Source organism: Micromonospora sp. M42 (genome assembly GCF_000568915.1).
In the GTDB taxonomy this organism is placed as follows: Bacteria; Actinomycetota; Actinomycetes; order Mycobacteriales; family Micromonosporaceae; genus Micromonospora; species Micromonospora chalcea.
Map to the genome: position 1 here is coordinate 3475581 of NZ_KK037233.1, position 50360 is coordinate 3525940.

General features: G+C 71.5%; 51 protein-coding genes and 1 pseudogene. 21 read left to right on the forward strand and 31 right to left on the reverse strand.

Going from position 1 to position 50360, the window contains the following annotated elements:
- Window positions 1-2023, forward strand: a 2023-nt coding sequence (locus MCBG_RS15715) for a phosphoenolpyruvate carboxylase (protein WP_043326595.1), incomplete at its 5' end; no start/stop codon positions are given.
- Window positions 2024-2148: 125 nt separating this feature from the next.
- Here MCBG_RS15715 and MCBG_RS15720 read toward each other — a convergent pair.
- Complete coding sequence (locus MCBG_RS15720) at window positions 2149-2949, reverse strand: hypothetical protein (RefSeq protein WP_043326597.1); 801 nt, start codon at window positions 2947-2949, stop codon at window positions 2149-2151.
- Window positions 2950-3003: 54 nt separating this feature from the next.
- Between MCBG_RS15720 and MCBG_RS15725 the strand changes: the two genes are divergently transcribed.
- Together MCBG_RS15725 and MCBG_RS15730 are read left to right on the forward strand one after the other, a co-directional pair.
- Window positions 3004-4182, forward strand: coding sequence for a DNA recombination protein RmuC (locus MCBG_RS15725; RefSeq protein ID WP_043326599.1), 1179 nt, complete (start codon window positions 3004-3006; stop codon window positions 4180-4182).
- Between the two features lie 148 nt (window positions 4183-4330).
- The gene (locus MCBG_RS15730; protein WP_043326601.1) at window positions 4331-7624 is read left to right on the forward strand and encodes a S8 family serine peptidase; all 3294 of its coding nucleotides are present in this window, start codon (window positions 4331-4333) and stop codon (window positions 7622-7624) included.
- A 58-nt stretch (window positions 7625-7682) separates the two neighbouring features.
- Here MCBG_RS15730 and MCBG_RS15735 read toward each other — a convergent pair whose 3' ends face one another.
- Together MCBG_RS15735 and MCBG_RS15740 are read right to left on the reverse strand one after the other, a co-directional pair.
- Complete coding sequence (locus tag MCBG_RS15735) at window positions 7683-8093, reverse strand: hypothetical protein (protein WP_043326603.1); 411 nt, start codon at window positions 8091-8093, stop codon at window positions 7683-7685.
- 37 nt (window positions 8094-8130) lie between these two features.
- Window positions 8131-9123 (reverse strand): 4-hydroxy-3-methylbut-2-enyl diphosphate reductase, encoded by a 993-nt coding sequence (locus tag MCBG_RS15740; protein ID WP_043326605.1) that lies wholly within the window; start codon window positions 9121-9123, stop codon window positions 8131-8133.
- Between the two features lie 195 nt (window positions 9124-9318).
- Between MCBG_RS15740 and xseA the strand changes: the two genes are divergently transcribed.
- Both xseA and MCBG_RS15750 read left to right on the forward strand, forming a co-directional pair.
- The gene (gene xseA / locus MCBG_RS15745; RefSeq protein WP_043326607.1) at window positions 9319-10485 is read left to right on the forward strand and encodes an exodeoxyribonuclease VII large subunit; all 1167 of its coding nucleotides are present in this window, start codon (window positions 9319-9321) and stop codon (window positions 10483-10485) included.
- A gap of 13 nt (window positions 10486-10498) precedes the next feature.
- On the forward strand, window positions 10499-10708 hold the full coding sequence (locus MCBG_RS15750; protein ID WP_043326608.1) for an exodeoxyribonuclease VII small subunit: 210 nt from the start codon (window positions 10499-10501) through the stop codon (window positions 10706-10708).
- Between the two features lie 40 nt (window positions 10709-10748).
- Here MCBG_RS15750 and MCBG_RS15755 read toward each other — a convergent pair whose 3' ends face one another.
- Together MCBG_RS15755 and MCBG_RS15760 are read right to left on the reverse strand one after the other, a co-directional pair.
- Window positions 10749-11588: a hypothetical protein gene (locus MCBG_RS15755; RefSeq protein WP_043326610.1), complete on the reverse strand. Its 840-nt coding sequence runs from the start codon at window positions 11586-11588 to the stop codon at window positions 10749-10751.
- A 92-nt stretch (window positions 11589-11680) separates the two neighbouring features.
- Entirely contained in the window at window positions 11681-12370 is a 690-nt protein-coding gene (locus MCBG_RS15760; RefSeq protein WP_043326612.1) for a DUF4245 domain-containing protein, read from the reverse strand.
- Window positions 12371-12517: 147 nt separating this feature from the next.
- Between MCBG_RS15760 and glpX the strand changes: the two genes are divergently transcribed.
- A complete protein-coding gene (gene glpX, locus MCBG_RS15765) occupies window positions 12518-13549 on the forward strand; it encodes a class II fructose-bisphosphatase (RefSeq protein ID WP_043326614.1) in 1032 nt (343 codons plus the stop codon).
- 25 nt (window positions 13550-13574) lie between these two features.
- Here glpX and MCBG_RS15770 read toward each other — a convergent pair whose 3' ends face one another.
- Window positions 13575-14510 carry an NAD-dependent epimerase/dehydratase family protein gene (locus tag MCBG_RS15770; RefSeq protein ID WP_043326616.1) on the reverse strand — a complete coding sequence of 312 codons (936 nt, stop codon included), beginning with the start codon at window positions 14508-14510 and terminating at the stop codon, window positions 13575-13577.
- Between the two features lie 139 nt (window positions 14511-14649).
- Between MCBG_RS15770 and MCBG_RS15775 the strand changes: the two genes are divergently transcribed.
- Window positions 14650-15336, forward strand: coding sequence for a TetR/AcrR family transcriptional regulator (locus MCBG_RS15775; RefSeq protein ID WP_043326618.1), 687 nt, complete (start codon window positions 14650-14652; stop codon window positions 15334-15336).
- Window positions 15337-15343: 7 nt separating this feature from the next.
- Here the strand turns inward: MCBG_RS15775 and MCBG_RS15780 are convergent, their stop codons facing one another.
- From MCBG_RS15780 to MCBG_RS15810, 8 genes are all read right to left on the reverse strand, one after another.
- The gene (locus MCBG_RS15780) at window positions 15344-16393 is read right to left on the reverse strand and encodes a hypothetical protein (protein WP_043326620.1); all 1050 of its coding nucleotides are present in this window, start codon (window positions 16391-16393) and stop codon (window positions 15344-15346) included.
- 745 nt (window positions 16394-17138) lie between these two features.
- A complete protein-coding gene (locus tag MCBG_RS32525) occupies window positions 17139-17291 on the reverse strand; it encodes a hypothetical protein (protein ID WP_157560788.1) in 153 nt (50 codons plus the stop codon).
- A 58-nt stretch (window positions 17292-17349) separates the two neighbouring features.
- Window positions 17350-18318 (reverse strand): NAD(P)/FAD-dependent oxidoreductase, encoded by a 969-nt coding sequence (locus MCBG_RS15785; protein ID WP_043326622.1) that lies wholly within the window; start codon window positions 18316-18318, stop codon window positions 17350-17352.
- A 106-nt stretch (window positions 18319-18424) separates the two neighbouring features.
- On the reverse strand, window positions 18425-19084 hold the full coding sequence (locus MCBG_RS15790) for a rhomboid family intramembrane serine protease (protein WP_043326624.1): 660 nt from the start codon (window positions 19082-19084) through the stop codon (window positions 18425-18427).
- 103 nt (window positions 19085-19187) lie between these two features.
- On the reverse strand, window positions 19188-19871 hold the full coding sequence (locus tag MCBG_RS15795; protein WP_043326625.1) for an aggregation-promoting factor C-terminal-like domain-containing protein: 684 nt from the start codon (window positions 19869-19871) through the stop codon (window positions 19188-19190).
- 233 nt (window positions 19872-20104) lie between these two features.
- Window positions 20105-21514, reverse strand: a complete 1410-nt coding sequence (locus MCBG_RS15800) for a PhoH family protein (protein ID WP_043326627.1) — start codon at window positions 21512-21514, stop codon at window positions 20105-20107.
- A 319-nt stretch (window positions 21515-21833) separates the two neighbouring features.
- Window positions 21834-22262, reverse strand: coding sequence for a hypothetical protein (locus MCBG_RS15805; protein ID WP_043326629.1), 429 nt, complete (start codon window positions 22260-22262; stop codon window positions 21834-21836).
- On the reverse strand, window positions 22259-22600 hold the full coding sequence (locus MCBG_RS15810) for a hypothetical protein (protein WP_043326632.1): 342 nt from the start codon (window positions 22598-22600) through the stop codon (window positions 22259-22261). The genes MCBG_RS15805 and MCBG_RS15810 overlap by 4 nt, the downstream gene beginning before the upstream one ends.
- A gap of 264 nt (window positions 22601-22864) precedes the next feature.
- On the opposite strand from MCBG_RS15810, the gene MCBG_RS15815 reads away from it, so the two are divergent.
- The 3 genes from MCBG_RS15815 (at window position 22865) to otsB (ending at window position 24716) form a co-directional block, all read left to right on the forward strand.
- Window positions 22865-23305 (forward strand): helix-turn-helix domain-containing protein, encoded by a 441-nt coding sequence (locus MCBG_RS15815; RefSeq protein ID WP_030501268.1) that lies wholly within the window; start codon window positions 22865-22867, stop codon window positions 23303-23305.
- Window positions 23306-23468: 163 nt separating this feature from the next.
- Window positions 23469-23822: a hypothetical protein gene (locus MCBG_RS15820; protein WP_013284062.1), complete on the forward strand. Its 354-nt coding sequence runs from the start codon at window positions 23469-23471 to the stop codon at window positions 23820-23822.
- A gap of 69 nt (window positions 23823-23891) precedes the next feature.
- Complete coding sequence (otsB, locus tag MCBG_RS15825; protein WP_043326635.1) at window positions 23892-24716, forward strand: trehalose-phosphatase; 825 nt, start codon at window positions 23892-23894, stop codon at window positions 24714-24716.
- 100 nt (window positions 24717-24816) lie between these two features.
- Here the strand turns inward: otsB and MCBG_RS15830 are convergent, their stop codons facing one another.
- The 4 genes from MCBG_RS15830 to MCBG_RS15845 are packed head-to-tail and all read right to left on the reverse strand — an operon-like array spanning window position 24817 to window position 29543.
- Window positions 24817-25587 carry an isoprenyl transferase gene (locus tag MCBG_RS15830; RefSeq protein ID WP_043326637.1) on the reverse strand — a complete coding sequence of 257 codons (771 nt, stop codon included), beginning with the start codon at window positions 25585-25587 and terminating at the stop codon, window positions 24817-24819.
- Window positions 25588-25618: 31 nt separating this feature from the next.
- Window positions 25619-26779, reverse strand: coding sequence for a geranylgeranyl reductase family protein (locus tag MCBG_RS15835; RefSeq protein ID WP_043326640.1), 1161 nt, complete (start codon window positions 26777-26779; stop codon window positions 25619-25621).
- A 36-nt stretch (window positions 26780-26815) separates the two neighbouring features.
- The gene (locus MCBG_RS15840) at window positions 26816-27661 is read right to left on the reverse strand and encodes a hypothetical protein (protein WP_043326642.1); all 846 of its coding nucleotides are present in this window, start codon (window positions 27659-27661) and stop codon (window positions 26816-26818) included.
- 40 nt (window positions 27662-27701) lie between these two features.
- On the reverse strand, window positions 27702-29543 hold the full coding sequence (locus MCBG_RS15845; RefSeq protein ID WP_043326644.1) for a phosphoenolpyruvate carboxykinase (GTP): 1842 nt from the start codon (window positions 29541-29543) through the stop codon (window positions 27702-27704).
- Between the two features lie 491 nt (window positions 29544-30034).
- Between MCBG_RS15845 and MCBG_RS15850 the strand changes: the two genes are divergently transcribed.
- On the forward strand, window positions 30035-30571 hold the full coding sequence (locus MCBG_RS15850) for a GtrA family protein (protein ID WP_043330644.1): 537 nt from the start codon (window positions 30035-30037) through the stop codon (window positions 30569-30571).
- A 62-nt stretch (window positions 30572-30633) separates the two neighbouring features.
- Window positions 30634-31326, forward strand: a complete 693-nt coding sequence (locus tag MCBG_RS15855) for a GtrA family protein (protein WP_043326646.1) — start codon at window positions 30634-30636, stop codon at window positions 31324-31326.
- A gap of 63 nt (window positions 31327-31389) precedes the next feature.
- Here the strand turns inward: MCBG_RS15855 and MCBG_RS15860 are convergent, their stop codons facing one another.
- On the reverse strand, window positions 31390-31959 hold the full coding sequence (locus MCBG_RS15860; protein ID WP_043326648.1) for a PH domain-containing protein: 570 nt from the start codon (window positions 31957-31959) through the stop codon (window positions 31390-31392).
- A 142-nt stretch (window positions 31960-32101) separates the two neighbouring features.
- Window positions 32102-32974 carry a biotin--[acetyl-CoA-carboxylase] ligase gene (locus MCBG_RS15865; RefSeq protein ID WP_043330645.1) on the reverse strand — a complete coding sequence of 291 codons (873 nt, stop codon included), beginning with the start codon at window positions 32972-32974 and terminating at the stop codon, window positions 32102-32104.
- 72 nt (window positions 32975-33046) lie between these two features.
- On the opposite strand from MCBG_RS15865, the gene MCBG_RS15870 reads away from it, so the two are divergent.
- Complete coding sequence (locus MCBG_RS15870) at window positions 33047-34630, forward strand: acyl-CoA carboxylase subunit beta (protein ID WP_043326650.1); 1584 nt, start codon at window positions 33047-33049, stop codon at window positions 34628-34630.
- A 43-nt stretch (window positions 34631-34673) separates the two neighbouring features.
- On the opposite strand, the gene MCBG_RS15875 is transcribed toward MCBG_RS15870, so the two are convergent.
- From MCBG_RS15875 to MCBG_RS15890, 4 genes are all read right to left on the reverse strand, one after another.
- Window positions 34674-35546: a hypothetical protein gene (locus tag MCBG_RS15875; RefSeq protein WP_043326653.1), complete on the reverse strand. Its 873-nt coding sequence runs from the start codon at window positions 35544-35546 to the stop codon at window positions 34674-34676.
- The gene (locus MCBG_RS15880; protein WP_043326656.1) at window positions 35539-36039 is read right to left on the reverse strand and encodes a SigE family RNA polymerase sigma factor; all 501 of its coding nucleotides are present in this window, start codon (window positions 36037-36039) and stop codon (window positions 35539-35541) included. Before MCBG_RS15880 ends, MCBG_RS15875 begins: the two co-directional genes overlap by 8 nt.
- A gap of 62 nt (window positions 36040-36101) precedes the next feature.
- Window positions 36102-37085, reverse strand: coding sequence for a ketopantoate reductase family protein (locus MCBG_RS15885; RefSeq protein WP_043326659.1), 984 nt, complete (start codon window positions 37083-37085; stop codon window positions 36102-36104).
- 49 nt (window positions 37086-37134) lie between these two features.
- Window positions 37135-37878 (reverse strand): M50 family metallopeptidase, encoded by a 744-nt coding sequence (locus MCBG_RS15890; RefSeq protein ID WP_043326662.1) that lies wholly within the window; start codon window positions 37876-37878, stop codon window positions 37135-37137.
- Between the two features lie 99 nt (window positions 37879-37977).
- Between MCBG_RS15890 and MCBG_RS31805 the strand changes: the two genes are divergently transcribed.
- Window positions 37978-38157 (forward strand): hypothetical protein, encoded by a 180-nt coding sequence (locus MCBG_RS31805; RefSeq protein ID WP_043326664.1) that lies wholly within the window; start codon window positions 37978-37980, stop codon window positions 38155-38157.
- Window positions 38158-38285: 128 nt separating this feature from the next.
- Window positions 38286-39038 carry a GH25 family lysozyme gene (locus tag MCBG_RS15900; protein WP_043326667.1) on the forward strand — a complete coding sequence of 251 codons (753 nt, stop codon included), beginning with the start codon at window positions 38286-38288 and terminating at the stop codon, window positions 39036-39038.
- A gap of 66 nt (window positions 39039-39104) precedes the next feature.
- Here the strand turns inward: MCBG_RS15900 and MCBG_RS15905 are convergent, their stop codons facing one another.
- Both MCBG_RS15905 and MCBG_RS15910 read right to left on the reverse strand, forming a co-directional pair.
- Window positions 39105-39311: a hypothetical protein gene (locus MCBG_RS15905; protein WP_043326669.1), complete on the reverse strand. Its 207-nt coding sequence runs from the start codon at window positions 39309-39311 to the stop codon at window positions 39105-39107.
- Window positions 39312-39398: 87 nt separating this feature from the next.
- Window positions 39399-41384 carry a serine/threonine-protein kinase gene (locus MCBG_RS15910; RefSeq protein ID WP_043326670.1) on the reverse strand — a complete coding sequence of 662 codons (1986 nt, stop codon included), beginning with the start codon at window positions 41382-41384 and terminating at the stop codon, window positions 39399-39401.
- Between the two features lie 91 nt (window positions 41385-41475).
- Here MCBG_RS15910 and MCBG_RS15915 point away from each other — a divergent pair, with 91 nt between their 5' ends.
- Together MCBG_RS15915 and MCBG_RS15920 are read left to right on the forward strand one after the other, a co-directional pair.
- The gene (locus tag MCBG_RS15915; RefSeq protein ID WP_043326672.1) at window positions 41476-41688 is read left to right on the forward strand and encodes an acyl-CoA carboxylase subunit epsilon; all 213 of its coding nucleotides are present in this window, start codon (window positions 41476-41478) and stop codon (window positions 41686-41688) included.
- A 100-nt stretch (window positions 41689-41788) separates the two neighbouring features.
- Window positions 41789-42241 carry a hypothetical protein gene (locus tag MCBG_RS15920; RefSeq protein WP_043326674.1) on the forward strand — a complete coding sequence of 151 codons (453 nt, stop codon included), beginning with the start codon at window positions 41789-41791 and terminating at the stop codon, window positions 42239-42241.
- A gap of 292 nt (window positions 42242-42533) precedes the next feature.
- Here the strand turns inward: MCBG_RS15920 and MCBG_RS35235 are convergent, their stop codons facing one another.
- Window positions 42534-42704, reverse strand: coding sequence for a hypothetical protein (locus MCBG_RS35235; RefSeq protein WP_181373755.1), 171 nt, complete (start codon window positions 42702-42704; stop codon window positions 42534-42536).
- Window positions 42705-43589: 885 nt separating this feature from the next.
- On the opposite strand from MCBG_RS35235, the gene mycP reads away from it, so the two are divergent.
- From mycP to MCBG_RS15935, 3 genes are read left to right on the forward strand one after another with little or no spacing between them, the layout of a single operon-like run.
- Window positions 43590-44699: a type VII secretion-associated serine protease mycosin gene (mycP, locus tag MCBG_RS31810; RefSeq protein WP_084789541.1), complete on the forward strand. Its 1110-nt coding sequence runs from the start codon at window positions 43590-43592 to the stop codon at window positions 44697-44699.
- Window positions 44700-44709: 10 nt separating this feature from the next.
- Window positions 44710-45366 (forward strand): Maf family protein, encoded by a 657-nt coding sequence (locus tag MCBG_RS15930; RefSeq protein ID WP_043326679.1) that lies wholly within the window; start codon window positions 44710-44712, stop codon window positions 45364-45366.
- A 9-nt stretch (window positions 45367-45375) separates the two neighbouring features.
- On the forward strand, window positions 45376-46029 hold the full coding sequence (locus tag MCBG_RS15935) for an O-methyltransferase (protein WP_043326681.1): 654 nt from the start codon (window positions 45376-45378) through the stop codon (window positions 46027-46029).
- 36 nt (window positions 46030-46065) lie between these two features.
- Here the strand turns inward: MCBG_RS15935 and MCBG_RS15940 are convergent, their stop codons facing one another.
- From MCBG_RS15940 to MCBG_RS15955, 4 genes are all read right to left on the reverse strand, one after another.
- Window positions 46066-47469 (reverse strand): MFS transporter, encoded by a 1404-nt coding sequence (locus MCBG_RS15940; RefSeq protein ID WP_043326683.1) that lies wholly within the window; start codon window positions 47467-47469, stop codon window positions 46066-46068.
- Window positions 47470-47531: 62 nt separating this feature from the next.
- Window positions 47532-48287: an ABC transporter permease gene (locus MCBG_RS15945; protein WP_043326685.1), complete on the reverse strand. Its 756-nt coding sequence runs from the start codon at window positions 48285-48287 to the stop codon at window positions 47532-47534.
- A gap of 17 nt (window positions 48288-48304) precedes the next feature.
- Window positions 48305-49264 carry a daunorubicin resistance protein DrrA family ABC transporter ATP-binding protein gene (locus MCBG_RS15950; RefSeq protein WP_043326688.1) on the reverse strand — a complete coding sequence of 320 codons (960 nt, stop codon included), beginning with the start codon at window positions 49262-49264 and terminating at the stop codon, window positions 48305-48307.
- Between the two features lie 127 nt (window positions 49265-49391).
- A complete protein-coding gene (locus MCBG_RS15955) occupies window positions 49392-49982 on the reverse strand; it encodes a PadR family transcriptional regulator (protein WP_043326691.1) in 591 nt (196 codons plus the stop codon).
- Window positions 49983-50114: 132 nt separating this feature from the next.
- Here MCBG_RS15955 and MCBG_RS32535 point away from each other — a divergent pair.
- Window positions 50115-50360 (forward strand): annotated as a pseudogene (locus tag MCBG_RS32535) (biotin carboxylase N-terminal domain-containing protein); the annotation flags it as partial.

The window sequence follows — 50360 nt, forward strand, 5'->3', positions numbered from 1 at the left end:
CAACCCGTTCGTCACGCCGGTGGTCACCCGCGAGGTGCTGCGCATCCAGCACGAGCACGGCATCGCCGCCACCGAGAAGGCGATGGACGAGCTGATCACCGAGGTCAGCGTGTCCCGGCGGCTGCGCGCGGTGTCGCTCGACCTGTCCGCCAGCCTGGCCAAGGACCTGGACGCGCTGCCCGAGGTGGCGCCCCGGTTCCGCCGGGTCAACGCGGAGGAGCCGTACCGGCTCAAGGCGCGGTGCGTGAAGGCGAAGCTCGCCAACACCCGGGAGCGGCTGCGCGCCGACACCCCGCACGTGCCGGGGCGCGACTACCGGGGCTCGGCCGAGCTGATCGCCGACCTGGAGCTGCTGCGCGCGTCGCTGGCCCGCAACTCCGGCCAGCTCACCGCCGTCGGGCGGCTCGCCTCGACCATCCGTACGGTGTCCGCGTTCGGGCTGCACCTGGCCACCATGGACATCCGGGAGCACGCGGAGAAGCACCACGAGGTGCTGGCCCAGCTCTACGAGGCCGTCGGCGAGGTGTCCGACTACCCGGCGCTGACCCGGCTGGAGCGCACCAAGCTGCTCGCCGACGAGCTGACCGGCCGCCGGCCGCTCTCCACCCAGGACAGCCCGCTCACCGAGTCGGCCCGAAAGACGTTCGACGTGTTCGCGGCCATCCGCGAGGCGCAGGACCGGTTCGGCCCCGAGGTGATCGAGTCGTACATCATCTCGATGACGCTCGGCGTGGACGACGTGCTCGCCGCCGTGGTGCTGGCCCGCGAGGCCGGTCTGGTGGACGTGCACTCCGGGCGGGCCCGCATCGGCATCGTGCCGCTGCTGGAGACCCCGGCCGAGCTGAACGCCGGCGGCGAGCTGCTGGACGAGCTGCTGTCGCTGCCCGCGTACCGGGCGCTGGTGGCGGCGCGGGGCGACGTGCAGGAGGTGATGCTCGGCTACTCGGACTCCAACAAGGAGGCGGGCATCACCACCAGCCAGTGGTCCATCCACCGGGCGCAGCGCGCGCTGCGGGACGTGGCCGCGCGGCACGGCGTACACCTGCGGTTGTTCCACGGCCGGGGCGGCACCGTCGGCCGTGGCGGCGGTCCCACGCACGACGCGATCCTGGCCCAGCCGTACGGCACGCTGGACGGCGCGATCAAGGTGACCGAGCAGGGCGAGGTCATCTCCGACAAGTACACGCTGCCGGCGCTGGCCCGGGAGAACCTGGAGCTGACTGTCGCGGCGGTGCTTCAGGCGACGCTGCTGCACACCGCGCCCCGGCAGCCGGCCGAGATGCTGGAGCGCTGGGACGCGGCCATGGACGTGGTGTCCGAGTCGGCGTTCCGGTCGTACCGGTCGCTGGTCGAGGACCCGGACCTGCCCGCGTACTTCTGGGCCTCCACGCCGACCGAGCTGCTCGGCGCGCTGAACATCGGCTCCCGGCCGGCGAAGCGCCCGAACACCGGCGCCGGCCTGTCCGGCCTGCGGGCCATCCCGTGGGTGTTCGGCTGGACGCAGACCCGGCAGATCGTGCCGGGCTGGTTCGGCGTGGGCTCCGGGCTGGCCGCCGCGCGGGCGGCCGGGCTGGCCGACGTGCTCGCCGAGATGAACCGGAACTGGCACTTCTTCCGCACGTTCCTGTCGAACGTCGAGATGATGCTGACCAAGACCGACCTGACCATCGCCCGGCGGTACGTGGAGACGCTGGTGCCGAAGAAGCTGCACCCGATCTTCGACAAGATCGAGCAGGAGTACGAGCTGACCAAGCAGGAGGTGCTGGCCGTCACCGGCTCACCGGCGCTGCTGGAGAACTCCCCCGTGCTGCAGCGCACGCTCGCCGTGCGGGACACCTACCTGGAGCCGCTGCACCACCTCCAGGTGGCGTTGCTGCGGCAGTACCGCGAATCCGGTGCGGCCGGGCGGGCGGTGGCGACCGCGCCGGGTGGGCGGCGTGCCCCGAACGACGGTACGGCGCTGGAGCGGGCGCTGCTGACCACCGTCAACGGCATCGCCGCCGGCATGCGCAACACCGGCTGAGGTGTAAGGAAGGGCCCCCTCTTAACGCCTCGTGCATAAGAGGGGGCCCTTCTTAACGCCTGCGCGCGGCGCGTCGCGAGCAGCGCCCGACGCGCGGCGCACCGCGCCCGGCGCGGCGGTGCCGGCTAGAAGTCGCCGCCGCCGAAGTCACCGCCGAAATCTCCGCCGCCGAAGCCACCGAAGTCGCCACCGCCGTAGTCCCCGCCGCCGAAGTCGCCACCGGCGTAGTCACCACCGCCGCCCATGTCTCCGCCCTGGTCACCGAAGTCCTGGCCGTCGCCGAAGCCCTCCTGGTAGCCGGCGTCGTAGCCGTACCCGGGGTCGGCGAACGCGGGCGAGAACAGCGCGTCGGCGATCAGCAGACCGCCGACCACACCGACGCCGGCGCCGAGCGCGGTCTTCCACCACGGCGTGGAGTACCAGCCGGCCGGCACCGGCCGCCCCTGAAACCGGCCACCCGGGTAGTAGTAGGGCGTCGCGTTGCCCGGCTGCGGTCCGGCCCGGAACGTCTGCCCCTGCACGTCGACCTGCCGCTCCTTGGTGAGCGCGCCCGCGCCCTGGGCGGCGGCGAGCGGCGGCAGCTCCGGGCCCGGGTCGATGCCCATCGCGGTACGCGCCGCCCGGATGTACGCCAGCCCTTCCAGCGCGGTCTCCCGGGCCAGCCCGAACTGGCGCGGCGTGCTCGCCTGCTCCAACTGCGAACCGGCCGCGTTGTAGCGCTCACCCGCGTCGGCGAGCGCCTGCCGGACCGCCGGGGCGTCGCCGTGCAGGTTCATCAGCTGGCCGCCGAGCCGCTCGTACCACCGCTGCGCCTCGGCGCGGGCGTCGGCCAGTTCGTTCGAGCGACGCGATCTGCTCCCCCTCCGCCAGAACATGAACGCACCTCCGAGCAGCAGGATCAGGAACAGCCACAACGCGAACTCCATGACTCGAACGTACCCACCGGGCGCACGTCGTACCCGTTTGGCAAGCTCTTGGCCATGAGCTTTGCGACGCTGGCCGTGGTGGTGCTCTGCCTCGCCGCGGGCGGCGCGGTGGGCTGGCTGGCCGCGCGGGCGCGCGCGACGGCCGACATCGCCCGCCTGGAGGCGACGCTCGCCGCGACCAAGGCGGGCGAGGGCCGGCTGGAGCAGTCCATGCGGGCGCTGAGCTACGAGGCCACGGCGCAGTCGCAGGAGGCGGTGGCCCGCGCGGTCGCGCCGCTGCACGACACGCTGCGCCGCTACGAGCAGCGGGTGGCCGAGCTGGAGCGGGACCGGGTCGACGCGTACGCCGAGCTGCGCGAGCAGGTGCGGTCCATGAGCGCGGTCTCCGGCGAGCTGCGCACCGAGACCAAGCAGCTGGTGGCCGCGTTGCGCGCGCCGCAGGTGCGGGGCCGCTGGGGCGAGCACCAGCTCCGCCGGATCGTCGAGGCCGCCGGCATGCTGGAGCACTGCGACTTCAGCGAGCAGGTCACCGCCGCGACCGACCACCAGGGGGTACGCCCCGACCTGGTGGTCCGGCTGCACGGCGGCCGGACGGTGGTGGTGGACGCGAAGGCGCCGTTCGACGCGTACCTGACCGCGATGGAGGCGCGCGACGAGCGGGGGCGTGACACCCACCTGGACGCGCACGCCCGGCACCTGCGCGCGCACGTGGACGGCCTGGCCGCCAAGTCCTACTGGTCGGCGTTCGACCAGACGCCGGAGTTCGTGGTGCTGTTCGTGCCGGCCGACCCGTTCCTCGACGTGGCCCTGCAACGCGACCCGACGCTGCTGGAGCATGCGTTCGCCCGCAACGTGGTGCTGGCCACTCCGGCCACGTTGGTGGCGCTGCTGCGCACGGTGGCCTACTCGTGGCGGCAGGAGGCGCTGGCGCGCAACGCGGCGACCGTCCACTCGCTGGCCCGCGAGCTGTACGGGCGGCTGTCCACGCTGGGCGACCACGTCGGCAAGCTGGGCAGCTCGCTGGGCGGGGCGGTGACGGCGTACAACCGGGCGGTGGGTTCGCTGGAGGCCCGGGTGCTGGTGAGCGCGCGGAAGCTGGCCGAGCTGGGCGTCTCCGACGACGAGCTGGCCGCCCCGGCGCAGGTCGAGCTGGCGCCGAGGCAGCCGCAGGCGCCCGAGTTGCTGGGTCCGCCGTCCACATCGGCCGAGCGGTCGACCGACGTCGACGCCTAACACGTCGCACGTGTTGACGTAGGCCGATTTCCATCACGGACTGATCACAAACCTGGGCCGAGTAGTGACACCTGCCGTCCTGGCACGCAGGATCACCGTCACACGTGCCCTGCCCCTCGGGGGCCCTGTTCTCTGGAGGAAGAGAACGTTGAGTAAACCCCGCACGCGCAGCCGGCGACCGTCCGCCGCGCTCCTGGCCTCGGTCCTCGCGGCCGGCGCCCTGACCGTCGGAGGTGGCGCCGGCACCGCGAGCGCCGCCCCCGCCGCCCCGCAACCCTCGCAGCCGACCGCCGCGAAGGCACTGGGCGCACACGACGCCAAGCTGCTCGACGAGGCCGAGGCGAAGAACGCGCCGACCGTCACGATGATCATCGCGGCCAAGAAGGGATCGGCCAAGAAGGTCGTCGACGGCCTGACCGGCCTGGGCGCGACCGTCAGCCAGCGGTACGACCAGATCGGCTACGTGCTGGCGAAGGTCCCCACCGACAAGGCGCTCAAGGCCGCCACGCTGCCCGGTGTCGCCGCCGTCGACCTCGACGAGACCATCAAGCTCCCCGACCCGGCGCCGGAGGCGGCCCCGAAGGGCGCGAAGACCGCCGCGCAGGCCCAGACGCTGGCCGGGCCGGGCGGTGACACCGGTGCGGTGAACCCGTACATGCCGACGAACGAGACCGGCGCGGAGGCCTTCAAGGCCGCGAACCCGCAGTGGGACGGCCGCGGCGTCACCATCGGCATCATGGACTCCGGTGTGGACCTCGACCAGCCGGCGCTGCAGACGACCACCACCGGCGAGCGCAAGATCGTCGACTGGGTCACCGCCACCGACCCGCTGGAGGACGCCTCCTGGCGACCGATGCTGACCGAGGTCAGCGGCCCGACGTTCACCACCTCGCTGGGCACCTGGACCGCGCCGGCCGGCAACTACCGGTTCAACGTGTTCCGCGAGAACATCACCGCGAACAGCGACGCGCGCGGCGACCTCAACCGCGACGGCGACACCACCGACTTCTGGGGCGTGCTCTACAACCCCGCCAACGGTGACGTCCGCGTCGACGCGAACCAGAACAACGACTTCACCGACGACGAGGTGATGCGGCCGTACAAGGAGAAGTTCCAGGTCGGCCACTTCGGCACGGACAACCCGGCCACCGCGGTACGCGAGCAGATCCCGTTCGTCGTCGAGTACCGGCGCAACGTGGACACCACGCCGGCCGGCGGCCCGGGCCTGGTCGACTACGTCAACATCGGCATCATCGAGAGCACCCACGGCACCCACGTCGCCGGCATCACCGCCGCCAACGACATGCTCGGCAACAGCGCCTTCGACGGCGCCGCCCCGGGTGCCAAGCTGGTCTCCGCCCGCGCCTGCTCGTGGGGTGGCGGCTGCACCGCGGCGGCGCTCACCACCGGCATGGCCGACCTGGTCATCAACCGCAAGGTCGACGTGGTGAACATGTCGATCGGCGGTCTGCCCGCGCTCAACGACGGCTCGAACGCCCGCGCGGTCCTCTACAACGACCTGATCAACACCTACGGCGTGCAGCTGTTCATCTCGGCCGGCAACTCCGGCCCGGGCCTGAACACCGTCGGCGACCCGTCGGTGGCCACCGACGTGGTGAGCGTCGCGGCGAGCGTCAGCAAGGACACCTGGCTGGCCAACTACGGCTCGGTGGTCCGCAAGGACAACGCGCTGTTCAACTTCTCGTCGCGCGGCCCGCGTGAGGACGGCGGCTTCAAGCCGAACATCGCCGCCCCCGGCTCGGCCATCTCCACCGCGCCGACCTGGCAGCCGGGCAACCCGGTGCCGGAGGCGGGCTACCCGCTGCCCCCGGGCTACCAGATGCTCAACGGCACCTCGATGGCCGCCCCGCAGGCCACCGGCGCCGCCGCGCTGCTGCTGTCGGCCGCCAAGGCGACCGGCAAGGGCGTCACCCCGGCCGCGCTGCGCCGGGCCGTCTACACCTCGGCCCAGCCGATCGCCGGCGTCCCGACGTACGCGCAGGGCTACGGCATGTTCAACGTGCCGGGCGCGTGGAGCCTGCTCGCCAAGGGCGTGCCGACCCGCACGTACACCTCCGAGGCGCCGGTCTGCACCGAGCTGTCGCCGAACCTGACCCGCTACGACCGGGCCTCCGGCACGTTCGTGCCGAACCCGAACGTCGGCACCGGCCTCTACAACCGCTGCGCCGCCGACCGTGGTGGCCAGAAGGTCAAGGAGAGCCGCCACTACGAGGTCAAGCTGACCCGGACCAGCGGCCCGAACAAGGGCATCAAGCACGAGGTCGCGTTCCGCGGCAACGACGGCACCTACTCCGCCCCCAAGGTGGTCTGGCTGCCGCTGAACAAGACCGTCACGGTCAAGGTGAAGGCCAAGCCGATGACGGCCGGCGCGCACGGCGCCATCATGACCGTCGACGACCCGGCCACCAACGTGGTCGACTTCGAGGTCGCCACCGTCGTGGTCGCCTCGAACCCGGTGTCCGCTCCGGCGTACTCCTTCTCGGCCGAGGGCTCGGTCGAGCGGAACAACTTCCGGTCGTACTTCGTGACCGTCCCGCCGGGCGCGGGCGCGCTGCAGGTCAACCTGTCCGGCATCGCGACCGGCTCGCAGACCCGCTTCATCGCCATCAACCCGTACGGCGTGCCGGTCGAGAGCACCGCCAGCACCGCCTGCTACACCAACTTCTCCGACGCCGCGGTCTGCAAGCCGCAGGAGCGGGACTACCAGAACCCGATCCCGGGTGTGTGGGAGATCGAGGTGGAAGCGCGCCGCACCTCGCCGGCGCTGGACAACCCGTTCCGGCTGCAGGCCCGCGTGCAGGGCGTGAAGGTGGAGCCGGCCGTGGTGCAGCTCCCGTCGGTCACCGCCGGTACGCCGGCTCCGGTGAGCTGGAAGCTGACCAACGCGTTCGGTCCGGTCCAGGTGACCGGCGTCGGCGGTCCGCTGGCGAGCGTCCGGTCCGAGCGGCCCAGCATCACCCAGGGCGCGAGCCAGGAGTACCTGGTGGAGGTGCCGGCGGGCGCCACCTCGTTCACCGCGCGGATCGGCAACCCGTCCGACCTGAGCGCCGACCTGGACCTGACGGTCTTCCTGGGCACCACCCGGGTGGGCCAGTCGGCCGACGGTGACTCGGAGGAGGCGGTCACGCTGACCAACCCGACCCCGGGCACCTACCGCGTCGTGGTCGACGGTTACTCGATGAGCGACCCGAGCACCGCGTACGACTACCGGGACTCGTTCGCCTCCCCGGAGCTGGGCACGCTCTCCGCGTCGTCCACGCCGCTGTCGCTGGCCAACGGCGCCACCGCCACCCTCACGGGTTCGGTGACCGCCCTGTCCACCCCGGCCGCCGGCCGGGAGCTGTACGGCGACATGGCCGTGACCACCACCGAGGGCGCGGTCGTCGGCCGCGGTTCGGTGGAGGTTCTCGCGGTCAACTGATCCGCTGACACGACGGAGCCCCGCCCCCTCTCGCAGGGGGCGGGGCTCTTTCGTGTCGTCAGGCGGGGCGGGCGGACTCGACCACGAACGGGGTGCCCTGCTGGCAGGTGGTCATCATGCCCGGTTCGGGACGGCCGGTGACCTCGACCCGGGCGCCGGCCTTGAGCACGTCGCGGGGGCCGCCGACGAGCAGGTGGCCGTCGAGCAGCAGGCAGTTCGGCTCGACCCCGGCCTGCACGGTTCCGGTGATGACGGTGCCGCCGACGCCCGGCGGCGTCGACGGGCCGCCCTTCCAGGAGGGGTCCGGCCGGCTCGGGCCGGTGCCGGGATCGGGCTGGCTGGTCACCGGGGCGGCTCCCGTCGTACTCGGGCTGGGGCTGGGATCGGCGGACCCGTCGCCGGGTGCGGCGCAGGCGGTCAGCGCGAGGCCGGCGAGCAGTGCGACGAGCACCGTACGAGGAGTCTTCATGGTCGGTTGGACGCGGCGGACGGCCGTTGCGTTCCCGTCAGCCGCGCGCCGCGGCGGCGGCGGCCTTCATGTCGCGCTTGAGTTCCTGCGGCAGCGAGAACGTCAGCCGCTCGTCGGCGGTGGTGATCTCCTCGACGTCGCCGAAGCCGCGCTCGGCCAGGTGCGCGAGCACCTGCTGGACCAGCTCGTCCGGGACGCTCGCGCCGGAGGTCACACCCACAGTGCTCGCCCCGGCCAGCCAGGCGTCGTCGATCTCGTGCGCGAAGTCGACCAGGTGCCCGGCGCGGGCGCCGGCGTCCAGCGCCACCTCGACCAGCCGGACCGAGTTCGAGGAGTTGCGCGAGCCGACCACGATCACCACGTCGCACTCGGGGGCGATCTCCTTGACCACGTGCTGGCGGTTGGAGGTGGCGTAGCAGATGTCGTCGCTGGGCGGCGACTGGAGCAGCGGCAGGCGCTTCTTGAGCCGGGCCACGGTCTCCAGCGTCTCGTCCACCGACAGCGTGGTCTGGGACAGCCAGACCACCTTCTCCGGGTCGCGGACGGTGACCTTGTCGACGCCGTCGGGGCCGTCGACGAGCTGGATGTGGGCGGGCGCCTCACCGGCGGTGCCGATGACCTCCTCGTGCCCCTCGTGCCCGATGAGCAGGATGTCGTAGTCCTGCGCGGCGAACCGCCGGGCCTCGTGGTGCACCTTCGTGACCAGCGGGCAGGTGGCGTCGATCGCCCGCAGCGAGCGCTCCTTGGCCTGCTCGTACACCTCGGGGGCGACGCCGTGGGCGGAGAAGATGACGGTGGCGCCCTCCGGCACCTCCTCGTTCTCCTCCACGAAGATCGCGCCCTGGGCCTCCAGCGTGCGCACCACGTGCTTGTTGTGCACGATCTGCTTACGCACGTAGATCGGCGCGCCGTAGAGCTTCAGCGCCTCCTCGACGGTCTGCACCGCCCGGTCCACGCCCGCGCAGTAGCCGCGGGGGTTGGCCAGGAGCACGCGCTTGCCGGTCCGGGGAGTCGTCTCAGCGTCAGTCACCCGCCCATCGTACGTGGCGCTCTCCCGCGCGGCAGCGGCCGCGAGGCGCGCGCGGGCGCTGTCGGTCCCGGGCCGTAGGGTGGGCTGGTGAGCGCGGGAGAGGACGGGCAGAGCAGGCCGGACGGGCGGAGCAGGCCGGACGGGCAGAGCAAGCCGGACGGGCGGAGCACGGCCGAGGAGCCGTGGCCGGTCCGGGTGGTCAGCCAGAAGGTCGGCGCCTGGATCGCCCGCCTCGGCTGGGTGTGGGTCGACGGCCAGGTGGCGCAGATCAGCCGCCGTCCCGGCGCGAGCACCGTCTTCCTCACGCTGCGCGACCCGTCGGCCGATCTGAGCCTCACCGTCACCACGAACCGCGACGTGCTGGACGCCGGCGCGCCGGAGCTGCGCGAGGGCGCCCGGGTGGTGCTGCACGCCAAGCCCGAGTTCTACGCCGCGCGGGGCACGCTCAGCCTGCGCGCCGACGAGATCCGCCAGGTCGGCCTCGGTGAACTGCTGGCCCGGCTGGAGAAGCTCAAGAAGCTGCTCGCCGCCGAAGGCCTGTTCGACCGGTCCCGCAAGCGGCGGCTGCCGTTCCTGCCGGGCCGGGTCGGCCTGATCACCGGCCGCGCCTCGGCGGCCGAGCGGGACGTGCTGACGAACGCCCGCCGCCGCTGGCCCGCCGTCGACTTCCGCACGATCAACGTGGCGGTGCAGGGGCCGGGCGCGGTGCCGGACATCGTCGGCGCGCTCAAGGTGCTCGACGCCGATCCGGCGGTCGACGTGATCGTCATCGCCCGGGGCGGTGGCGGCATCGAGGATCTGCTGCCCTTCTCCGACGAGACGCTGTGCCGGGCGGTCTTCGCCTGCCGCACGCCGGTGGTCAGCGCGATCGGCCACGAGACCGACGCGCCGCTGCTGGACTACGTGGCCGACGTGCGCGCCTCCACCCCGACCGACGCGGCCAAGCGCATCGTGCCGGACCTGACCGAGGAGGTCCGGCTGATCGACCAGGCCCGGTCCCGGCTGGAACGGGCCGTTCGTCACCTGGTCGACCGGGAGCAGCACCGGATCGACCTGCTGCGCTCCCGTCCGGTGCTGGCCCGGCCGCAGGTGATGGTCGAGCAGCGGGCGGTGGACGTGTCGGCGCTGCGTGACCGCGCCGGCCGGTCCCTGGAGCACCGGCTGCGGGGGGCCACCGACGACCTGCGGCACACGCTGGCCCGGCTGCGCGCGCTGTCCCCGGCCGCGACGCTGGAGCGCGGCTACGCGATCGTGCAGCGCGCCGACGGCCACGTCGTCCGCGCGGCGTCCGAGGTCGCCAAGGGCGATCCACTGCGGGTACGCCTCGCCGAGGGCGAGCTGACCGCCACCGTCGACGGCTGAGGAAAGAGAGACGATGACCGGGACGAAGGACGAGCAGCTCAGCTACGAGCAGGCCCGCGCCGAGCTGGCCTCGGTGGTGGAGAAGCTGGAGGCCGGCGGCACCTCGCTGGAGGAGTCGCTGGCCCTCTGGGAGCGCGGCGAGCAGCTCGCCGGGGTGTGCCAGCGCTGGCTGGACGGCGCGCGCGCCCGTATCGACGCCGCGCGGCAGCGCGCCGAGAACTGACGGTGGGGTCCGGCGTGATCGCCGAACCCCACCGCGGACGTCAGTTGAACAGGTTGTACAGCTGGGCAGGAGCCTCGACGACCTGGTCGGCCGGGGGCTTCTGGGCCGCCGCCGCGTTGCCGTAGTCGGTGTAGGTGATCTTCAGGTCCTGTGCGGCGTTCTGCCCGGCCGCCGGGATCTTGAGCACCATCTCGCTGAGCCGGCCCTGCGTGTCGACCTTGGCGGTGAACGGCACGGACTGGGCCTGCGCGCCGAGCGCGGTGATCACGGCCGGGTCGAGCGAGCCCGCCTCGGCGGCCTTGGACACGTCGACGGTGCCCTCGTACGTGCCCTCGCCGGTCTGCCGTACCTCGGTGATGCCCTGGGTGAGCACGGCGCTGCCGGCCGGGTCGAGCTTCTCGAAGTCGAAGCCCAGCGCCCGGTTGCCCTTGATCCGGTTTTGGTCGAGGTGGTGGTACTTGCCGGTGTTGAGGTTCTTCACGCCGGGGATCTGGGTCGCCGCCGTGCCGCCCAGCTCCAGCTTGACCCAGCTGTCCGGCTTGGCGTGGATCAGGTCCAGCTTCATCATCAGGTCCGACGACGGGTCGCCGATGGTCATCCGCATGTCGGCGCTCTGGCTCGGCTCGTGCACCTGCCCTTCGGCGGTGGAGCCCGCGCCGGTCATGGTGAACTTGAAGTTCCCTTCACGGATCGCGTTCGTGGAGTCGAGCAGGGCCTGCTTGGCCGCGCTGCTGGACGCCGTGGCGCTCGGTGCGACGCTGCCGGAGGCGCTCGGGGTCGAGGAGGCGCCGGAGGTCGTCGCGTCGCCGTTGCAGGCCGCCAGGCCGGGAATGAGCAGCGCCGCGGCGAACGCGGTGGCGCTGAAGCGTCGTATCTTCACGTCAACCTCTCCAGGTGGGTCGTCCGGGCTCGATGTCCCTTCTGTTCCCGGAAGCGGGGATCCGCAATCCCGCCTCACCCGGAGGAAGGACGTCAGCGCAGTGACGTGGCGAGCCTGCGCAGCTCCGTCTCCCCGGCGTCGCCGACCACGATCACGGTGCGGTTCGGCTCCAGCAGGACGAGCGCCTGCTCGTTGCCGCGGGCGGTGTAGCGCTGCCAGCTCAGCCCGTCGGGCAGGTCGGCCGCCCCCTGCGGCCGGCCCTCACTCAGCTCGGCCGGGAGGAGCTTCTCCGCCGGGACGTTGCTCTCCACGAGCTGCGCGCCGCGGCCCTCCGGGGTCACGTACCCGATCCGCAGCGTCGAGCCGTCGGCCTCGGTCCGGAAGCGGGCGTTCACCGTACGCCAGTCGTCGCCCAGACCGGTCGGCGCGCTGACCGGGAAGACGTTCGCGGAGCGGGCCTGTTCCAGCGCGGGCGCCGGGTCGACGGTGACCGGCGAGTCGCCGCCGAGGAAGCCGCGGTAGAAGGCGAGCAGCAGCGCGATCGGGACCAGCAGGATCAGCAGGGACAGCGCCATGTCCTTCGGCGACCGCTCGGAGCGGGCCTTCTCCTTGCCGGCGGGCGGCGCGGGCGTGTCGCCCGCGGCGGCCGGTTCGCCCTGCTCCGCGACGAGCGCGGGCTGGCCCTCGGGCGGGGTCGGGCCGCCACCCGGTCGGACCGGTGGCTGGCCGTCCGGCGGGGTGGCGTCGGTCGGTGCGCGGTCGGCAGGCTGTGCGGCTTCCACCCGGCCATTGTCGCAGCCCGCCGGGAGGCGTGATCCTGGCCTCCTCCGCCCCGCCGGGACCGCGAACCTGAGATCGTGTGAGGATCAGCGACAAAACCGGCGGCGACGACCGCCGGTCCCACCCCGCAACGTCGCGAGGAGGCCGCCATGACAACCACCAGGACGCGGACGCCCCAGGATCTCGACCGCAACCTCGCCCTCGATCTGGTACGGGTGACCGAGGCCGCGGCGATGGCCGCCGGCCGCTGGGTCGGCCGGGGCGACAAGGAGGGCGGCGACGGCGCAGCGGTCGACGCCATGCGCAAGCTGATCAACTCCATCCCGATGCGCGGCGTCGTGGTGATCGGCGAGGGCGAGAAGGACAACGCGCCGATGCTGTTCAACGGCGAGGAGGTCGGCGACGGGACCGGCCCCGAGGTGGACGTGGCGGTCGACCCGATCGACGGCACCACGCTGATGAGCAAGGGCATGCCGAACGCGCTCGCCGTGCTCGCGGTGGCCGAGCGCGGCGCGATGTTCGACCCGAGCGCCGTCTTCTACATGGAGAAGCTCGCCGTCGGCCCGATGTACGCCGACGTGGTCGACATCAACGCCGGGGTGGCCGAGAACATCCACCGGATCGCGAAGGTCAAGGGCACCGACGCCGCCGAGGTGACCGTGTGCGTGCTGGACCGGTCGCGCCACGACGACCTGGTCAAGCAGATCCGGCGTACCGGGGCCGGGATCCGGTTCATCTCCGACGGCGACATCGCCGGGGCCATCGCGGCGGCCCGCGGCGAGTCGGACGTGGACGTGCTGATGGGCATCGGCGGCACCCCGGAGGGCATCACCGCCGCGTGCGCGCTGAAGTGCATGGGCGGCATGATGCAGGCCAAGCTCTGGCCGAAGGACGCCGAGGAACGCCGCAAGGCGCTGGACGCCGGGCACGACCTGGACCGGGTGCTGTTCACCGACGACCTGGTCACCGGCGACAACTGCTTCTTCGTGGCCACCGGCGTCACCTCCGGCGACCTGCTGCGCGGCGTGCGTTACCGCTCCGGTGGCGCGTACACCCAGTCGATCGTGATGCGCTCCAAGAGCGGCACGATCCGGGTGATCGACTCGTACCACCGCCTGGAGAAGCTCGCCCTCTACTCGGCCGTCGACTTCGACGGCCGCCCGCTGGCCGAGCAGGAGTGAGCCCGGCGGCGTCCCGCCCCCGCCCCTAACGGGCGGCGGGGGCCGGGGCGCGCAGGCCGGAGACCATCTCGTCGACGACGCGGTCCAGCGGCGTCGCCTCGATCCCGAACGTGGTGGTGGCGGCGCTGGAGTCCATCACGAACGGCGCGGCGAACTGGTGCGCGGTCTCCCGCATCTCGCGGGCGAACGGGTCGGCCAGGCCGCCCAGCCAGAGCACCGGGTAGGGCATCCGGGCCAGCCGTGGCGCCGCGACGCCCGCCCGCTGCGCCGCCCGCTCGGCCAGACGCCGCATGGGCACCGGCGGCGGGCTCGGCACGTGCCAGGCCCGTCCCCAGGCGCGCGGGTCGGTCGCGGCGGTGACGAGGGTACGGGCGACGTCCGGCACGTACGTCCAGGTGTGCGGGGCGTCCCAGTCGACAGGCAGGAACACCCGCTGCCCGGCGAGCACCTTGGGCAGCACCATCATGGGCAGGGAGTTGCCGCCGAGCCCGATGTAGTCGGAGCCGCGTACCTCGGTGACCCGGGCCCGCCCGGCGCGGTGGGCGTCCAGCGCGTCGGCCCACATCCGGTTGCGGACGCGGCCCTTGACGCCGGTGGCGGCGAGCGGGGTCGCCTCGGTCATCGGCGCGTCGACCGGGCCGTACCCGTAGAGGTTGCCGACCGTGGCGAGCACGGCGTCGCTGCGCTCCGCGGCGGTGAGCAGCGCGGCGGCCAGCGGCGGCCAGTCCGTCGCCCACCTGTGGTAGGCCGGGTTGGCGCAGTTGTAGAGCGCGGCCGCGCCCTTGGTCAGCTCGGTGAGCCGGTCCGCGTCGGCGGCGTCGGCGGCCACCAGTTCGACCGCCGGGTGTTCCGGGCCGGCGCCGCGCCGGGTGACCACCCGTACCTGCTCGCCGCGCTCGGCGAGCAGGTCGGCGGTGGCGGTGCCGACGGGGCCGGCGCCGACGATCACATGCAGGGCCATGACAGGTCCACCTTTTCTGAAGCAGTTGTCCGAATCGAGAGCACCGCTCTCGAAACAGAGCATGACTCAGTGCAGGTCGACTGTCAAGAGCAGTGCTCTCTCTTTTGATTGCTGCTCTCATCCGTGGCAGAGTGAGGGCATGGTCGCTCCCTCACTGCGCGCCCGGGTCCGCGCCGGGATGATCGAAGAGATCAAGACGGTGGCCCGCCGCCACCTGGACACCGACGGCGCGAACCTCTCGCTGCGCGCGGTCGCCCGGGACCTCGGCATGGTCTCCTCGGCGATCTACCGCTACTTCCCCAGCCGCGACGACCTGCTCACCGCGCTGATCCTGGAGGCGTACGACGCGCTCGGCGACGCGGTGGAGGCGGCCGACGCCGCCGCCGACCAGGCCGACCTGCGCGGACGCTGGCTCGCCGCCTGCCGGGCCGCCCGCGCCTGGGCGCTGGCCCACCCCGCCGAGTACGCGCTGCTCTATGGCAGCCCGGTGCCCGGGTACGCGGCCCCCGACGAAACCATCGTGCCGGCCCAGCGTCCACCGCTGACGCTGATCGGCATCCTGCGCGACGGGCTGGCCACCGGCCGGCTCGCCCCGCCCGACCAGGAACTGCCCGAGCCGCTGCGCGGCGACGTGACCGAACTGGTCGAGCAGATCGGCATGGACGTACCGCCCGCGCTGCTGGCCCGCGGCATGGCCGGCTGGACCCAACTGTTCGGGCTGATCAGCTTCGAGCTGTTCGGCCGGATCAACCGGGCGCTGCCGCACCGCGACGAGTACTTCGACCACCAGATCGGCCTGATGGCAGACCTCATCGGCCTGCCCTGACGCCGGGTCAGCCGGGCCGCGAGCGGTCCACCGGGACCGCCGGCGGGTACGGCGGCTCGTACGGCGGTCGCCACGGCCCGATCAGCCGGGCCGCCCGCCAGCCGAGCAGCAGCCCTGGCACCGTGCCGAGCACGGCGAGCACGACGGCTGTCCCGGCGTACACCGGTCGGCCGTGCAGCCATCCCACCATCGCCGCCCCGGCCAGCGCCGCGGTGAGGCCCGCGGCGGCCAGCACCTCGGCGACCCACCGGCCGGGCGCCGCCCGCAGATCGCGCGAGACGAGGGTGAGCACCGCGGCGCCCAGCAACAGCGGCACGACGACCAGCGGAGCCAGTCTGACCAGCGTGGTGTTCTCGCTCGTCCAGACCGCGAACAGCAGCATCCCGATCAGGACCTGGAGCGCGCCCTGGAGGACAGGCAGCGACGAGCCGTGACCGGACGCCCGTCCGGCCCGTGTCCGGGCGACCAGAAGCACCAGCACGACCAACGCCGGCACCAGCAGCAGCGCACGGACCGTGTCGTCGTACCGGTCCCCCGGCGAGATCATGCCCAGCGGCGGCGGCTCCCCTTCCCACCGGCCACCCGGGAAACCGATCCGCTGCCACCTGCCGGCGACGTCACGCAACGCGAAACCGTCCCGGGCGTTCGCCACCAGCACCACGTGTCCGCCACCGGGGACGTCGAGTACGGCGAGGTCCTGACCGGTGATCCGTTTCCCGTCCGGCCCGGCCTCCTCGTAGCGGGCCTTCAACAACTCCCGCTGCTTCTCGGGGATCTCCCAGGACAGTCGCCAGGTCCGTCCGGCGTCGTCGCTCTCCTCCACGCGGATCCGGCCCGACGCCACCCGGTAGCAACGCTGGGGCGTGGCGGCAACGCACACCGGGTGGTCCGGTCCGATCCTGGTCGGCACGCGCTTCCACAGGGCCTCCTGCTCGGCGTCCACCGGGTCGCGCCACGTGACGCCGGCGTCGTCGCTGATCCGCCACCAGGTGGGGATGCCCTCCTCCGCCGACATCGGGCCGGTGGCGGCGCCGGCGGCCAGCCGACCGTCGACCACCTTGGTGGCGACCGCGTCGGGGCGCTCGATCGGGCTCGTGGCCGCACGCGACGAGCGCCGCGGCAGCGATAAGCTGTTCGTAGCGCCATATATGGCACTAATCTAACTTGGTGAAAGCACCTGACACCCCGGATCCTGAGAGCGTCGCGGGACAATAGAGTGATCCAATCTTTACGGTTACGAGGCCTTGCGACCGGGGCTCAGGCCAAAACGCTCGCACTCTTGACAGACCCCATGCTGCATACGCTTCAGGTGATTAGTCTCGTAAAAGGACGCTTATAACGTTGGTGAGTATCTACAATGAAACTTCGTCACATTGGCTCATACGAGGACAACACATGTGTTTTGGGCTCGTAGAGTGCTTCAAGCCCAAATTTTCGCGCGACGTCAGACCTTCACTCGTCGGAGCCAGACAAGGTATCAATTTATATATGCCCCTGTTCTCCTTATTTATTTTTAGTTTGGAATGTCCTGAAATTAGTTTGGGCCGACGTTATTTCTAGGTGGTGCTAAGTTAGAGAATGTGGTGCACGTTCCCATGTATCTGCCGTGTGAGCTCTAGAGCTTGATGGGGCTCTCTGACCTCTAACTCTTTAGTGGGAACGGAACCTTGAACCACGCATATGACCGTATTCCCCCTTAGCATGGTTAATTAGCATTGGTCCATTCAGACACCTTTGGTGCGGTAGGTCAGGGGCCTGTATTCATCACTTACGGAGCTCGTTACCGGAACATCGTATTCGTCTCAATCTATGTTAACGACCAGGCCCGGAAAGGCCGCCTTGAACACATGGTCGTTGAGCACCAGCACGATCAACGAGAGCACGGTTCCCGGATGACCCAGCCAGGCGAGCGAAATCCGGGCACCGTCGGGTGCTGTCGACTCGGAGGGGCGCATCCGTCCATCGTGGGCGCGGACAGTCGCGCTCCGGCCACGGAACGGTGAGGATGCGGCGTCAGGTGCCGTCGGAGGAGTGACCGGGGAACAGGTGCGCGGTCGGGTCGATGACGACAGCCGCGTTGTTCACAGCCGTGGCCGCCTCGCCGAAGCCGGTGGCGATCAGGCGGACCTTGCCCGGATATTCGGTGATGTCGCCGGCGGCGAACACCCGGGGCAGGTTGGTGGCCATCGCGCTGTCCACCACGATGTGCCGCCGGTCGATGTTCAGCCCCCACTCGGCGAGCGGGCCGAGGTCGGCGGTGAAGCCGAGCGCGGCCACCACCGTGTCGACCGGCAGCGTCTCCGCCTCGCCGCCGCGTACGGTCAGCTCGGCGCCGGTGACCGTCTCCTCGCCGTACAGGCGGCTCACCTCGGCGTTGACGACGATCCGCACCGGCAGCGCGCGGACCCGCTCGATGGTGGCGGCGTGCGCCCGGAAGCGGTCCCGCCGGTGCACGAGCGTCACCGACCGGGCCAGCGGCGCGAGCGTGGCGGCCCAGTCGAACGCCGAGTCGCCGCCACCGACGATGAGCACGTGCCGGTCGGTCAGCTCGGCCGGCTGCGGCACGAAGTAGACGATGCCGCCGCCGGTGAAGCTCTCCGCGACCGGCAACGGCCGGGGCGTGAAGCTGCCGAGCCCGCCGGTGACCAGCACCGCGCCGCAGCTCAGCTGCTCGCCGCCGGCCAGGCCGAGCACCGGCCGGCCGTCGAGGTAGGACAGCTTTTCCGCGCGTACGCCGAGCTGGTAGTCGGGGTGGAACGGCGCGGCCTGGGCGACCAGGTTCGCGACCAGCTCGCGGCCCTTGATCGCGGGGAAGCCGGCGACGTCGAGGATCAGCTTCTCCGGGTACATGGCGGTGATCTGACCGCCCGGCTCGGGCAGCGCGTCGATGACCGACACGGAGAGCCCGCGGAATCCGGCGTAGTAGGCGGCGAAGAGCCCTGCGGGACCGGCCCCGATCACGGCGACATCGACCTCGCGCATGGCTCACCGTCACTTTCCGCTTCGGGATCAACCCTCGCTGATGCCGAAACGGTAGGCGGGCGGGTGGCCGCGGGCAAGCATGTCCCGGGGTCTGATCAACGCGCCGTCAGGGCAGCGTCATCCTCGGTGAGCCGAGGTGGTCGGTGTCGCCGGTGTCCCTGCGGCGGCGGAACAGGATCGCCGCCACGACGCCGCCGAGCAGCCCGAACAGATGGCCCTGCCAGGAGACGCGCTCGTCGGTGGGGAGGATGCCGAGCAGCTGCCAGCCGTAGAGCAACCCGACGAGCAGGCCGACGGCGAAGTTCCACCAGCTCCGCTCGACGACGCCCCGGGTGAGCAGGATGCCGAGGTAGCCGAAGATGACGCCGCTGGCGCCGACCACCACCGAGTTGGGTGAGCCGGTGAACCAGACGCCCAGGCCGCTGACCAGGATGATGACGGCGGTGGACCAGAGGAACCGGCGGGTGCCCGCGGCGAGCACGAACGTGCCCAGCAGGATCAGCGGGATGCTGTTGCTGTAGAGGTGGTTCCAGCCGGCGTGCAGGAACGGCGAGAAGAAGACACCGTCCAGGCCCTGGATCCGCTGCGGGATGATGCCGGCGGTGTAGTCGAGGCCGAGTCGCAGGCCGACGTCGAGCGCCTCGATGAGGAACAGCACCGGCACGACCGCGCACATGGCGACGAAGGCCCGGCCGAGCGCCGCGTAGAACGCATCGGTGCCGAACCGGTGAGGGTCGCCGCCGCGTGGGCTGTCAGGCCAGGTCACCTACCAAGAGCTATCAGTAAAAGTGGCGGGCCGCCAGTCGGGGCCGGGTGCGACGACGGCGGGGCACCCGGTTCCGCCCGGGTGTCCCGCCGTCGTCACGACGTCAGTACCAGCCTGAACTCTGCGACTTCTGCCAGGCGCCGCACGGGGTGTCGTACCGGCCCTTGATGTAGCCGAGACCCCACGTGATCTGGGTCGCCGGGTTCGTCTTCCAGTCGTCCGCGACCGAGGCCATCTTGCTGCCCGGCACGGCCTGCGGGATGCCGTAGGCCCCGGAGGAACTGTTGGACGCCTTCGGGTTCCAGCCGCTCTCCTTGGTCCAGAGCTTGTCCAGACACGGGAACTGGTCGATGCCGAAGCCCTTGTCGAGCATGACGGCGCAACCGATCTTCCGGTTGCCGCTGTACTCCGCGCACGAGGACGGGATCGGGCCGTCGTACGGCTTGATCTTCGTCTCGCTCTCCGCCGCCTCCCGTTCCTTCTTGCGGGTGGCGGCGGCCGCCTCGGCCTTCTTGGCCCGCTCGGCGGCCTCCTTCGCCGCCGCGGCGGCACGCAGCTTCGCCTGGTACTCGGCGGCACGCTGCCGGGACGAGTCCACGCGGTGGTCGGACAGCCGTTCGCGCTGGTACGCGTACTCCGCCTGGTCGACCTCCAGGCCGACCTGCGCGGTCAGGCCCTGCTGCTGGGTCTGGCGATCCTCGCCCAGATAGAAGCCGCCGGCCACGCCCACGGAGAGCAGTGCCACAGCGGCGGTGCGGGCGCCGAACCGGCTCCACAGCCGACTCACGAAGTTTCCCTTCGTCGGGGGCAGGGACGCGGCACGCGCGTGGCCTACCGGGCCGCGCCGAGGTGCCGCGAGCGCTCCGGTACCGGTGTGACTGCGGGGCGTACATGGCTCCCGAGTGGTCGGTGACGCTCGATGGACACCATTGCGCACAGTGAGGCCGGTGGGAAATGGCCGGGCCTAAAAGTGATCTGCGTCACCCTGAAAATCAGGATAAAGTGGGGCAAAAGCGGCGGTCAGCCGGGGATGTCCTCCAGTAGATCGGTGACCATAGCGGCGATCGGAGAACGCTCCGATCGGCTGAGCGTGACGTGCGCGAAGAGGGGATGCCCCTTCAGCGCCTCGATCACCGCCGTCACCCCGTCGTGCCGGCCGACCCGCAGATTGTCCCGCTGCGCCACGTCGTGGGTGAGCACCACCCGCGACCCCTGACCGATCCGGGACAGCACGGTGAGCAGGACGCCCCGCTCCAGCGACTGCGCCTCGTCGACGATGACGAACGCGTCGTGCAGGCTCCGGCCGCGGATGTGGGTCAGCGGCAGCACCTCCAGCAGCCCGCGCGAGGTGACCTCCTCCAGCACGTTCTCGTGCACCACCGAGCCGAGCGTGTCGAAGACGGCCTGCGCCCACGGCGACATCTTCTCCGACTCCGACCCGGGCAGGTAGCCGAGTTCCTGGCCGCCGACCGCGTACAGCGGACGGAACACGATCACCTTCTTGTGTCGGCGTCGCTCCATCACCGCCTCCAGGCCGGCGCAGAGCGCCAGCGCGGACTTGCCGGTGCCGGCCCGGCCACCGAGCGAGACGATGCCGATCGACTCGTCCAGCAGCAGGTCGAGCGCGACCCGCTGCTCCGCCGAGCGGCCGTGCACGCCGAACGCCTCCCGGTCGCCCCGGACCAGCCGGACCGTCTTGTCCGGCAGCACCCGGCCCAGCGCCGAGCCGCGCCCCGAGTGCAGCACCAGACCGGTGTGGCAGGGCAGGCCCGCCGCGGCGTCGACGTCGAGCGTCTCGCCCGCGTACAGCCGGCCGATCTCCTCCTCGGACAGGTCCAGGTCGGCCATGCCGGTCCAGGTCGGATCGCTGGCCTGGCCGTGGCGGTACTCGTCGGCGCGCAGGCCGACCGAGGCCGCCTTCACCCGCAGCGGCATGTCCTTGCTGACGAGCGTGACCTCACGCCCCTCGGCGGCCAGGTTGAGCGCCACGGACAGGATGCGCGCGTCGTTCGACTCGTTGCGGAAGCCGGGCGGCAGCACCCCGTCGTCGGTGTGGTTCAGCTCCACCCGCAGCGTGCCGCCCTGCTCGTTGGCGGGCACCGGCCGGTCCAGCCGGCCGTGCCGTACCCGCAGCTCGTCGAGCATGCGCAGCGACTGACGGGCGAACCAGCCCAGCTCGGGGTGGTGCCGCTTGCCCTCCAGTTCGGAGATGACCACCAGCGGCAGCACCACCTCGTGCTCGGCGAAGCGGTGGAACGCCGCCGGGTCGGAGAGGAGGACCGAGGTGTCCAGGACGAAGGCCGGGCCGGCTGGTCGGGGCTCCTCGGCCTCGACAGCGGCGCTGCGGCGGCTGCGGGTGGTCCGGCGGGTCTGGGCGGTCGAGGCCGGGGTCTGCTGCTCGGCTCCGGCGGGGGTACGGCGAGTGGTCACAGGCCTGCTCCGCGGATGGGCACCCGGCCACCCGAGTTCCGCCTCTTCCGGTGCCCGGAGGACACGGGGTCGGATGCGGGCCCCGTGTGCGAGGACGCAGGTCCGGGCTGTCCGGCTGGCCCGGGAAAACCCCGCGCCATGCCTAGACGCTAATCGCCGCGGGGCCGCGGGGCTAGAGGTGCGCGTGGATCATCGCGTGCCAGTCGCCGGACGTACACCTGTTCGGGTGACGGGCGGACCGGAACCGGCCGGGATGCATGCCCCCTGCGCGCATCCCGGCCGGTCGCCCACGGGCGGCACCGCGTCGCGGTGCGGGGCCTCAGCCCGGCCGCCGCGCCAGCGTGCCGGGCCCTCGGCCCGGCGCCGGCCGCGCCGAAACGACGATCCCGGTGTACGTGGTGCCCGCCCGCCCTACCGCGCCGAGCTGGGCGGTGGCGGTGACCCGGACGGCCGGGGCGGAGCCGGACCGCACGGCGACAGCGGCCGGTACGGCGGTGCCGGCGAACGGCACGGCCGAGCGCCCGGCCGACGTCACCACTGTCGCGCCGGGGGCGGACAGCGCCGAGGCGATCGCGGCCTGGGCATCTCGACGGCGACGGTTCCAGGCGCCCCGGTCACCGTCGAAGTAGCCCTGCCGGTAGCCGAACCGGTAGCCGATGCGGTAGCTCAGCTGCCCGTGCAGGCGACCGGCCGCGTAGCAGGTGGAGCCGAGCACCAGGACGAGCACCACGGCGAGAAAAGGGGTCATCGCTCGTCCATCCCGGGGAGTGGGTCGACCACCAGCAGGCGTTCCAGGTCGTCGGTGCTGACCTCCTCGACCAGCTCGACGCTGATCCGGCAGCCGTCGAGGATCACCTCGGCCACCGACGCCCGGCGGATCTCGCCGCCGGAGTCGTAGACCCGCACGCTCAGCTCGGGGCAGCCGAGGTGGGTACGCCAGGCGTCCCACTCCCCCCGGTCGCCGACGCTGAGTGAGAGATACCGGCACCCGCGGGCGAGATAGAGACGCCAGGGGGCGCTCAGCCCGGCGGACACGCCGTCCGCGATCAGCCCGAAGGCCTGGGCACGGGTCGCGAGCTCGGTCACGAGACCCCCTCGGCACCCGCGGAGTGACGCATGTGAGCACTCGTCGTCTCAAGCACGTGACACACCGTAAGTTGTCTCATGAGCGTGACAGTATCAGCTTTTCAGACCTTTGCCGCCGTACTCGTGTCCATCTATTCTGCCCAGGTGACACCCCTCAGGAGCAGCACTGGATCGTTTACCGGAAAACCGCGATCACCGTCACGTCAGCGTGACAGCAGCGTGCCGAGACCGCCCGACGGGACCGACTGGCCGTACCGTCACGGGGTGACCGAGACGGCCAACGCGCGGAAGATCGCCTTCGCCACCTTCGTCCGACGTGCGCTCGACGACGCGCGAGCGCTGCGGGCCTGGAGCGGCACCGAGGTCTCCCGGCGCACAGGCGTCTCCCGCCAGACCATCAACCGCTGGGTCCGCGGCGACTGGGCCAGCGACCCGGAGGCCGAGCGGGTGGTCGCCTTCTGCGAGGGCCTCGGGCTCGATCCGGCCGCCGCCTTCACCGCGCTCGGCTGGGACCGCGCCGCCGGCCCACGGGCCACGCCCACCCCACCTCCGATGGACCCGGACGTGGAGGCGCTGCTGCGCCGACTGGTCGACCCGACCGTGTCGGACGCGGAGAAGTTCCACATTCGAGAAACCATTCGTTACCTCGCATATCGCCCGACACTGCCGGGCGGTGTCCGAAATAGGGGGAAACAGGCCGGGTAGTTCCTCAGATGGCGAAAGAACGGAAGGTCAGACCCGATCGTTTCGCCTCGGGGACGGATCGGACCCGCTAGCGTCCACGTTTGTACTGCTAGGGGCTCGTCATCGGTGGGGGGACGGGACACAGCCGAACCCAGCCCTGCGGGACAGAAGGAGGGGTCTGTCCATGACCCTGAAATGGTTGGCAGTCGTGGTCGCGGTGGTGTCGCTGACATCGTGCGTGACCGGCAACGTGGTGGTCGGCGTACTGGACGGCGGGCAGCTTCCCCTGGTCGTCAACCTCTTCGCGCTCACCACGGCCGGCACCGCGGTGATCCTCGCCGTCGTCGCCGAGCTGCACGATCGTCTCAACGACCGGGTCAGCGCGCTCACCGAGTTCCTGGTGGCGCGGCTGAACGAGATCGAGGCGCACACCGGCGACCGCAACACCGGCTTCGTGGAGGGCTACCTGCTCAGCCACGGGCAGGAGGCGGCAGTGGTGCCGTTCGGGCGCCGGGGACGGGGAGCCGCCGAACGCTGATCCCCACGACGTTCCCACGTCACATCTCGGCCACGAATACGCCGCCCGGCGCGGGGTACGCTGACGCGCGTGCCGCCGTTGAATCTGGGCAACCAGCAGCCGAAGACCCCGTTGAACGCGGAGCACGCCTGGCGTGCGACCGCCGATCGCGCACGGGACGTCGTTCTCTTCTTCGACTTCGACGGCACGTTGGCGCCGGTCGACGACGACCCCACGGCCGTCCGGCCCGCGCCCAACGTGCTCACCGCGCTGGAGGCGCTCGCCCCGCACGTGCGGCGGATCGCCATCGTCTCCGCCCGGCCGGTGGACTTCCTCCGCGACCACCTCGGCGGCCTCGCCGGAATCGACCTGTACGGGCTGTACGGCCTGGAGCACAGCCACTCCGGCGGCGAGACGGTCACCGAGCCGGCCGCTCTGCCGTGGGTGCCCACCATGTCCGAGCTGGCCGAGCAGGCCCGCGCTGAGCTGCCGCCGGGCGCGCTGGTCGAGTACAAGCGGCTCTCCGTCGCGCTGCACTGGCGTACCGCCCCGCAGCTCGGTGAGCTGGTGCAGGAGTGGGGCCGGGCCCAGGCCGAGCGGCTTGGCCTGCGCGCCCAGCCGGGCCGGATGGTGCTGGAACTCAAGCCCCCCGTCGACCGGGACAAGGGCATGGTGATCGGCGAGACGGTCCGGGACGCCGGCGGCGCCTGGTACTTCGGTGACGACGTCTCCGACATCAAGGCGTTCGCCGCGCTGCGCGCCCGCGCCGCCGCCGACCCCGGCTTCCTCGGGGTCTGCGTCGCCGTGGCCAACCCGGAGACCGGGCACGAGGTGGCCGACGCCGCCGACCTGACCCTGGACTCCCCCGCCGCCCTGGCCGAGTTCCTCACCGACGCCCTGCGCCACCTGACCTGACCCGCTTTTCCGCGTCGATCTTGCACTTGCCGCCCCGACAAACGGGGACGAAAGCCGCGCACGCGGGGCCGGAAGTGCAAGATCGACGGGGAGGCGGCGGTCAGGTGCCGAATCGGCGCTGGCGGGTGGCGTAGGAGCGCAGGGCACGCAGGAAGTCGACCTTGCGGAAGTCGGGCCAGTTCAGCTCGCAGAAGTAGAACTCCGAGTGCGCGCTCTGCCAGAGCATGAAACCGGAGAGTCGCTGCTCGCCACTGGTCCGGATGATCAGATCCGGGTCCGGCAGCCCCTTGGTGTAGAGGTGCTCGGAGATGTGGTCGACGTCGAGCGAGGTGGCCAGCTCCTCGAGCGTGCCGCCGTTCGCAGCGTGCTCCGCCAGCAGCGAGCGGACCGCGTCGGCGATCTCGCGCCGCCCGCCGTACCCGACCGCGATGTTGACCTGAGCCCCGCCGTCGCGGTCCCGGGTGCGTTCCTCGGCGGCCTTGAGCGCGGCGGCGTGCTGCGCCGGCAACACGTCGAGCGCGCCGACCATCCGCAGCCGCCAGGGGTTGCCCTCCTCGGCCAGCTCGGTGGTGAGGTCCTCGATGATCTGGAGCAGTGGGTCCAGCTCGGCGGCCGGGCGGGAGAGGTTGTCGGTGGAGAGCAGCCACAGCGTGACGTGCCCGACACCGGCCGCGTCGCACCAGCGAAGCAGCTCCTTGATCCGCTCGGCGCCCATCCGGTGGCCGTCGTTCGGGTCGACGAAGCCCATCTCCCGGGCCCATCTGCGGTTGCCGTCGCACATCACGCCGACATGCGCGGGTACGGGCTTGCCCGCGAGCTTCGCCGTCAGCCGGCGCTCGTACACGGAGTAGAGGAGTTTCCGCAGAGTCATCACCTTGCAGGGTAGCGACCCGTGAGAAAGATCAGTGTCTCGGTGGCGTATCAGCCGACGGCGAGCCGGTCCGGCGCGGTCGCGGCACCTCAGCGGCGATTGCCGCGAGCGTGCGGGCGTCCAGCCGCCCGTCGCCGAGCCCCAGCTCCACCACGGTGCGGTAGACCCGCTCGTCGCGCCCGGCCGCGCCGACCACCGCGTCGACCACCCAGCGCCGACGCGCCAGCCAGGCCGCCGCCGAGCTGTGCCGCAGGTGGGTGCCGAGCCGGGCGCGCAGCGCGGCGGCGTACCCCCGGGCGGCCTCGGCCGGACTGCCGGCCGCCGCCGCGCCGGCCAGCGCCCCCGAGCGCAGCGCGTAGAAGATGCCCTCGCCGGTGAACGGGTTGATCAGCGACAGCGCGTCCCCGGCCAGCACCACCCGGCCCCGCCCGGGCGCCGGCCGGTGGGTGGACAGCGGCAGGTGGTGCGCGCGCAGGCCGGTCACCGTGGCCGGGTCGACTCCGGGCAGCAGCGCGGCCATCCGGTCCAGCAGGTGCGCGCGGCTGAGCGGCTCGCCGCGCAGCACCTCCCCGTACCCGACGTTCGCGCGACCGTCACCGATCGGAAAGACCCAGGCGTACGCGGGCCAGCGCGCCGCCGAGGTGACGATGAGCTGTTCGGGCGGCCCGGGCGGGGCCGGCGCGTAGCCCCGGATGGCGAGCGCCAGGTGCCGGTCCGGGTTGACCGGGTGCCCGAGCGCGCGCCGGACCACCGAACCGGCGCCGTCCGCGCCGACCAGCGCCCGCGCGGACAGCTCACCGTCGAGCACCACCCGGTCGGGAGCGATCTCCACCCGGCGTACGGTGTGCCGCCGCAACTCCGCGCCGGCCGCCACCGCCGCCGCCACCAGGCGTGCGTCGAACACCTGGCGGGGCACCGTGTACGCGGGCCGGGGCAGCGTCCGGGCGACGGTGCCGCCACCGGGTGCGACCAGGCGCAGCGCGGGCAGGGGCGGGTAGCCGTCGACGGCCCCGGTCACGCCCAGCTCGTCGAGGACGTCCAGCGCGTGCGCGGCGATGCCGTCCCCGCACGCCTTGTCGCGGGGGAAGTCGGACCGGTCCAGCAGCAGCACCCGCGCCGCCCCGGCCCGTCGTGCGCCGAGCGCGGCGGCCGCTCCCGCCGGCCCCGCCCCCACCACCACGACGTCCCACACCCCCTCATCCTCCCCCGCCGGCCCCCACCCCGGGCATCAACGGGACCGGGTGGCCCGGTACAGCGACCAGACGCAGAGGGCTGCCGCCGTGACCAGGGGGGCGCCGTCGCGGATCAGGCCGTCGGCGCCGAGCAGCCACCAGCACAGGGGCAGGTCGATCGCGAGGACGCCGAGGGTGACGGCCACCAGGCCCTTCCGCGCCCACGCCTTGTCGCGCAGCAGGAACGCGGTGCAGAACAGCACGGCGTAGCTGACCGCGATGCCGGCGCCGAACCAGAAGATCAATGCCGGTACGGCGGCGAGCCGCCCGTCCAGCACGGCGCCGGTCGCCACCAGCGCCGGCACCAGCATCAGCGGGCTGTAGGTGAACGCCGCGACCCGGGCGGTGAGCAGCCAGCCGTTCGCCTGCGGACGCTTCGGCGTCATCTCCCGCCAGGCGATCGTCCCGCCCTCGACGACCAGGCCCTTGCGGTGCCGGACCAGGTGCGCGCGGATCGCCTCGGAACGGTAGAGCAGCACCACCACGGCGACGCAGAGCGCGGTGAGCACGGCGAACCCGATCAGGCCGGGCAGCGCGGGCACCCCCTGCCGGGGCACGATCAGCCGCCCGACCGCGAAGATCGTGGTCACCGCCAGGATCAGCCCGAACGGCCGGGCGCCCACCCGGCCCTTGTTCACCTGCCCGATCAGCAGCAGGAAGCCGAGCGATCGGAGCATCGCCCAGCCGGTGCGTACGGCCAGACCGAACTCCTGCTCCGGGGCGTACCAGTAGTTGAGCAACTCGACCACGACGGTGGCCGCCGCGGTCACGGCGAGCAGCGTGGTCAGCGCCCGGACGGCGGACGGCCGCCGGACCTCGACAGGTTCAGCGGCCGTCCTCATGGCATCCGATGTTGCCCGGCGCGGGCAACAGGCACACCTGCTACTTCTGCGGCTCCGCGTCGAGGCGGGCGCGCAGCGCGTCCAGCTCGGCCCAGAGCACGCCGGGGAGCTTGTCCCCGAACTTCTCGAACCACTCGGTGACCAGCGGCAGCTCGTCGCGCCACTCGTCCGCGTCGACCTTCAGCGCGATCCGGACGTCCTCCGGGGTCATGTCCAGACCCTCGACGTCGAGCGCGTCCTGCGCCGGGACCATGCCGATCGGCGTCTCCACCGCCTCGGCCCGGCCCTCCAACCGCTCGATGACCCACTTGAGCACGCGGGAGTTCTCGCCGAAGCCCGGCCAGAGGAAGTTGCCCTCGGCGTCCTTGCGGAACCAGTTGACGTAGTAGATCTTGGGCAGCTTGGCCTCGTCGCCGTCCGCGCCCTTGCCCATCTCGATCCAGTGCCGGAAGTAGTCGCCGGCGTTGTAACCGATGAACGGCAGCATGGCCATCGGGTCACGACGCACCACGCCGACCGCGCCGGAGGCGGCGGCGGTGGTCTCCGAGGAGAGCGTGGCGCCCATGTAGACGCCGTGCACCCAGTCGCGGGCCTCGGTGACCAGCGGGATGGTGTCCCGCCGACGGCCGCCGAACAGGATCGCGTCGATCGGCACGCCGTTCGGGTCGTAGTAGTCGTCGGCCAGGATCGGGCACTGGGTGATCGGGGTGCAGAAGCGGCTGTTCGCGTGCGAGGAGAGGTTCTCGCTCTCCGGCGTCCAGTCGTTGCCCTTCCAGTCGATCAGGTGCGCCGGCGGCTCACCCATGCCCTCCCACCAGATGTCGCCGTCGTCGGTCAGCGCCACGTTGGTGAAGATGGAGTTGCCGCGGTCCAGCGTCCGCATGGCGTTGGCGTTGGTCTTCCAGTCGGTGCCAGGGGCGACACCGAACAGGCCGTACTCCGGGTTGATCGCGTAGAGGCGGCCGTCCTGGCCGAACCGCATCCAGGCGATGTCGTCGCCGATGGTCTCGACCTTCCAGCCCGGGATGGTCGGCTCCAGCATGGCGAGGTTGGTCTTGCCACAGGCGGACGGGAAGGCGCCGGCGATGTGGTAGACCTTGCCCTCCGGCGAGGTGATCTTGAGGATCAGCATGTGCTCGGCCAGCCAGCCCTCGTCGCGCCCCATCACGCTGGCGATACGCAGCGAGTAGCACTTCTTGCCCAGCAGCGAGTTGCCGCCGTAGCCGGAACCGAAGGACCAGATCTCCCGGGTCTCCGGGAAGTGCGAGATGTACTTCGTCTCGTTGCACGGCCAGGCCACGTCCTGCTGACCCGGGGCCAGCGGCGCGCCGATCGAGTGCAGCGCGTGCACGAAGTCGGCGTCGTCGCCCATCGCCTCCAGGATCGCCGACCCCATCCGGGTCATGATCCGCATGGAGGCGACCACGTACGGACTGTCGGTGATCTCCACGCCGAACATGGGGTTCTCGGCCTCGATCGGACCCATGCAGAACGGGATGACGTACATGGTGCGCCCGCGCATGCTGCCGCGGTACAGCTCCGTCATCGTCCGCTTCATCTCGGCCGGCGCCATCCAGTTGTTGGTGGGGCCGGCGTCCGCCTCGTCGACGGAGCAGATGAAGGTGCGCTCCTCCACCCGGGCGACGTCCGTGGGGTCGGTACGCGCGTAGAACGAGTTGGGCTTCTTCTCGGGATTCAGCCGGATGAGGGTGCCGTTTGAGACGAGCTCGTCGGTGAGGCGGCGCCACTCCTCATCAGACCCGTCCACCCAGACCACGCGGTCGGGGGTGGTCAGTTCCGCGACCTCACGTACCCAGGCCAGCAGCTTGGGGTGGGACGTCGGGGCCTGATCGATACCCCGAACAGCAGCCGGAGCAACCATGTCACTTCTCCTTGTGGTCGACGCTGACCGATCTATGGGGTGCACGAGTTCTGGCGGGCAAGTACGCCGCCTCGTGGAAACCTGGGATTGGGCTCAGCGTAAACCGGACTGCCTCGCCAGTCAGTGGGACTGGTTGTGAAGAACTGCACAAGGTACGGCCACGCTGCGGCTTCACGATCTGATACCCGCTTTCGCGCGCAGTTTCACGCAAATCCTGCGGTGAACCTTCGACGGCCCGCTCCGTCCCCGGAGTGACCGCGACGCCCGATCGCGGGGAAGCGTACGAACATGTCGTGAAAGACGATTCCGTGATGGGCTCCACAGATTCACACAGCGGGTTACCCTCTGCTCACGGACATCGAGAACGGGCGACAGATCCCCGACCCGGGCGGCCCGGCCGCGAGGGCCACGACGAAGCCGTCGTGGCCGACTCGCCGTTGCGGTCCGCCCGTGTACCCCACAACCGGTACTCTCGGCGGGTGGCCGCGACGATGACCGGGGACCAACCGGGGGCTCCGCAGACCCGTCGGGGTCCGATCGGAGCACTACTCGACCGTTTCGGTCACCTGATCCACGAGTTGAGCAAGTTCGCCACCGTCGGCGGCTTCGCCTTCGTGGTCGACTTCGTCCTCTTCAACTTCCTGTCCAGTGGCCGTGACATGCCGCCGCTCGCCGCGAAGACCATCTCCACGGTGATCGCGGCGACCGTCGCCTTCCTCGGCAACCGGTTCTGGACCTGGCGGCACCGGCAGCGCTCCAACCCGGCCCGGGAGTACGCGCTGTTCTTCTTCTTCAACGCGGTCGGTCTCGGTATCGCGGTGGCAAGTCTCGCGGTCAGCCACTACGGGCTGGGCGCGGTCTGGCCGGCGGTGTTCCAGACCCCACTGGCCGACAACATCGCCAGCTTCATCGTCGGCACCGGCCTCGGGACGCTCTTCCGGTTCTGGTCGTACCGACGGTTCGTCTTCGTCGACGCGGGAACACCACCCGTTCCGGCAACGAGCCACGACCGAGAGTCCGGGGCGTGACGAACCGCCCATCCCGACCCGCCGGGCCGAGCCGGCCCAGCCCACTGCCTAAGGTGTTCCGCATGCCTGGAGTCCGTCTGCTGCCCGAGCGCTGGCAGAAGTTCATCCACGAGGCGCTCAAATTCGGCATCGTCGGCGGCATCAACACCGTCATCAATTACGCGGTGTTCAATGCCCTGGCACTCACGGTTTTCCGCGACGGTCAGCTGAAAGCGACTGTGATCGCGACGATTGTCGCCACGATCACGTCGTATCTGATGAATCGTCACTGGACGTACCGGGATCGGCCGAAATCGGCACTCCGGCGGGAATACGTCCTGTTCTTCCTTTTCAACGGCGCCGGCCTGGTCATCGAACTCGGCGTCCTGGCCCTGGCCAAGTACGGCCTCGGCGTACACGGACTGCTGGCGCTGAACGTCGCCAAGACCATCGGTGTCCTGCTGGCGACGCTGTTCCGCTTCTGGTCCTACCGCACGTTCGTCTTCCAGCCGGTGCCCAAGCACGCCGAGGAGACCTGGCACTCGGTGCCGCGTGACGAGTGGGACAACGTCGCCGAGATGGACCCGGTGGCCGAGCTGGCCGAGTCGGTGAGCGAGCTGGAGGAGGAGGAACCTCCCCCGGGCGCCGGGCGACCCGACTACGCGCCGCCCCGGGGCCGTCCGGCACCTGCTGACGCCGGGCTCGGCGGCGCGCTCGGCGCCGACCTGGACGCCGAATTCGCCGCCGAACTCCAGCCCCGCCGCGCGCGCCGCTGACCGACGAAGAGGGCCGGCACCTCCGCTTCCGGGGGTGCCGGCCCTCTTCGGTCGGCGGCGCGGTCAGGGCTGGTCGCGCAGGGACTTGCCCTCGGCCATGTCGGCGAGGATCTCGCGCATCTCGTCGTCGCCCAGGCTGTGCTTGTCGTGGTGCGCCTCGACCAGCTCGTACAGCTTCGTCTGCACCCGGTCCACGCCCGGCACGTCGTGCAGCACCGACTGGCCGCGCTCACCCGCCGACTCGATGGTCAGCGTGCCGCAGCCGAGCAGCCGCTCCACGAAGCGCTGGTTCATGGCGTGGTCGTTGATCCGGGTCAACGGCAGGTCCCGCCGGTTGCGCGACAGCACCCCCTGCTGGAGCAGGACGCGCTCGTTTGTGAACAGGTAGTGCGTGGTGCGCCAGACCAGGAACGGCCACAGAGCCAGCCACAGCACCAGCGCCAGGGCGACCACCGCGAGGGCGTAGAGCGCGATGGTGCCGCCGCTGCCGTCGGGCAGCAGAATCCAGCCGGCGACGACCGCCGCGACGGCGAGCACGAGCACCAGGACCGGCCGGATCAGGGCCTTCCAGTGCGGGTGCAGGTGCAACACGACGTGCTCGTCCTCGGTGAGCACGTCTTCGGGGAACGCCACGGGGGAACCTCCTCGCAGAACAGGACGCGCTGACCGTAACCGGTCGGCGTATCCCGTCGGCATCGGCCGCGCGGGCGGCTGCCCGTGGTTGTTAAGAGGGGGCCCTTCCTCTACCGGAGGCGTTAAGAGGGGGCCCTTCCTTTCACCGCAGGTGCAGCACGTCTCCCGCGGCCAGCCGCAGCGTCTCGGCATTCGTCTCCACCAGGAGCTGCCCGTCGGCGTCCACCCCGGTCGCGGTGCCGTGCGCCTCGCTGCCGTCGGGCAGCAACACCCGAACCTGGCGACCGATGGTGGCGCACCCGGCCAGGTACGCCTCGCGCAGCCCACTGGCCTCCGCATCACCTCCGGCGTCACGCCAGCGCTCGTACCAGTCGGCGAGCGAGCGCAGCAGCGCCCGCAGCAGCGGGTCCCGGTCGGTGGCGGTGGCGCCGGCGAGCTGGAGCGAGGTGGCGGGCAGCCCGGTAGGGTTCTCCGGCAGCTCGTCGGCGCGCAGCGTCACGTTCAGCCCCACACCGACCACGATCGCGGGCGGCCTGTCGTTCTCCCCCGGCACCGCCTCGGCCAGCACGCCGGCGCACTTCGCGCCGTCCACCAGCAGGTCGTTGGGCCACTTCAGCCGCGCGTCCAGCTCGGCCAGCAGGCGTACCGCCTCGACCAGCGCGACACCGGCGAGCAGCGGCAGCCACCCGTACCCGGTGACCGGCACCGGCGCCCAGCCGCGCTCGGGGACCGCCTCGCCGGGCCGCAGCAGCACGCTCGTGGCGAGACCGGCGCGCGGCGGCGACTGCCAGACACGGCCCCGACGGCCCCGGCCGGAGGTCTGCCGCTCGGCGACCACCACCAGGCCCTCCGGCTCGCCGCCCCGCGCCGCGGCCACCGTGTCGGCGTTCGTCGAGCCGGTCTCGGCCAGCAACTCCAAGCGTCGCCAGGGCCCGTTCGGCGCGACCAGCGCGCGCCGCAGCCGGGCCGCGGAGAGCGGCGGTCGGTCCAGATCCGTGTACGGCGAGCCGGGCATCACGCCAGCCTACGGCCCGGATGAGGCGTACTGCACAGCCTCAGACACCTGAACCATCGTTATATTCCACGGGTGACTACCGAGACCGGGTTCAACATCCACACGACCGCCGGCAAGCTGGCGGACCTGGAGCGACGGCTCGACGAGGCGGTGCACGCCGGGTCGGCACGCGCGGTCGAGAAGCAGCACGCGCGGGGCAAGAAGACCGCCCGCGAGCGGATCGAGATGCTCCTCGACGAGGGATCGTTCGTCGAGCTGGACGAGTTCGCCCGGCACCGCTCGACCAACTTCGGGCTGGAGAAGACCCGCCCGTACGGGGACGGCGTGGTGACCGGCTACGGCACCGTGGACGGCCGGCAGGTCTGCGTCTTCTCGCAGGACTTCACCGTCTTCGGCGGCTCCCTCGGCGAGGTCTTCGGCGAGAAGATCGTCAAGCTGATGGACCTCGCGATGAAGATCGGGTGCCCGGTCGTCGGCATCAACGACTCCGGCGGCGCGCGGATCCAGGAGGGCGTCACGTCCCTCGGGCTCTACGGCGAGATCTTCTTCCGCAACGTGCGGGCCAGCGGCGTCATCCCGCAGATCTCGCTGATCATGGGCCCGTGCGCGGGCGGCGCCGTCTACTCCCCGGCGGTCACCGACTTCACCGTCATGGTCGACCAGACCTCGCACATGTTCATCACCGGCCCCGACGTGATCAAGACGGTCACCGGCGAGGACGTCGGCATGGAGGAGCTGGGCGGCGCCCGTACCCACAACACCCGCAGCGGCAACGCGCACTACCTCGGCACCGACGAGGAGGACGCGATCGAGTACGTCAAGGCGCTGCTGTCGTACCTGCCGTCGAACAACCTGGACGAGCCGCCGGTGTTCGACGCGCCCGCGATCCTCGACGTCACGGATGAGGACCGGGAGCTGGACACGCTGATCCCGGACTCGGCCAACCAGCCGTACGACATGCACCGGGTCATCGAGCACGTGCTCGACGACGGCGAGTTCCTCGAGGTGCAGCCGCTGTACGCGCAGAACATGGTGGTCGGTTTCGGTCGCGTCGAGGGGCGCCCGGTGGGCGTGGTGGCGAACCAGCCGATGCAGTTCGCCGGCACGCTCGACATCGCCGCGTCGGAGAAGGCGGCCCGGTTCGTGCGCACCTGCGACGCGTTCAACATCCCGGTGCTCACCTTCGTGGACGTGCCCGGCTTCCTGCCCGGCACCGGCCAGGAGTGGGACGGCATCATCCGGCGCGGCGCGAAGCTCATCTACGCGTACGCCGAGGCCACCGTCCCGAAGGTCACAGTCATCACCCGCAAGGCGTACGGCGGCGCGTACGACGTGATGGGCTCCAAGCACCTGGGCGCCGACCTGAACTTCGCCTGGCCGACCGCGCAGATCGCGGTGATGGGCGCGCAGGGCGCGGTGAACATCCTCTACCGCTCGGAGCTGGCGAACGCCGAGGACCCGGCCGCGGTCCGGGCCGAGAAGATCGCCGAGTACGAGGACACGCTCGCCAACCCGTACATCGCCGCCGAGCGCGGCTACGTGGACGGCGTGATCCCGCCGCACGAGACGCGCGTGCAGATCGTGCGGGCGCTGCGGGTGCTGCGGACCAAGCGCGAGACGCTGCCGCCGAAGAAGCACGGCAACATCCCGCTGTAGTACGTCGGGTGCCCCCGCCGCCTCGGTGGCGGGGGCACCGGCGTCAGCAGCCCGGGTTCGTGGCGCGGCACAGCCGCTCGGCCGCGACCCGGGCCAGGTCCCGCAGTGTCACCTCGTCGCCGCCCGGTCCGGTGCTCAGCACCGTGACGAGGTCACCGACCCGCACCACCACCTGCTCCTTCGGCGGGGTCCCGTCACCGAGCCGCGCCCCGGTGTCCAGCCGTCGGCCCTGCCCGACGGCGTGCCGCACGAGCACCGACTCGTCGCCGGCGAAGCCGCTGTCGACCGTCTGCCAGGAGTGGACGACCTCCGCCTGGACCCGCTTGCCCTTCAACTCCACCGGACCGGTGAACCGCCACGTGCGGCAGGGCGCGAGCAGCGCGGGCAGCTCGTCGAAGAGCCGCTCGCCGTCCCGCGGCGCCAGCCGGTGCACATCCTGCAAGACCACCGCCTGCGGGGCCGACTGGTCACCGGCGCCCGGCCGCTTCCGCAGAAGGGTCACCGACCGCGAGTAGCGGGACTTCACCCACTCCGTCCGCAGGCCCTGCTCCTGCCGGCAGACCTCCAGCATCTTGTCCAGCTGGATCTCCTCGTCGAGGCCGGAGTCGTTCCACGGCGTGGTGCCGGCCGGCCGCACGTCGGACGGTTGCAGCAGCGCCTCGGCGGGCACCTCCGTGGCGCTCCACGGTGTCGCCGACGGATTGGCGGCGACCGGGGCCCGCGCTGGTGAGGCGGCACGCCCGGAGGCCACGAACGCGGCCCCGGAGGTGAGTGCGAGCACCGCCACCGCCGCGGCGGCCACCGTGCGGCGGCTGCGGCGCCGGGCACGTGCCCGCAGCTCGGCCGGTTCCGCCCAGCGGACGTTGCGCAGGTCCCGCTGCATCACGTCGATGAACGCCAGGTCGTCGTCACGCATCGGCGGGCTCCTCCAGATCCACTACCGCGAGCAGTTCGGCCAGGGCGGCTCGGCCCCGGGACAGCCGGGCCTTGACGGTGCCGACCGGGGCCTCGGTCTCCCGGGCCACCTCGGCGACCGGCATGCCGAGCAGGTAGTACAGCGCGAGAGCGACGCGTTGCTCCTCGGGCAGCCGCCGCAACGCGGCCACCACCTCGACCGTGTCGGTGCTCGGCGCCGGCATGCTCTCCTCGGCGCCATGGCGCAGATAGGCGCGCGCCCGGCTGCGCAGGCTGCGCCAGCGGCTCACCGCGATCCGGCTCGCCACCACCCGCACCCATGCCTCCGGGTCGTCGTATCCGCGCACTGTGGACCACCGCTGCCAGGCCCGGATGTACGCCTCCTGCACGGCGTCCTGCGCCTCGGCGAGGTCGCCGGTGAGCACGTAGACGAAGCCGAGCAGCCGCTGTCGGCTGCCCCGGTAGAACTCGTCGAATCCGTCGACGTCCGGCACCTGCTACCTCCCGAGTGACGGTCGCAGGGGACACGCCTGGCGTGCCTGGTGCGGTTGCCCGCTCAGCCGATCATTTTCTCGAGTTCGCCGAGCGGGAAGCCGCCGGCCGGGATCCGGTCGCGGACGGCCCGGCGGACGGCGGTCTGCACCGCCGCGTTGGCCGGGGTGGGTACGCCGTGCAGGCGCCCGAGCAGCACGATCTCGCCGTTGAGGTGGTCGGTCTCGACCGAGCCCGCGCCCCGGGCCAGGCTCTGCCAGGTGGAACCGCCGGAGCGCTCCTCGCCGCCGACGGGCCGGTGCGACACCAGGTCACCGCGCTCGGCGGCCTCCTCCTCGACTGTGGTGTGCGCGATGCCAGCGGCGGCGAGCGCCGCCTCGCCCTCGGCGCGTACCCGCTTCGACAGGGCCTCGGGCACGTCCCGGCCGAGCAGCGCCTGGAGGCCGTTGCCGAGGTTGGCGAGCAGCTTGCCGTACTTCCAGCGCATCACGTCGTCGCGCACCGGCGCGACGAACCCGGCGGAGGTCAGGTCGGCGGCGACCGCCCGGCTGGTGTCGTCGGCGCCGCTCGGGTAGCGGCCGATGTGCAGCATGCCCGGGTGCGGATGCCCGTTGGCGACCACCAGGCCCGGTTCCAGGTGGGTGGCGGGCAGCCACACGCACACCGGGTGTACGCGGGCGAAGCGCCGCAGCGCGGCCGGCTCGTTCGCCACGCCGTTCTGGGCCAGCACGACCGGCAGCCGTTCGCCCGCCGTTCCGCCGCCCTCGACCGGCGCGTCCGCCCACGCCGTCAGCGCCGCCACGGTGTCCTGCGACTTCACGGTGAGCACCAGCACGGTGTCGGCCGGCAGGGGCGGGCCGTCCGGCCCGGCCACCGCCGGCAGCCGGCCGGTGACCTCCCGCTCCGGCGTGCGCAGCGTCAGACCCCGCTCCCGCAGCGCGTCCAGATGCGCGCCGCGGGCCACGAGCGTCACGTCGTGGCCGGCGTCGGCCAGGAGTACGCCGATGGTGCCGCCGACCGCGCCCGCTCCGATGATCACGTATCGCACGGGTCCGATTCTGCCCCTATGTGGCCTCGCCCGCCGGATACGCCGCTTGTCAGGCGGTGAGCCCCGCGTCGGCCAGGATCGGGCCGGCCAGCAGCAGCGCGCCGACCACCAGCGCCCCGACGCTGACCAGCAGGAACACGCCCACCCAGAACAGCGCCGGGAACGGCGTGAGTCGGGCGAGCTGGTCGGCGTCGGACTGCGGCATCCGGCCCCGGGCGCGTTGCCGGTGCAGCTCGAACACCGGTCGTACGCCGCCGAGCAGCAGGAACCAGACCGACGTCCAGGCGAACGCGGCCTGCACCTCGGGCGAGGTGTACCAGGAGACGGCGAGCACCACGCCGCCGGTGACAAGCAGCGAGAGCACGCCGAACAGGTTGCGGATCATCACCAGCATGGCGAGCAGCAGCGCCACCGCCAGCCACAGCAGCAACGTGATCCGGTTCCCGGCCAGCAGCCACGCGCCGCCGAGGCCGAGCAGCGACGGCGCGACGTACCCGGCGAGCAGCGTGAGGATCATCCCCGGCCCGGTGGGGCGGCCGGCGGAGAGCGTCAGCCCGGAGGTGTCCGAGTGCAGCCGGATGCCGTGCAGCCGGCGGCCGGTGAGCAGCGCGACGAGCGCGTGGCCGCCCTCGTGCGCGATGGTGACCGCGTTCCGGGCGATCCGCCACGGCAGCCGGGTGGCGACCACGGCGAGCGCGACCACGGCGGTGAGCACCACCAGCAGCGGCGGCGGGTCCGGCTGGGCGCTCATCAGCGTGTCCCAGAGCGTGGTGAGGCCGTCGATCAGGGGCATGGGCGGGGAGCCTACCGGCCCGAGCCGTGTCGTTCGACCGGCCGAGTCTCATAGAGTGTGAGACTGATCGGACGAGGCGCCGGAGCGGAGGTGAGGTCGGTGAGCGCAGCTCGCTTGGAGCCCTACAGCTCGCACGAGCAGGACGGCGACAGCCACTCGCTGCGGCTGCACCGGCTCGACGGCGCGCACTACGTCGAGGACGCGGTGGCCAAGGCGGGTGAGACGCTCAGTGTCACCGAGCCGTTCCGCTGGGCGATGGACCCGAGCGCGCTCCGCTGATCCGCAAACGACGCGCCACCTGGGCGAACGATGGGCGTCGATGAAAATTTCCTTGCTCCCTATTGCGATCTAGGGCACTAAGCTCCAAAGATGGGCGTCAATAGATGGACGTCCCTCTGGAGGCAACCATGGCCCGTACCAGACTCTCCGTACGCCGGCTCCTCGCTGCCGGCCTGGCCGCCGCCGCCACTGCGGCCGTGGCCCTCGTGGCGACCGCCGGACCGGCCGCCGCCGCGACCACGCCCGGGATCGACGTCTCCCGTTACCAGGGCAGCATCAACTGGACCAGCGTGCGCAACGCGGGCATCCAGTTCGCCTTCATCAAGGCCACCGAGGGCACGAGCTACAAGGACCCGAACTTCAACGCGAACTACGTCAACGCGTACAACGCCGGGGTGATCCGCGGGGCCTACCACTTCGCCCGGCCGAACATCTCCGCCGGTTCCACCCAGGCCAACTACCTGGCCAGCAACGGCGGCGCCTGGTCGGCCGACAGCCGTACGCTGCCCGCCGCGCTGGACCTGGAGGGCAACCCGTACAGCGGCGGCTACTGCTACGGCCTGAGCACCACCGGCATGCGCAACTGGGTCCAGGACTTCCTCAACACCTACCGCTCCCGCACCGGCCGGTACGCGGTCATCTACACCACGACGAGCTGGTGGAACCAGTGCACCGGCAGCTGGAGCGGCCCGTGGGCCAACCACCCGCTGTGGATCGCCCGCTGGGCCAGCTCGCCCGGCACCCTGCCGGCCGGTGCTCCGTTCTACAGCTTCTGGCAGTACACGAGCACCGGCTCCGTCTCCGGCATCAGCGGCAACGTGGACCGCAACTACTGGAACGGCGACCGCAGCCGGCTGATCGCCCTGGCCAACAACACCTGATCCACCGGCTTACGACAGTGGGACCGCCTCCGTGCGAGGCGGTCCCACTGTCGCGTCGTACGTGGCTCAGGCTCTGCGGCGCGCGGAGGCCGGCACGGGCGTCCGGCGCATCCAGCGCCACGCCGCCACACCCGCGATCGTGAGGGTCAGCACACCGAGGACCGCGACCGGCGCGGACAGGCCGGCGGCGATCAGGAGCAGCACGACGTCGCCGAGCGCAACGAGCATCCACAGTGCCAGCCGCGGGCCGGTGTCCCTGCGTCGGTAACCCATGTCGCGCCTCCTTCCGTCGTCGGAGGATTCATACCCCCGAGGACGGAAAGCCATGCGAGCGAGTTTCGTGACCGGCGGGATTCCCGGTCAGTTCTGACGGTCCGGCACGAAGCCCTTGGTGATGATCTCCCAGTTCGCCAGGTTGGCGTCCCAGTCCTTCGCCGGGACCTCCCAGCGCAGCGCGAAGCCCCGGTTGCTGGCGGTCGCCACACCACGGTTGCGGACGTGGAAGCGGGTGTCGCCGTTGCGCGTCTCCAGCCAGTCCCAGTCGGCGCAGGTGCGGAAGTAGGGGTCGCACTTGGTGATGCCGACCAGTTTGTAGTTGCGCACGAAGTTGCGCCGGCTCGACTCCTGGCTCTTCCAGTCCGCGTACGCGTCCTTCTTCGGGTTCGGCGTCCACTGGATGAACAGCACCCGCCGAGCGCCACCGACCTCATAGAGCACGACGTTGTCGCTGCGGACCCGCGCCTCGAAACCGTTCGGGATCGGCACCTTGAAGCCGTTCGGGCCGGTGTAGAGACGCCAGCCGGCCGGCAACGCGGCCCCGGACGCCGACGGGCTGGCCGACGGCGTGGGGCTGGCCGACGCACTGGTCGCCGGGGCGCTCGGGGACGCGCTCTCGCTCGCCGCGGGCGGCGGCGCCGCCGACGCGGAGGTGCCGGCCGTCGGCTGACCGCCGTCGCCGTCGTCACCGTTGTTCAGCAGCGGCACGGCCACCACCAGACCGACGAGCAGCAGCAGTACCAGCGCGCCGATCAGCAGGTTGCGCCGGTTGGGCGCGGACTTCTCGACCGGCAGCACCGTGGCCCGGCCGGTCGACTGCGCCTCCTGCACCGGAGCCGGGCTGACCGGTGCGGAGCCGGTCACGGCCGGGCTGACCGGCGCCGGGGCGTCGGTGACCGGCTCGCCGTCGAGCCGCGTCTCGTCCAGCGCCGGGTCGACGCCGTCGACAGGGGCCTCGTCGTCCACCCGGGTCTCGTCGGTCGACGGCGCCGGGTCGAGCTTGGTGGTCGGATCGGCGGCCGGCGGAGCCACCTTCGCCGTCGGGCCGGCGTCCGAGGTGGGCGCCGCCACCTTCGCTGTCGGGTCGACGGCCGCGGCCGTACCCCCGGTGGCGGCCCCGGAGACCGAGGTCGCCGCGCGCTCGGCCTGGTCGGCCGGGCGCGGCGCCGGCACCAGCGGCGGGCGCGGCACGCGTGGACCGTTCGGCCCCGGCCGGCGTACGCCGTCCAGCAGTGAAATGCCCTTGGCCCGGCGACCGGCGGCCTTGCGCAGCATGCGCTCCGCCACCTCGGCGGTGATCCGCTCGTCCGGGTCCTTGCGCAGCAGGCCCTGGAGCACCGGCTTGAGCGGCCCGGCGTTGCGCGGCGGCGGCAGCGGCTCGGTGGCGAGCGCCGCCAGCGTGGCGATCGCCGACGGACGCGCGTACGGCGACTTGCCCTCGACCGCCGCGTAGAGCGTGGCGCCGAGCGACCAGAGGTCGGCCTCCGGCCCGGCCGTGCCGTCCCGCGCACGCTCCGGCGAGATGTACGCGGGCGAACCGAGCACCATGCCGGTGCGCGTCACGTTCGGGTCGCCGGGGATCGTGGCCAGGCCGAAGTCGGTGAGCACCACGCGGCCGTCCTCGCCGAGCAGCACGTTGCCCGGCTTGACGTCGCGGTGCATGATGCCCGCCTTGTGCGCGGCCTTCAGCGCGTTCAGCACGCCGAGGCCGATCTCGACCGCCTTGGCCGACGAGACCGGACCGTCCTCGGCGATGGTGTCCTGCAACGACTTCGACGCCACGTACTCCATGACGATCCACGGATCGCCGTCGGTGCGCAGCACGTCGAAGATGCGGACCACGTTGACGTTGTTGAGCCGGGCGATCGCCCGCGCCTCCCGCAGCGAGCGCTCGCGCATCTCGCGGCGCTCCTCCGGGGTGAGGCCGGGCGGCGGGACCAGTTCCTTGATGGCCACGTCCCGGTGCAGCACCTCGTCCCGCGCCTTCCAGACGCGGCCCATGCCGCCCTGACCGAGCGGCGTGATAAGCCGGTACCGGTCGGCGACGAGTTGGGGGAGCGCGTTCGACATCGCAGAAACCGTACCCGGCCGCTGCGACGCCTACACCGTCGGCACGCCACTGTACGGCGAAGGTCGAATTCGTGACGGTTACCCTTGGGGCATGTCTGCCGAAGAGCCGCTGTTCCGGATCGTCCGCGGCGTGCCCACCGCCGAGGAGCTGGCCGCTCTGGTCGGCGCGATCATGGTGCGTACCCGCCCGGCCCAGGCCGCCACGCCGGCCCCCGTGTCGCAGTGGGCGCGCAGCGAACGTCCCGCCCTCGCCGGCCCGGTCGCCGGCGCCGGCGCGTGGCGGGCCTCCGGCCTGCCCCGCTGACGTCTGGCTCCACCCGCGGCGCCGGACGGGGCTGCCGGGATCCACGTTGAGCCACTAACCTCACTCAGGGAAACCGTGTGGTGACGGGCAGGAGGCTCCGATGATCCCGGAGGACAACCAGCCAGCCGGCTGGCTGCGCGGCTACGGCGGCATCGAGGCCGACATCCGACAGATGCGGGAGTTCGCCGACCGCCTCCAGGACGAGGTGACGCGCAACTACTCGCCGCAGCTGTCGTACATCGCCGACGACATGAAGGCCCCGGTGCCGAACCCGGCCGACGCCTTCATCGAGCTGGTCCATTTCCTCCAGGCCCACCACGACACCCAGACGGCAGCGGTCAGCGCCGTGTGGGACCTGGCACCCGCCACCGGCCGGCTCGCCGACGCCGCCGGCCGGATCGCCAACCACTACGGCGACGCCGACGCGTTCTCCTCCGCACGGGTCACCGACGTCGAACGGGCACTCGCCGGGCCGTCGAGCACCGTCGCCCGCCCGCTGCCGCCACTGGCCGACCCCACCGCCCCCGAACAGAGCCGGGTGATCCTGCCGTGATCGAACGGGGCAGCGGACGCACCTCCGGGCTGACCGACTGGCGGCTGATGGACGTCCTCAGCATGTGGGCGTGCCTCCAGGACCAGGACACCGCCGGCCAGTGGAAGCAGGTCGCCGGTTGGCGCAAGGTCTGTGACCTCGCGCTGACCCACCTCAGCCGGCTGCGGGAATACCGGCGCGGCCTCGCCGAGGCCTGGCCACCCGAGACCAATGCCGCCGCGCGGGCGTACATCGCCGAACTCGACCAGCTCATCGACCGCGTGCAGCGCACCCACGACGCCGCCGCCGCGAACTACGACGCGCTCGCCGCCGCCACCCGCGCCATCGGCAGCGCGCGGGCCGAGCTGCAACCCCTGCACGAGGAGTACGAGAAGAGGCTGCGGCAGAAGCGGGCGTACGAGGCGACGATCGCCGACCCGAAGGCGGTGGCGGGTAGCCGGTTGCCGGAACGGCCCCCGGTCACGGACGACGACTTGGAGCAGTTGAACGTACGGGCGCGCGGGCTGATGACGGGGTTGAGCGGCGAGCTACAGCACGCCCAGGTCATGCTTCGCCAACCGCCACCGAAACCGGTCCCGAAGGTAGATGAGATCTCCACGCGGCCCGGGACAGAGGTTGCTGCACCCATGATCCCGCCGATCATTCCGGTTCCACTACCGGCAACCCCTGTTGCTAGAACGAACCCGCCGCGTACGGCCACCCAAACAACGCCCCTGGTTCCAGCGCCCAGCACGGGTCCAATACTGGGCGGAGTGGGCAGCACACTGAATCCGCCGCCCACATCTCCGACCCTGCCAAGCCCTCCGACCGTGCCGAGCACGCCATCGGTCGCAGGCGGCAGCCCTGTGCTACCCCCTCCGGCACAATATCCGGCAAGGCCAGTCCTTCCTCACTACAACCAGATGCAAGGAAATCCGGCATCTGGATCGGTTTCACCTGCCAGCCCTATGCGCTCAGCACCGCTAGGTGGCCTTATAGGTGGCAACATTCCGCCGGGTTTGGCGCAGCCAACGAGCGGCGGTCCTCGCAGAGTTAATCCCGTGGGCGGCGTCATTGGCGGCGGAGCAGCCGGGACAGCACCCACTGGAGGAGCGGGTTCCCGGCCAGGAGCGGGGCGGAATTCTCAGCAGTTCAGCGCAACAGGACTTCATCCGCTCGGCGGCAGTCCTACTTCAGGATCAGCTAGTTTGGGAAACTTGGGTAAGGCACCCAGGAAGCCAGACAGGGAAGTCGAATGGGACCCCGATAATCCATGGAGAACCAACGAGGGGGTGGATCCCGTCGTGCAGGCACCCGAAGATGAAGGGCCAATAGACCCGGGCCCTGCAATCGGCCTTCCTCGCTAGATATGTCAGCATTCCAAGCTGCTGCCGCTGTCGTTCTGCTATTGGCAAGCTCTTTCCACATTGGCGGCAACTCCCTCAGAGGGGAGTCAAGTCAGTGGCATCTGAAGTACTTGCAGGCATCCAAGGCTCACACCCTCAGCCGCGGAGAGGGCGTTGTTGTTGCAGTTCCTGACAGCGGAGTGGCGCCGCATCCAGACCTGTCGCAAAGCTTGATGCCAGGAATCGACATCATCCCGGGCGGCTCCGGAAACGGCCAAGGAGATAGGGACGGGCACGGCACTGGCATGGCCGGATTAATTGCGGCCAACGGACAAAGCACCCAAGGCGCTTTGGGCATAGCCCCGAACGCCAAGATACTGCCGATCTACACGTCTCCGGCCCATGAGGACGGAACATCCGCTACCCTCGCAATGGCAATACGATATGCAATCAAAAAACACGCACAGGTAATTAGCGTGTCACTGACAGCCGGGGCTGACGTCGAGCTACAACAGGCAGTTAAGGACGCGCTTAGCGCAAACATTGTTGTCGTTGCAGCAGCCGGCAACACCTCCGAATCTCCACTCATCGGCTATCCAGCTCGCGAGCCAGGTGTTATCGCGGTAGGCGGAGTCGACCGAGAGGGGCGCCATGCAGCAATCTCGGTTGCTGGGCCGGAGATCGACGTAGTCGCTCCGGCCGTCGACATCTACAGCACCGGTCTCAATGGGGGCTACCGGCTTGGTACCGGTACCTCAGATGCCACGGCGATCGTTGCCGGCGCTGCTGCCCTGATCCGCTCCAAGTACCCCAACCTCCCCGCGCAGGAAGTCGCCCACCGGCTGACCGCCACCGCCGTCGACAAGGGACCACCAGGCCGCGACGACCAGTACGGCTACGGCGTCATCGACCTGGTAGCGGCGCTCACCGCCGATGTCCCCCCGCTCGGCTTCGAGTCCTCGAACGTCACGCCACCGGCGTCGGCGGAGGCAGCCCCGGAAAAGGGCGACGACAGCAGCGCGACCGTACGCGGGCTCGCCACCCTGGGTGTGCTGGTGGCGGCGGGCGGCGGATACCTGTTCTGGCGTCGGCGCCGACGTGCCGACGACCCGCCGCCGAGGGTCAGCCGGTAGCGTCGGCGGGGTGTCGACCTCCGTACCGGTGCGCCTCGTGCTCGCCTCGCAGTCTCCCGCCCGCCGCAAGTTGCTCCAGGCCGCTGGCATCGAGCCCGACGTGCTGGTCAGCGGCGTGGACGAGTCGCAGGTGGTCAGCGAGCGCGCCGAGGATCTGTGTCTGGAGTTGGCCCGGTTGAAGGCGCAGGCCGTACGCGATCGGCTGCGGCCGTCGCCGGATGAGCGCACTCTCGTGCTCGGCTGTGACTCGGTGCTGGCCTTCGACGGTGAGATCCTCGGCAAGCCTGATGACGCGGCGGACGCCACCCGGCGGTGGCAGCGGATGCGCGGGCGCAGCGGTGTCCTGCACACCGGGCACAGTCTGATCGACGTGACGCACGAGTCGCGGGCCGAGGCCGTCGCGTCGACCACTGTGCATTTCGCCGACATCAGCGACGAGGAGATCGCCGCGTACGTGGCGACGGGCGAGCCGCTGGCCGTTGCCGGCGCGTTCACCATCGACGGGCTGGGCGGCGCGTTCCTGACCGGGATCGAGGGTGACCCGGGCACGGTGGTGGGGTTGTCCCTGCCGTTGCTGCGCCGGCTGCTCGCCGAGGTGGAGCTGAGCATCGTCGACCTGTGGACGAAGGTCGCGCCCGGGGGCCAGGAGATCGAGCATCTCGGCTAACGTCCGGACATGACCACGAAGCCTCTGCCGCTCACCCCGGAACTGCACGCCTATCTGGTGGCCCACGGGTCCGCGCCGGACGAGATCGTCCGGGAGCTGGCCGAGGAGACCCGGGCGGCCCTGCCCGCCGAGGCGGTGATGCAGGTCGCGCCGGAGCAGGCGGCGTTCCTGACGTTCCTGACCCGGCTGCTCGGCGTACGGCAGGCGGTCGAGGTGGGCACGTTCACCGGCCTCTCCTCGCTGGCGATCGCCCGGGGGCTCGCCGATGGCGGGCGGCTGACCTGCTTCGACATCTCCGAGGAGTACACGGGCGTGGCCCGGCGCTACTGGGAGCGCGCCGGTGTGCAGGACCGGATCGAGCTGCGCATCGGCCCGGCCGCCCAGACGCTGCGCGAGCTGCCCCGCGAGCGTTACCTGGACTTCGCGTTCATCGACGCGGACAAGGTCGGCTACCCGGTCTACTGGGACGAGCTGGTGCCGCGCATGCGCCCCGGCGCGGTGGTCGCCGTCGACAACACGCTGCGCGACGGCCGGGTGCTCGCCCCGCGCAACGCCGACGACCGGGCGATCGCCGCCTTCAACGACGCGGTGATCGCGGACGTGCGCGTCGAGGCGGTCATGCTGCCGATCGCCGACGGCGTCACGCTCGCCCGAGTGCTCTGAGCCGGCCCGAACACAACCTCGCCGAAACGGAGTCGATCAGGTCGCGCGGACCGGCGCGGGCAAGGCACGCCCCAGCCGCACCGTCAGCAGCACCGCCACCGCGATGAACGCGGGCAGCAGCAGGAACGCCGGGTGCGGGCCGGCGCCGTCGGCCACCCACCCGAGCGCGACCGGCGCGATCCCGAAACCCACACCCATCGAGTACGCCGACCAGCCCGCCGCCTTGTCGGCGGCCGGACCGGCGACTGCGAGCGCGATGGAGATCGCCAGCGGGTAGTGCAGCGCGTTGCCCAGGCCGAGCACGACCAGGCCGGTGACGGCGAGCCAGCCGACCGTACTGCCCCAGAACAGCGCGAACCCGGCCAGCGAGACGGTGAGCGCGCCGAGCAGCAGCGGCACCGGCGGCCAGCGCAGCGCGGCCCGGCCACCGGCGATCCGGCCGGCGAACATGCCGCAGACGATCGCGGCCACCGCCGCCGACGCCCCGCCCGCGCTCAGCCCGGCGTGGGTCCGCAGCACGTCGGCGGTCCAGAGCGACAGGCAGACCTCGATCGACCCGGTGACGGACATCAGAACCCAGGCGATCCAGTACGCACGCGGCAGCCGCCCCGCTGCCCCACGCACCCCGGAGGCGGGCGCCTCCGACGCCGGCAACCCCGGCGCGGGCACGGCCGAAGCGGGCACAGGCGCGGCACCCCCGGACGACACGGTGACGGGAGCGCCCGGAGCGGGCACGGCGGCGTCGGATGCGCCGACGGCGGGTACTGCCGGAGCGGGCGCGGTGGCCTCGGCCACCCCGGACGTGGGGACGGCGGGCACCCGGGTGGATGCGGCCACGGCGACCGGTGTGCCGGCAGCCGCGACAGCGGGGGCGCGGTTCGGCCCGCGTACCCGGAAGGTCAGAGCCGCGAGCGCGACAAGCGTGATCAGCCCGACCTCGACGGCCATCAGCGGTCGCCAGCCGAGGCCGGCGTCGACGCTGGCGCCGATGGTCAGCGGCGCCAGGATGCCCATGCCGGCGCACGCGGCGTTGGCCTCGGTGAGCGCGGCGGGGGCGGCGGGTCCGTGCCGGGCGGTGAGCACCACGCTGACGCCACTGACGATCATCATGCCGAAGGTGGCGATGACCGCGACGGCGGCGAGCGTGGCCGGTAGCGGGCGGAGCAGGCCGAGCGCGGTGACGCCGGCGGCGACGCCGGCGAGGCCGAGCCAGATGGCGGGGCCGCGGCCGAGGCGGCGGGCGATCGGGGCGAACAGCGCTCCGCCGGCCAGCGCGCCGACGGCGATGCCGGTGCTGTGCAGGCCGGCGACGGCGGCGCTGGTGCCCTGTTCGTCGCGGAGCAGCGGTACGACCGGGCCGAATCCGTAGAGGAAGAAGCCCCAGAGACCGAGCTGGGCGTAGGTCAGCCAGGTGATCCGGTCACGGGTGAGGCGGGGCACCGGCCCACGCTACGCGCGTGGCGCCGGTGCCCCCTGCCTCCTGAGAGGTACGTCTCCCCTGGTCAGCGGACACTGCGGGCGAACTGGCGGGCGGCCCAGAAAACGCCTGCAGCGGCGAGCACCGCGATGATGCCGAGGCCCTGCCAGACGCGGTCGCTGCCGAGGTCGCCGTTGAACAGCGCGCGCGTGCCCTCGACCGCCCAGGAGAACGGGTTCCACTTGGCCACGCCCTGGAGCCAGCCGGGGGCGAAGGTGAGCGGCAGCAGGATGCCGGAGAGCAGCAGGACCGGCTGCGCGACGGTGTTCATGAGCGGGGCGAGCGCGTCCTCGCTCTTGACCTTGAGCGCGATGCCGTAGGAGACGGCCGAGGTCATCAGCGCGATGAGGGCGAGCATCAGGTACGCCAGGAGCAGGTTGCCGATGAAGACGCGCAGGTCGAACGCGAGCGCCAGCAGCGTGATGATGATCGCCTGCGCGATGAGCGAGACCACGTCCCGCAGGGACCGGCCGAGCAGCAGCGCGAGCCGGCTGACCGGGGTGACCCGGGAGCGTTCGATCACGCCGGCGCGCAACTCGGCGATCAGGCCGAAGCCCTGGAACAGGCCGCCGAAGATGGCCAGCAGCACGAGCAGACCGGGCACGAAGATCTTGTACGCGGCGGCCTGCGTCGGGGCGTTCAGCGCGGGCTTGAGCAGCGGGGCGAACAGGAGCAGGTACATCACCGGCTGGAAGACGCCGACGAAGATCCACACCGGGTTGCGCAGCAGCAGTTGCGTCTGGCGCTGGAAGATCAGCCAGGTGTCGCGGGCGAGTTTCATGACAGCTTCTCCGGGGGTCAGGACTCGCGCAGCGAGCGGCCGGTCTTGGTGAGGAAGACGTCGTCGAGGCTGGGCCGGTGCAGCTCGATCGAGCGCAGGTCCAGCCCGGCGTGGTCGAGGCGGCGCAGCACCTGCGGGATGGCGGTGGCGCCCTCGTCGACGTAGAGGCGCAGGCCGCCCTCGTCAACGGTCTCCAGCTTGCTCACGTACGCCTCGGTGTCGAGCAGTTCGGCGGCGCGCGGGGTGCTCGGGGCGTCCAGTCCGACGATCACCACCTCGCCGGAGATCTCCCGCTTCAGCTCGGCCGGCGTGCCCTCGGCGACGATCTCGCCGTGATCCATGATCGCGATGCGGTCGCAGAGCGCGTCCGCCTCGTCCAGGTAGTGCGTGGTGATGAAGACGGTCATCCCCTCGGTACGCAGCCGGCGGATCTCGTCCCACATGTGCGCGCGGCTCTGCGGGTCGAGGCCGGTGGTCGGCTCGTCCAGGAAGACGATCTTCGGCTCGTGGATGATGCCGAGCGCGATCTCGACCCGCCGGCGCTGGCCGCCGGAGTAGGTCTTGCACTTGCGGTCGGCGTACTCGGTGAGCTGGAAGGCTTCGAGCGCGCGCTCGGCGCGTCGGTGCGCCTCGGCCTTGCTGATGCCGTAGAGGCGGGCCTGGAGCACCAGCTCCTCGCGGGCGCTCGACTCGTCCCAGGTGCTGCCGCCCTGGGCCACGTACCCGATCCGGCGGCGCACCTCGGCCGGGTCCTTGCGCAGGTCGGCGCCGGCCACGGTGGCCTCGCCGCCGTCCGGCTCGATGAGCGTGGCGAGCATCCGTAGCGTGGTGGTCTTGCCGGCGCCGTTGGGCCCGAGGAAGCCGAAGATCTCCCCCTCGGCGACGTCGAGGTTGACGCCGCGGACGGCGTCCACGGTCTTCGTCTCGCGACCCTCGCGGGAGCGGTACGACTTCCGCAACCCCCTGGTCTCGATCATTTCTGCTCCTGGTCGTCCGGGCGGGCCTGACCGGCCGCCGATCGTCCGCGAGGACGCACGAATCCCCCGCGATTCCTGCCGAGGCTAACGCGATATAGCTTCTTTGGTCAACGTTGATTATGTCGTGTCATCGGGAGCCGTCGGTCCAGCCCGACCAGCCCTCGGCCCGCTCCATCCCATCCGGCAGGTACGACACTCCCGACTCGATCCGCTCCGCGATCCGCTCGCACCACGCCGTCTCCGCCTCGGCGCGGGCCAGCCACAGCTCGAACATCCACCCGACGTGCACCGGCTTGCGGGTGCGTACCCAGTCCGAGTCGAGCGAGGCGCGCATCGACTCGACCCCGGCGCGAAGGAGGTTCGCCCGGTTGCGCAGCGCCGCCGCGGCCTCCTCGCGCGGCATCGCCGGCAGGAAGGAGAACGCCGCCACGAACGGGTCCGGCGGCTCCTGCACCTGCCACCACTGCGCGCGCAGCAGCGTCTCGAACTCGTCCTCCCCCTTCGCCGTCACCTCGTACGTGGTGCGGGCCGGGCGGGCGCCCACCTGCTCGACCGAGACGGTCCGCAGCAGGCCCTCGTCGGTGAGTTTGCGCAGCGCGTGGTAGATCGAGCCGGGCTGCACGTTGGCCCACTTGTCCGCGCTCCAGCTCAGCAGCTCACGGCGCACGTCGTAGCCGTGCACCGGCTGCATCCACCGGACCAGGCCCAGAATCATCATCCTCGTTGCCGACACCGGACAAGCGTAATAGGCAAATTTGACTACAGTGCCGCATCCCACACTGAGCGATCGTTAGGCTCCGCAGGTAGGCCGCTAAACTCCCGGCAACGACCTCCCGGGAGGAGCCTCAAGGTGCGCAAGGTTCTCATCGCCAACCGCGGCGAGATCGCCGTCCGCGTCATTCGCGCCTGTCGCGACGCCGGCCTGGCGAGCGTCGCCGTCTACGCGGACTCCGACCGGGACGCCCTGCACGCCACGCTCGCCGACGAGGCGTACGCGCTCGGCGGCGACACCGCCGCGGACAGCTACCTGCGCATCGACAAGCTGATCGACGTCGCGGCCCGGTCCGGCGCGGACCGCGGTGCACCCCGGCTACGG

What these genes read in the sequence shown, in the direction of transcription:
- MCBG_RS15720 (WP_043326597.1), bottom strand. Translation starts at nt 2,949, where the DNA reads ATGGAGTTCGCGTTGTGGCTGTTCCTGATCCTGCTGCTCGGAGGTGCG.
- MCBG_RS15725 (WP_043326599.1), top strand. Translation starts at nt 3,004, where the DNA reads ATGAGCTTTGCGACGCTGGCCGTGGTGGTGCTCTGCCTCGCCGCGGGC.
- MCBG_RS15735 (WP_043326603.1), bottom strand. Translation starts at nt 8,093, where the DNA reads ATGAAGACTCCTCGTACGGTGCTCGTCGCACTGCTCGCCGGCCTCGCG.
- MCBG_RS15750 (WP_043326608.1), top strand. Translation starts at nt 10,499, where the DNA reads ATGACCGGGACGAAGGACGAGCAGCTCAGCTACGAGCAGGCCCGCGCC.
- glpX (WP_043326614.1), top strand. Translation starts at nt 12,518, where the DNA reads ATGACAACCACCAGGACGCGGACGCCCCAGGATCTCGACCGCAACCTC.
- MCBG_RS15770 (WP_043326616.1), bottom strand. Translation starts at nt 14,510, where the DNA reads ATGGCCCTGCATGTGATCGTCGGCGCCGGCCCCGTCGGCACCGCCACC.
- MCBG_RS15775 (WP_043326618.1), top strand. Translation starts at nt 14,650, where the DNA reads ATGGTCGCTCCCTCACTGCGCGCCCGGGTCCGCGCCGGGATGATCGAA.
- MCBG_RS32525 (WP_157560788.1), bottom strand. Translation starts at nt 17,291, where the DNA reads ATGCGCCCCTCCGAGTCGACAGCACCCGACGGTGCCCGGATTTCGCTC.
- MCBG_RS15785 (WP_043326622.1), bottom strand. Translation starts at nt 18,318, where the DNA reads ATGCGCGAGGTCGATGTCGCCGTGATCGGGGCCGGTCCCGCAGGGCTC.
- MCBG_RS15805 (WP_043326629.1), bottom strand. Translation starts at nt 22,262, where the DNA reads ATGACCCCTTTTCTCGCCGTGGTGCTCGTCCTGGTGCTCGGCTCCACC.
- MCBG_RS15820 (WP_013284062.1), top strand. Translation starts at nt 23,469, where the DNA reads ATGACCCTGAAATGGTTGGCAGTCGTGGTCGCGGTGGTGTCGCTGACA.
- MCBG_RS15830 (WP_043326637.1), bottom strand. Translation starts at nt 25,587, where the DNA reads ATGACTCTGCGGAAACTCCTCTACTCCGTGTACGAGCGCCGGCTGACG.
- MCBG_RS15840 (WP_043326642.1), bottom strand. Translation starts at nt 27,661, where the DNA reads ATGAGGACGGCCGCTGAACCTGTCGAGGTCCGGCGGCCGTCCGCCGTC.
- MCBG_RS15845 (WP_043326644.1), bottom strand. Translation starts at nt 29,543, where the DNA reads ATGGTTGCTCCGGCTGCTGTTCGGGGTATCGATCAGGCCCCGACGTCC.
- MCBG_RS15850 (WP_043330644.1), top strand. Translation starts at nt 30,035, where the DNA reads ATGACCGGGGACCAACCGGGGGCTCCGCAGACCCGTCGGGGTCCGATC.
- MCBG_RS15855 (WP_043326646.1), top strand. Translation starts at nt 30,634, where the DNA reads ATGCCTGGAGTCCGTCTGCTGCCCGAGCGCTGGCAGAAGTTCATCCAC.
- MCBG_RS15865 (WP_043330645.1), bottom strand. Translation starts at nt 32,974, where the DNA reads ATGCCCGGCTCGCCGTACACGGATCTGGACCGACCGCCGCTCTCCGCG.
- MCBG_RS15875 (WP_043326653.1), bottom strand. Translation starts at nt 35,546, where the DNA reads ATGCGTGACGACGACCTGGCGTTCATCGACGTGATGCAGCGGGACCTG.
- MCBG_RS15890 (WP_043326662.1), bottom strand. Translation starts at nt 37,878, where the DNA reads ATGCCCCTGATCGACGGCCTCACCACGCTCTGGGACACGCTGATGAGC.
- MCBG_RS15900 (WP_043326667.1), top strand. Translation starts at nt 38,286, where the DNA reads ATGGCCCGTACCAGACTCTCCGTACGCCGGCTCCTCGCTGCCGGCCTG.
- MCBG_RS15905 (WP_043326669.1), bottom strand. Translation starts at nt 39,311, where the DNA reads ATGGGTTACCGACGCAGGGACACCGGCCCGCGGCTGGCACTGTGGATG.
- MCBG_RS15910 (WP_043326670.1), bottom strand. Translation starts at nt 41,384, where the DNA reads ATGTCGAACGCGCTCCCCCAACTCGTCGCCGACCGGTACCGGCTTATC.
- MCBG_RS15915 (WP_043326672.1), top strand. Translation starts at nt 41,476, where the DNA reads ATGTCTGCCGAAGAGCCGCTGTTCCGGATCGTCCGCGGCGTGCCCACC.
- MCBG_RS15920 (WP_043326674.1), top strand. Translation starts at nt 41,789, where the DNA reads ATGATCCCGGAGGACAACCAGCCAGCCGGCTGGCTGCGCGGCTACGGC.
- mycP (WP_084789541.1), top strand. Translation starts at nt 43,590, where the DNA reads ATGTCAGCATTCCAAGCTGCTGCCGCTGTCGTTCTGCTATTGGCAAGC.
- MCBG_RS15935 (WP_043326681.1), top strand. Translation starts at nt 45,376, where the DNA reads ATGACCACGAAGCCTCTGCCGCTCACCCCGGAACTGCACGCCTATCTG.
- MCBG_RS15945 (WP_043326685.1), bottom strand. Translation starts at nt 48,287, where the DNA reads ATGAAACTCGCCCGCGACACCTGGCTGATCTTCCAGCGCCAGACGCAA.
- MCBG_RS15950 (WP_043326688.1), bottom strand. Translation starts at nt 49,264, where the DNA reads ATGATCGAGACCAGGGGGTTGCGGAAGTCGTACCGCTCCCGCGAGGGT.
- MCBG_RS15955 (WP_043326691.1), bottom strand. Translation starts at nt 49,982, where the DNA reads ATGATGATTCTGGGCCTGGTCCGGTGGATGCAGCCGGTGCACGGCTAC.